46 protein-coding genes and 3 tRNA genes (2 of these 49 running past the window's edge) are annotated in these 57,671 nt (G+C 32.3%); 21 read left to right on the top strand and 28 right to left on the bottom strand.

Going from position 1 to position 57,671, the window contains the following annotated elements:
• A protein-coding gene (locus tag RMO53_RS12760) for a zinc-dependent metalloprotease (RefSeq protein ID WP_310381431.1) crosses the window boundary here: on the bottom strand, window positions 1–1,120 show its beginning. The gene continues 1,454 nt to the left of window position 1, outside the view; only the first 1,120 of its 2,574 coding nucleotides appear in the window; its start codon is at window positions 1,118–1,120; the stop codon falls past the left edge of the window.
• Window positions 1,121–1,460: 340 nt separating this feature from the next.
• Here RMO53_RS12760 and corA point away from each other — a divergent pair, with 340 nt between their 5' ends.
• On the top strand, window positions 1,461–2,531 hold the full coding sequence (gene corA, locus RMO53_RS12755; RefSeq protein ID WP_310381429.1) for a magnesium/cobalt transporter CorA: 1,071 nt from the start codon (window positions 1,461–1,463) through the stop codon (window positions 2,529–2,531).
• Window positions 2,532–2,589: 58 nt separating this feature from the next.
• Here the strand turns inward: corA and fumC are convergent, their stop codons facing one another.
• Window positions 2,590–3,987 (bottom strand): class II fumarate hydratase, encoded by a 1,398-nt coding sequence (fumC, locus tag RMO53_RS12750; protein WP_310381427.1) that lies wholly within the window; start codon window positions 3,985–3,987, stop codon window positions 2,590–2,592.
• Window positions 3,988–4,230: 243 nt separating this feature from the next.
• Here fumC and RMO53_RS12745 point away from each other — a divergent pair, with 243 nt between their 5' ends.
• Complete coding sequence (locus RMO53_RS12745) at window positions 4,231–4,401, top strand: hypothetical protein (RefSeq protein WP_310381426.1); 171 nt, start codon at window positions 4,231–4,233, stop codon at window positions 4,399–4,401.
• 49 nt (window positions 4,402–4,450) lie between these two features.
• Here the strand turns inward: RMO53_RS12745 and RMO53_RS12740 are convergent, their stop codons facing one another.
• Window positions 4,451–6,904, bottom strand: coding sequence for a TonB-dependent receptor domain-containing protein (locus RMO53_RS12740; protein WP_310381424.1), 2,454 nt, complete (start codon window positions 6,902–6,904; stop codon window positions 4,451–4,453).
• Between the two features lie 95 nt (window positions 6,905–6,999).
• Complete coding sequence (arsC, locus tag RMO53_RS12735; protein WP_310381421.1) at window positions 7,000–7,341, bottom strand: arsenate reductase (glutaredoxin); 342 nt, start codon at window positions 7,339–7,341, stop codon at window positions 7,000–7,002.
• 104 nt (window positions 7,342–7,445) lie between these two features.
• On the opposite strand from arsC, the gene RMO53_RS12730 reads away from it, so the two are divergent.
• Both RMO53_RS12730 and RMO53_RS12725 read left to right on the top strand, forming a co-directional pair.
• The gene (locus tag RMO53_RS12730; protein ID WP_310381420.1) at window positions 7,446–8,357 is read left to right on the top strand and encodes a CPBP family intramembrane glutamic endopeptidase; all 912 of its coding nucleotides are present in this window, start codon (window positions 7,446–7,448) and stop codon (window positions 8,355–8,357) included.
• Window positions 8,358–8,380: 23 nt separating this feature from the next.
• Window positions 8,381–9,421 carry an AMP-binding protein gene (locus tag RMO53_RS12725; protein ID WP_310381418.1) on the top strand — a complete coding sequence of 347 codons (1,041 nt, stop codon included), beginning with the start codon at window positions 8,381–8,383 and terminating at the stop codon, window positions 9,419–9,421.
• A 43-nt stretch (window positions 9,422–9,464) separates the two neighbouring features.
• Here RMO53_RS12725 and RMO53_RS12720 read toward each other — a convergent pair whose 3' ends face one another.
• The 4 genes from RMO53_RS12720 to prfB form a co-directional block, all read right to left on the bottom strand.
• Window positions 9,465–9,887, bottom strand: a complete 423-nt coding sequence (locus RMO53_RS12720; protein ID WP_310381417.1) for a DoxX family protein — start codon at window positions 9,885–9,887, stop codon at window positions 9,465–9,467.
• A gap of 87 nt (window positions 9,888–9,974) precedes the next feature.
• Entirely contained in the window at window positions 9,975–11,603 is a 1,629-nt protein-coding gene (locus RMO53_RS12715; RefSeq protein WP_310381415.1) for a carboxyl transferase domain-containing protein, read from the bottom strand.
• A gap of 345 nt (window positions 11,604–11,948) precedes the next feature.
• Entirely contained in the window at window positions 11,949–12,947 is a 999-nt protein-coding gene (gene lpxD, locus RMO53_RS12710) for a UDP-3-O-(3-hydroxymyristoyl)glucosamine N-acyltransferase (protein WP_310381413.1), read from the bottom strand.
• 339 nt (window positions 12,948–13,286) lie between these two features.
• Window positions 13,287–14,382, bottom strand: a protein-coding gene (gene prfB / locus RMO53_RS12705; protein ID WP_310381411.1) for a peptide chain release factor 2 whose coding sequence is annotated in 2 segments (ribosomal slippage) — window positions 13,287–14,318 and window positions 14,320–14,382 — 1,095 coding nt in all. Because the reading frame shifts where the segments join, the coding sequence is not laid out codon by codon here.
• Between the two features lie 152 nt (window positions 14,383–14,534).
• Between prfB and RMO53_RS12700 the strand changes: the two genes are divergently transcribed.
• Entirely contained in the window at window positions 14,535–15,560 is a 1,026-nt protein-coding gene (locus tag RMO53_RS12700) for a GntG family PLP-dependent aldolase (protein ID WP_310381409.1), read from the top strand.
• Window positions 15,561–15,565: 5 nt separating this feature from the next.
• Here RMO53_RS12700 and RMO53_RS12695 read toward each other — a convergent pair whose 3' ends face one another.
• Window positions 15,566–16,198, bottom strand: a complete 633-nt coding sequence (locus tag RMO53_RS12695; protein WP_310381407.1) for a response regulator transcription factor — start codon at window positions 16,196–16,198, stop codon at window positions 15,566–15,568.
• Window positions 16,191–18,008, bottom strand: coding sequence for a sensor histidine kinase (locus RMO53_RS12690; RefSeq protein ID WP_310381405.1), 1,818 nt, complete (start codon window positions 18,006–18,008; stop codon window positions 16,191–16,193). Before RMO53_RS12690 ends, RMO53_RS12695 begins: the two co-directional genes overlap by 8 nt.
• 149 nt (window positions 18,009–18,157) lie before the next feature.
• On the opposite strand from RMO53_RS12690, the gene RMO53_RS12685 reads away from it, so the two are divergent.
• Window positions 18,158–18,364 (top strand): hypothetical protein, encoded by a 207-nt coding sequence (locus tag RMO53_RS12685; protein ID WP_310381403.1) that lies wholly within the window; start codon window positions 18,158–18,160, stop codon window positions 18,362–18,364.
• A gap of 182 nt (window positions 18,365–18,546) precedes the next feature.
• On the opposite strand, the gene RMO53_RS12680 is transcribed toward RMO53_RS12685, so the two are convergent.
• Entirely contained in the window at window positions 18,547–18,957 is a 411-nt protein-coding gene (locus RMO53_RS12680; RefSeq protein ID WP_310381402.1) for a DUF1003 domain-containing protein, read from the bottom strand.
• A 28-nt stretch (window positions 18,958–18,985) separates the two neighbouring features.
• Complete coding sequence (locus RMO53_RS12675; protein ID WP_310381400.1) at window positions 18,986–19,306, bottom strand: YbaB/EbfC family nucleoid-associated protein; 321 nt, start codon at window positions 19,304–19,306, stop codon at window positions 18,986–18,988.
• Window positions 19,307–19,450: 144 nt separating this feature from the next.
• On the opposite strand from RMO53_RS12675, the gene RMO53_RS12670 reads away from it, so the two are divergent.
• Window positions 19,451–21,511, top strand: a complete 2,061-nt coding sequence (locus RMO53_RS12670) for a S9 family peptidase (protein ID WP_310381399.1) — start codon at window positions 19,451–19,453, stop codon at window positions 21,509–21,511.
• Between the two features lie 72 nt (window positions 21,512–21,583).
• On the top strand, window positions 21,584–22,624 hold the full coding sequence (locus RMO53_RS12665; RefSeq protein ID WP_310381397.1) for a cysteine synthase family protein: 1,041 nt from the start codon (window positions 21,584–21,586) through the stop codon (window positions 22,622–22,624).
• Between the two features lie 98 nt (window positions 22,625–22,722).
• On the opposite strand, the gene rimK is transcribed toward RMO53_RS12665, so the two are convergent.
• Both rimK and RMO53_RS12655 read right to left on the bottom strand, forming a co-directional pair.
• Window positions 22,723–24,093: a 30S ribosomal protein S6--L-glutamate ligase gene (rimK, locus tag RMO53_RS12660; protein ID WP_310381395.1), complete on the bottom strand. Its 1,371-nt coding sequence runs from the start codon at window positions 24,091–24,093 to the stop codon at window positions 22,723–22,725.
• Window positions 24,094–24,201: 108 nt separating this feature from the next.
• The gene (locus tag RMO53_RS12655; protein ID WP_310381393.1) at window positions 24,202–26,745 is read right to left on the bottom strand and encodes an ATP-dependent Clp protease ATP-binding subunit; all 2,544 of its coding nucleotides are present in this window, start codon (window positions 26,743–26,745) and stop codon (window positions 24,202–24,204) included.
• A 260-nt stretch (window positions 26,746–27,005) separates the two neighbouring features.
• Between RMO53_RS12655 and gyrA the strand changes: the two genes are divergently transcribed.
• Entirely contained in the window at window positions 27,006–29,624 is a 2,619-nt protein-coding gene (gyrA, locus tag RMO53_RS12650; RefSeq protein WP_310381390.1) for a DNA gyrase subunit A, read from the top strand.
• Between the two features lie 40 nt (window positions 29,625–29,664).
• A complete protein-coding gene (locus RMO53_RS12645; protein WP_310381385.1) occupies window positions 29,665–30,945 on the top strand; it encodes a tetratricopeptide repeat protein in 1,281 nt (426 codons plus the stop codon).
• A 53-nt stretch (window positions 30,946–30,998) separates the two neighbouring features.
• Here the strand turns inward: RMO53_RS12645 and RMO53_RS12640 are convergent, their stop codons facing one another.
• Together RMO53_RS12640 and RMO53_RS12635 are read right to left on the bottom strand one after the other, a co-directional pair.
• On the bottom strand, window positions 30,999–31,760 hold the full coding sequence (locus RMO53_RS12640) for a C40 family peptidase (protein ID WP_310381382.1): 762 nt from the start codon (window positions 31,758–31,760) through the stop codon (window positions 30,999–31,001).
• 104 nt (window positions 31,761–31,864) lie between these two features.
• Window positions 31,865–33,043 (bottom strand): acetyl-CoA C-acyltransferase, encoded by a 1,179-nt coding sequence (locus tag RMO53_RS12635; protein WP_310381380.1) that lies wholly within the window; start codon window positions 33,041–33,043, stop codon window positions 31,865–31,867.
• 308 nt (window positions 33,044–33,351) lie between these two features.
• On the opposite strand from RMO53_RS12635, the gene RMO53_RS12630 reads away from it, so the two are divergent.
• The 3 genes from RMO53_RS12630 (at window position 33,352) to RMO53_RS12620 (ending at window position 33,615) form a co-directional block, all read left to right on the top strand.
• Window positions 33,352–33,438, top strand: a tRNA-Ser gene (locus RMO53_RS12630).
• A 15-nt stretch (window positions 33,439–33,453) separates the two neighbouring features.
• Window positions 33,454–33,528, top strand: a tRNA-Pro gene (locus RMO53_RS12625).
• Between the two features lie 13 nt (window positions 33,529–33,541).
• Window positions 33,542–33,615: transfer RNA gene (locus RMO53_RS12620), tRNA-Arg, on the top strand.
• 80 nt (window positions 33,616–33,695) lie between these two features.
• Here RMO53_RS12620 and RMO53_RS12615 read toward each other — a convergent pair.
• Complete coding sequence (locus tag RMO53_RS12615; protein WP_310381377.1) at window positions 33,696–34,610, bottom strand: pseudouridine-5'-phosphate glycosidase; 915 nt, start codon at window positions 34,608–34,610, stop codon at window positions 33,696–33,698.
• Complete coding sequence (locus tag RMO53_RS12610; RefSeq protein ID WP_310381374.1) at window positions 34,603–35,529, bottom strand: PfkB family carbohydrate kinase; 927 nt, start codon at window positions 35,527–35,529, stop codon at window positions 34,603–34,605. Before RMO53_RS12610 ends, RMO53_RS12615 begins: the two co-directional genes overlap by 8 nt.
• Window positions 35,530–35,647: 118 nt before the next feature.
• On the opposite strand from RMO53_RS12610, the gene RMO53_RS12605 reads away from it, so the two are divergent.
• Window positions 35,648–36,307 carry a M15 family metallopeptidase gene (locus tag RMO53_RS12605; protein WP_310381371.1) on the top strand — a complete coding sequence of 220 codons (660 nt, stop codon included), beginning with the start codon at window positions 35,648–35,650 and terminating at the stop codon, window positions 36,305–36,307.
• On the opposite strand, the gene RMO53_RS12600 is transcribed toward RMO53_RS12605, so the two are convergent.
• The 7 genes from RMO53_RS12600 to tsaD all read right to left on the bottom strand — a co-directional run bounded on the left by RMO53_RS12600 (window position 36,304) and on the right by tsaD (window position 42,733).
• The gene (locus tag RMO53_RS12600; protein ID WP_310381369.1) at window positions 36,304–36,873 is read right to left on the bottom strand and encodes a hypothetical protein; all 570 of its coding nucleotides are present in this window, start codon (window positions 36,871–36,873) and stop codon (window positions 36,304–36,306) included. The genes RMO53_RS12605 and RMO53_RS12600 overlap by 4 nt on opposite strands.
• 2 nt (window positions 36,874–36,875) lie before the next feature.
• On the bottom strand, window positions 36,876–38,063 hold the full coding sequence (locus tag RMO53_RS12595) for a THUMP-like domain-containing protein (protein ID WP_310381367.1): 1,188 nt from the start codon (window positions 38,061–38,063) through the stop codon (window positions 36,876–36,878).
• A complete protein-coding gene (locus RMO53_RS12590; protein WP_310381364.1) occupies window positions 38,060–39,139 on the bottom strand; it encodes an AI-2E family transporter in 1,080 nt (359 codons plus the stop codon). The genes RMO53_RS12595 and RMO53_RS12590 overlap by 4 nt, the downstream gene beginning before the upstream one ends.
• A 79-nt stretch (window positions 39,140–39,218) precedes the next feature.
• Window positions 39,219–40,184 (bottom strand): zinc metalloprotease, encoded by a 966-nt coding sequence (locus RMO53_RS12585; protein WP_310381362.1) that lies wholly within the window; start codon window positions 40,182–40,184, stop codon window positions 39,219–39,221.
• Window positions 40,185–40,347: 163 nt separating this feature from the next.
• Window positions 40,348–40,989, bottom strand: a complete 642-nt coding sequence (locus RMO53_RS12580; protein WP_310381359.1) for a DUF4159 domain-containing protein — start codon at window positions 40,987–40,989, stop codon at window positions 40,348–40,350.
• Between the two features lie 13 nt (window positions 40,990–41,002).
• Window positions 41,003–41,707, bottom strand: a complete 705-nt coding sequence (locus RMO53_RS12575) for a 16S rRNA (uracil(1498)-N(3))-methyltransferase (RefSeq protein ID WP_310381356.1) — start codon at window positions 41,705–41,707, stop codon at window positions 41,003–41,005.
• Window positions 41,708–41,710: 3 nt separating this feature from the next.
• Window positions 41,711–42,733, bottom strand: coding sequence for a tRNA (adenosine(37)-N6)-threonylcarbamoyltransferase complex transferase subunit TsaD (tsaD, locus tag RMO53_RS12570; RefSeq protein ID WP_310381353.1), 1,023 nt, complete (start codon window positions 42,731–42,733; stop codon window positions 41,711–41,713).
• A 193-nt stretch (window positions 42,734–42,926) separates the two neighbouring features.
• Between tsaD and RMO53_RS12565 the strand changes: the two genes are divergently transcribed.
• The 4 genes from RMO53_RS12565 (at window position 42,927) to RMO53_RS12550 (ending at window position 50,598) form a co-directional block, all read left to right on the top strand.
• Entirely contained in the window at window positions 42,927–47,366 is a 4,440-nt protein-coding gene (locus RMO53_RS12565) for a translocation/assembly module TamB domain-containing protein (protein ID WP_310381350.1), read from the top strand.
• A 229-nt stretch (window positions 47,367–47,595) separates the two neighbouring features.
• The gene (pfkA, locus tag RMO53_RS12560; RefSeq protein WP_310381347.1) at window positions 47,596–48,582 is read left to right on the top strand and encodes a 6-phosphofructokinase; all 987 of its coding nucleotides are present in this window, start codon (window positions 47,596–47,598) and stop codon (window positions 48,580–48,582) included.
• A gap of 44 nt (window positions 48,583–48,626) precedes the next feature.
• Entirely contained in the window at window positions 48,627–49,631 is a 1,005-nt protein-coding gene (gap, locus tag RMO53_RS12555) for a type I glyceraldehyde-3-phosphate dehydrogenase (RefSeq protein WP_310381345.1), read from the top strand.
• 115 nt (window positions 49,632–49,746) lie between these two features.
• Entirely contained in the window at window positions 49,747–50,598 is an 852-nt protein-coding gene (locus tag RMO53_RS12550) for an N-acetylglucosamine kinase (protein ID WP_310381342.1), read from the top strand.
• A gap of 97 nt (window positions 50,599–50,695) precedes the next feature.
• Here the strand turns inward: RMO53_RS12550 and RMO53_RS12545 are convergent, their stop codons facing one another.
• The 3 genes from RMO53_RS12545 to RMO53_RS12535 form a co-directional block, all read right to left on the bottom strand.
• On the bottom strand, window positions 50,696–51,076 hold the full coding sequence (locus RMO53_RS12545) for a RidA family protein (protein ID WP_310381340.1): 381 nt from the start codon (window positions 51,074–51,076) through the stop codon (window positions 50,696–50,698).
• Between the two features lie 12 nt (window positions 51,077–51,088).
• On the bottom strand, window positions 51,089–52,534 hold the full coding sequence (locus RMO53_RS12540) for an amidohydrolase (protein ID WP_310381337.1): 1,446 nt from the start codon (window positions 52,532–52,534) through the stop codon (window positions 51,089–51,091).
• A 64-nt stretch (window positions 52,535–52,598) separates the two neighbouring features.
• Window positions 52,599–55,346 carry a putative LPS assembly protein LptD gene (locus RMO53_RS12535; protein WP_310381334.1) on the bottom strand — a complete coding sequence of 916 codons (2,748 nt, stop codon included), beginning with the start codon at window positions 55,344–55,346 and terminating at the stop codon, window positions 52,599–52,601.
• A gap of 83 nt (window positions 55,347–55,429) precedes the next feature.
• On the opposite strand from RMO53_RS12535, the gene RMO53_RS12530 reads away from it, so the two are divergent.
• The 3 genes in view from RMO53_RS12530 to RMO53_RS12520 are tightly spaced (at most 52 nt apart) and all read left to right on the top strand, a layout consistent with a single transcriptional unit that may run on beyond the window.
• Window positions 55,430–56,593 (top strand): N-acetylmuramoyl-L-alanine amidase, encoded by a 1,164-nt coding sequence (locus RMO53_RS12530; protein ID WP_310381332.1) that lies wholly within the window; start codon window positions 55,430–55,432, stop codon window positions 56,591–56,593.
• 52 nt (window positions 56,594–56,645) lie between these two features.
• Window positions 56,646–57,611: an MlaD family protein gene (locus tag RMO53_RS12525; protein ID WP_310381329.1), complete on the top strand. Its 966-nt coding sequence runs from the start codon at window positions 56,646–56,648 to the stop codon at window positions 57,609–57,611.
• A gap of 6 nt (window positions 57,612–57,617) precedes the next feature.
• Window positions 57,618–57,671: the 5' portion of a (Fe-S)-binding protein gene (locus tag RMO53_RS12520; protein WP_310381327.1), read on the top strand. 1,272 nt of this gene lie beyond the right edge of the window; only the first 54 of its 1,326 coding nucleotides appear in the window; it begins with the start codon at window positions 57,618–57,620; its stop codon lies beyond the right edge, outside the window.

Raw genomic sequence — 57,671 nt, 5'->3', positions numbered from 1 at the left:
CATTTTTCCATCCCGCACTTTCAAAGGCAACTTGCCAGTCGTCAATACCTTGTTTGATGTATTTTTTCCATTTTTCTGGAGTTGCAGGATCGATGTAATATACAATTGGTTTTTTAGGTTCAATTAATTCCCCTCTTTTTTGTTTTTGAGCATCTTCGTCAGATTTTGGTTCTAAACGCCATCTTACTGCAAATACTTTTGTGTCAGATTTATGCGATTCTTCTTCAAAAACGCCATATTGATTCGCAAAATAACCTACTCGCGCATCAAATTCTCTTTTGCGCATGGGTGTTTTTGGCAATAAAATCATAGAAGTATTCATCTCTACGGTGATAACGCCAGCATCTAAAGCGGATGGTAAATTAACCCCAATTTGTGGTGTTGGAGTAGTTGAAATACGAGGCGGTGTAGTTGTAAATGTTTTTACACTTCTAATTTCAGTGTTTATTGGATAACTACTGATTTTAGAAATGAATGATTTATCCTTTTGAAACGTTACGATGTTTAATAATTGTTTTTTTATTGGATCTAATGAAAAAGTTTGAATGTCTCCGTCAAAAGTACTTGTTAAGTCGATTACATAACCGGTATTATTTTTTCCGGTGGAATCTTTTTTGAATGCCAATACATCATAGTTTCCAATAATTGGGTCTGAAGTTGAATTTTTTACAGCTTGTGCCAATGGTTTGTCTTCGTCTGGAGACATAATAACATAAGTTATTGATCGCAACAATATATTGTTGTTCAGTCCTTTTTCCCAACGAACAACTTGTCTGTTGATTTCTTCTCCTCCAAAAATTCCGCCTCCAGCAGGAGTTTTAGAATATCTGGTTATAGTCATTATTTCACTACCTAAAAGAGAGTCCGGAATTTCAAAAAGATATTTGTCATTAATTTTATGGATATCAATTAATCCTTTTTGTGTAACTGCGGTTGAGTCAATAACTTTTTTGTACGGTTTTGGTTCTTTTTTGCCGTCTTTGGATTCAGGTGCTTTGGCTTCAACTTTAGCCGGAGCATTTTTGTTTGCTTTTTCCTTTTTTTTATTTTGTGCAAATGTCCCTTGTGCAAAACAAAATAAGAAACAGGTAATAATTAGAGTTAATTTTTTTTTAGCCATTTAGTTAATGTATTAAATACTATTTATAATTAGATGTAGTTAACAATACACATTTTATTGCGTTTGTTACGATTTAAGTTCAAATCTATTGATATATTTTTAAAAAAAAATCATTTTGAAGTTCAATTTTAAATAATTAACAATATTTAACACTTGTTGATTAATGACTTTTACTCTGTTATTTTATAATTTTATGTAAGAAAGGAATAATTATTACGAGTAATCTTTACTTTTTGAATTCTAAATTGCTCTTATTTTTTTATTTTAGAAATGTCAAAAGAGACTAAAAACTTTATTTTTATTAAAGATTTTCGTAATATTACTACATAAAATAATTTAGATGAGAAAGATTAAATATAAGAAAGGAAGAAAAGTTTTACCCTATAATTTAGAATACACAGGAATTCATAAAAAAAACGAATCTGAAATGCAATTGTTTGTATATGATGATTTTGATATGACAGAATATCAAGATTCTAGTATATCAGATTTAGAAAAAAGTATTGATTTTCAAAAAACAAACTGGCTCAACATTCATGGCTTGAACAATATAGACTTGATTAAAGCAATTGGTTCCTATTTTAGAATTGATAATTTCATGCTCGCCGATATTTTGAATACTACAAAAAGAACCAAACTTGAAGAACTCCAAGACACTCTTTTTTTTAATATAAAATCACTCTTACCAGCTGAAAATTCAGATAATATTAGCGTTGAACAAATTAGTTTTTTGATAAAAAACGGCGTTTTGATTTCTTTTCAAGAAAAGCGATCTGATTTTTTTGTTCATATTAGAGAACGCATTCGAACCCATTCTGGGATTGTTAGAACTAAAAAATCCGATTATTTGCTCTACTTACTTCTTGATGCCGTTATGGAAAATTTCTATATTACCATTGAGAACGAAGAAGACAAAATAGAAGAATTGATTAATCTCACCAAAGAAAATACTAATCCAATTATATTAGAAAAAATTGAAAAGCATCGCGATAATTTTAATTTTTTGAAACGTTCGATAATTCCACTTCGTGATTCTTTGTTTGATATAAAAAGTATCAAAGATGACAATGTGTTTAATGAAATTGAACCAGAAAATTTTAGTTTTTTTGCTCGATTGCATCAAAAAAGCCTTGAACTTCTGGAACAAATTGAATCGGATATGGGTTCGTTAGAAAGTGCTTCTAATTTTTACTTCTCGGCTCAAAGTCATAAGATGAATGAAGTTATGAAAACATTGACTATTGTTTCGGCCATATTTATTCCGCTAACATTTATTGTAGGTGTTTACGGAATGAATTTTGAGAATATGCCAGAGTTAGGCTATCAATATGGATATCATACTGTTATCGTAATGATGTTTTTGATAGTTTTAGGGATGATTTATTATTTTAAAAGACGCCGTTGGTTTTGATTCATAAAAAAAAACCAGCAACACAGTTGCAGGTTAATTATCAATTGTAAATTATCAATTATTTCAAACTTCCAACCATTTCTTCGGGTTTTACCCAAGCATCAAAATCTTCGGGAGTTACATAGCCTAATCGAACCGCTTCTTCTTTGAGCGTTGTTCCGTTTTTGTGTGCAGTTTGTGCAATTTCGGCCGATTTGTAATAGCCTATTTTGGTATTCAATGCCGTAACCAACATTAAGGAATTGTCGACTAATTCTTGAATTCGTTTGTAATTTGGTTCAATTCCGCTTGCGCAATGTTCATCAAACGATAAGCAAGCATCTCCAATTAATTGTGCTGATTGCAAGAAATTTGCCGCCATAACGGGTTTAAAAACATTCAATTCATAATGACCTTGCATTCCTCCAACGGTAATGGCGACATCATTTCCTATAACTTGAGCGCAAACCATAGTCAATGCTTCGCATTGTGTTGGGTTTACTTTTCCGGGCATGATTGATGAACCCGGTTCGTTTTCTGGAATAATGATTTCGCCAATTCCAGACCGTGGTCCAGAAGCTAGCATTCGAACATCATTGGCGATTTTATTTAAAGAAACCGCTAGTTGCTTCAAAGCGCCATGACTTTCTACAATAGCATCGTGCGAAGCCAAAGCTTCGAATTTATTAGGTGCAGTTACAAAGGGATGACCTGTGAATTGCGCAATATATTGGGCTACTTTTATATCGTAACCTGCTGGAGTATTTAATCCTGTTCCAACTGCTGTTCCGCCCAATGCCACTTCGGATAAATGCGACAAGGTGTTTTTAACAGCTTTCAATCCATAATTCAGTTGGGCTACATAGCCTGAAATTTCTTGTCCTAGAGTTAGTGGTGTTGCATCCATTAAATGGGTACGACCTATTTTTACTACGGTGTTAAATTCAACTGCTTTTGCTTGAAGTGTATCTCTTAGTTTTTCGACTCCTGGAATGGTAATTTCAACAACCGCTTTGTAGGCTGCAATATGCATTCCTGTTGGGAAAGTATCGTTTGATGATTGTGATTTATTCACATCGTCATTGGCTTTGATGAATTGTTCTCCTTCGCCAATAGCGAATCCTTTTATAACTTGGGCGCGATTTGCAATTACTTCATTAACATTCATATTGCTTTGTGTTCCTGAGCCTGTTTGCCAGATCACTAATGGAAACTCATCTTCTAGTTTTCCTGCTAGAATTTCGTCACAAACTGTGGCGATTGCATCTCTTTTTTCTAAAGGCAAAGCACCTAAATCGCAATTTGCATAAGCGGCAGCTTTTTTTAAATAAGCAAATCCTTCAATAATTTCTTTTGGCATTGAAGCTGATGGACCAATTTTAAAATTGTTGCGAGAACGCTCTGTTTGTGCACCCCAATATTTATCCGCTGGAACTTGCACTTCACCCATGGTGTCTTTTTCGATTCTGAATTTCATTTTGTTTGTTTAAGAGTTGTAGTTGTAGCGATAGTTTAGCCCTGATAGTAGTGAAAATCCTTGTGAACCGGTGTTCGGTTTACAAGATTGTAACGAATAGCAGGAAATAGCTCCTGAAAAAAGCTAAATATTGAGTTCAAAAATACGGATAATTCTCTTTTTATGAAAATTGATTTGGTTTTTTATTGGTAAGAAAAAATATTAAACTTACATTTGTACCTACATTCAAAAATCTCTGTAACCATGTTTGAATTTTCACAGTATTTAGGTTTTTTACTTTTTTTAACCATCCTTACAATGGGGTTTTGGTTGATGTTTTTTCTAGTTAGTTTCGTATCGTATTGGGTAGGAGGTTATACTTGGGAAGCTTTTAAAGAGAAAAGAGCAAAAAAGAAACTAGAGCAATCAGTGTAATCTAATTGTTTGATAAAAAAAAGGAACTCCAATTGAGTTCCTTTTTTTTTTATCCTTGAAAATCGTCGCCACCATCGGAATCTCTTCTTGGTTGTCTTTCTCTTTCTCCTTTTTTCTTATTGAATCTATAAGTAAAGGATAGATTAATTTGTCTTAGTTGTCTTTGCATTTCGCTGTATGACATCACTACACCGGGAATATTACTATCCCAGATTCTTTTTCTAGAGTTAAAAACGTCGCTGATGTTAAAATTAATAGTTCCTTTATCCTTTAAAATGTCTTTACTAAAAGCTAAATTGGCACTAAATACACCATAACTTTTACCTTGAGCATTGTTCTGCGGTCCATTATAAGTTGCATTAGTTTGCCAATCGATTTTATAGGGCAAAGTGATTTTTGATGTAATTCTAGTAAACCATGATGTGGCAATGTTATCAAAATTTTGAGTAATCACTACATTATTAAAATTGGTGTAGACATAATCTCCTTGAGTTTCGTTTCTAAAAAAGTTAAAATTACCATTTAATTTCCACCATTTGTAGGGAGAATAGTTTAATGTAAATTCAAATCCTGCTCTATATTCTGTGGCTATATTTGCAAATGAGGTTAATATGACAGGAACACTGTTTATAAAATCACCGGATTCTCGTCGCACAAATTGTATAACATCAGTAGTTTTATTTAGATAGAGTGAGGTGTTAAGTGTTAATTTGTCCCAACGTTTTAAATATCCAAAATCTACTGCATCTGTAAAAGCTGGATTTAAATCTGGATTACCTACAAAAATATTGATATTGCTTGATAAGTTATTAAATGGATTTAATTGTCTGCCTCTAGGTCTTTGAATTCTGCGACTGTAGCTCAATGAGGCGCTGCTTTTTTCTGAAAATTCATAAGTAAAGAAAGCACTTGGAAAGAAGTTATTGTACTTTTTAGCGTTAAAATCATTCGTTGCTAATTGATTAATTTCAATATTCGAATCTTCAAAACGTGCCCCAAAAAGGAAAGAGTATTTCTTTAATTTAAAGCCATAGCTGGTGTAAAGCGCGTTTACTTTTTCTATATATTCTAAAGTGTTTGTAAAATTATTATTAATTACTCCATCATTTTCTACTTGATAGTCTGTGGTTAATTTTAGAAAATCTCCTTTGTAACCTGCTTCAAATTGACTTCCTTTTCCTATTGGCAATACATAATCAGTTTGAAAAAGATTTCTTTTTTGATCTTGTTTGCTTATTGTTTTATCGATTACAACAATGTTTGTGTTTGTTGCTGAGTCAGTAATTAATGCATTGTTTATTTCATCGCTTGTAGAGAATGAACCATCTACAGTTAATTTATGCCCTTCTTTTTTGAAATTCTTAATTAAATTTGTGGCATATTCTATGTTTTCGCTGAAGCTGTTTTCGTTATTTATTCTGTTTCTGGTGTAGTCATAAATAAAACTAGAATTGTAATTATTTTGAAAAATATTATCGGTATTGTTTCCGTTACTTTTTCTATAATTAAAGCTATTTGTCCATGTTGTAGTTTTATCTAAAAACCATTCTGCGCCAAAATTTCCATTGTAAGCATCACCTAATCTCTCGTTTTTTCTCTGTTCATAAACGTAGTTTCTAATAGAATTGTTTGGGTTTAAGTATTTAGAGTCTGTTTTCGCTTTTCCAGGATTGCTACGATCATTAATCCCTTGGGTTGTGAAGAGGTTGAAATTTTCGGATTTATAATTTAAATTCCCGCTTAAACCATAACTTTCAGGATATGCTGTAGAGGCAATAAAAGTACCATTTAGACCTTGATTTTTACCTTTTTTTAGAATTATATTAAGTAATCCACCGCCACCTTCTGCATCATACCTTGCTGATGGATTTGTAATTACCTCAACTTTATCAATGGCATCCGAAGGAATTAATCGTAATGCTTCGGAAATATTAATTGCGTTTGAAGGTCTACCATCAATTAAAATTCTAACATTTTCATTTCCTCTCAGACTTATGTTTCCTTCTACATCTACTGAAACCGAGGGAATATTATCAAGCACATCGCTAACAGTTCCTCCTTTGACCATTAAGTCATTGCCTACATTATAAACTTTTTTATCTAATTTTATTTCAACAGTAGTTTTTTCGGAACGAACCACAACTTCATTTAGCTGCGTTTGATCTTCCTCTAAAGCAATTTGCCCTAGGCTACTATTTTCTTGAATGTTTTTTTGCTTAATCTCCACAGGTTTAAATGAGATGAATTCTATTGTAATATCATAGATTCCCTGATTTATTTCTACATCAAATTCGCCTTTTGCATTGGTAATTCCGCCAGCAATTGCTTTTGGGTTGGTTGGATTTTTGAAAGTAATTGTAGCGTATTCGAGGGGTTGTTTACTCGTTTTTTCGATTACTGTTCCTGTTATTTTTATTTTTTTAATCTCGGGTCTTTGTTGTGAATAAATAAATGATGACGACAATAAAAGGCTAAGAATTAAGAGAATATTAAATTTTTTCATTGAAAGTTATTTTTTTTATCTATTTTAGATTGCAAAAATAACACAAGGTTTAAACAACAAATCACAAAGGTTTGTTAAAGTAATGAGGCCTTTTTTTAAACAAAACCATTAATTTTTTCTATAGGTCTTGCAATAATTGCTTTTTCGCCATTAATAACAATAGGTCTTTCTATAAGAATGGGATAAAGAATCATAGCATTTATAATTTCGTTATCCGACATTTTTTTTGCTTTGAAATTTTCTAACCAAATTTTCTCTTTTTGGCGAACTACTGCAATGGGTTTTATACCTAGTTTTGCTATAATATTTTTAAGTTCGTTAAAAGTAGGAATTGTTTCGAGATATTTAATAATTTCAAATTCCTGTCCTGTTTTTTCTAAAAAGGCTAAACATTGTCTGGATTTTCCGCAACGGGGATTGTGATAAATTCGTATCATTGTAAAGGATTTAATTTTTATAAAAACTATTCGAAAAAGACAGAAAATTAAGTTAATTTCGGCACTACAAATGTAAATATAAATTGCTCATAACACTATTAAGTATGTATATATCACAAGCTTTTAAAGGAAATAATCAATGGTGGCGTGTAGCAATTACAACATTAATGACTGCTGGAGTGTTTATTGGAAATTTCATAATGTTCTTACTAATGACTGATGAGCAAAAAGAAATTTTATATAAATCAATGCGAGATATACCTAATAATATATCATTGTTAATCAATTTGTTACCTTTTATTTTTTTGTTAGGATTGCTGTTTGGTTTGGTCTATTTTTTGCACAATCGAAGCTTACTTTCCCTTACTACATCAAGGAATAAAATAGATTGTAAAAGGATTTTTTTCTCTTTTGGACTAGTTGTTTTACTTTCGATACTAACTTTTATTGTTTCCTATTCATTCGATAGTTCAAATATTGTATGGAATTTTCATCCATTAAATTTTATGATTTTACTAATCATTTCTTTACTATTATTTCCTTTTCAAATAGGTCTTGAAGAATATTTATTTCGAGGTTATTTAATGCAACAAATAGGAATAATTGTCAGAAACAGATGGTTGCCATTACTGATCACTTCTATCTTATTTGGATTATTTCATAGTGCAAATCCCGAAGTTGCCGAAATGGGTTATGGCGTTATGATTTTCTACATTGGAACTGGGTTTTTACTCGGAATTATGACCTTAATGGACGAAAGTATTGAGCTAGCTTTAGGTTTTCATTTAGGTAATAATATGATGGCAGCGTTATTAATTACATCTGATTTTGCAGCATTACAAACGGATGCTATTTTTAAATATTCAGGTGTTGAAAATCCTAATGATATGCTAAATGAAATGATAATTACAATGGCATTAGTCTATCCAATTATTTTATTTATCTTCGCTAAACGATATAAATGGACGAATTGGAACGAAAAGCTTTCTGGTAAAATTAGTCGTATTAATGACTAGCACAATAAAATAAAAATACAATCATGCAAACAATTACATACAAAAACGTACACAATCATTTTAAACTGAACGGCTTTCATCTTGACCGAGAAGATTTATGTCGAGTTGCCTATAGTTTTATAAAAGAAGGGCAAGAATACGAGCAATCTGTAGGTGATTTTTTACTCGATTGGTTTGATAACAAGTCGTATATGGACATGAACTCCTCAGGAACTACAGGTGTTCCAAAACTTATTCGAGTGGAGAAACAAGCCATGCTAAATTCTGCAATTGCTACAGGCGATTTCTTTGGTCTTGAACCAGGAGACAAAGTATTGAATTGTCTGCCAACCGCATACATATCAGGAAAAATGATGTTTATCAGGGCTTTTATTCTAGGTTTAGATATGAAATTCGTAGCTCCAAGTTCTCATCCTTTAGAATATATTGATGAAGAATTTGATTTTTGTGCCATGGTTCCGTTGCAAGCAAAAAATTCTTTAAAAAAATTAAAAAAGATAAAAACTCTAATTGTTGGTGGTGCAAAAGTACACAAGGCCTTGGAACAAGAATTACTAAAATTGCGTATAAAAGTATACGAAACCTTTAGTATGACCGAGACTATTACTCACATAGCCGCCAAAAGAATAGGGGAGAACGCTTTTACAGTTTTGCCAAATGTTACTGTTGCTGTCGATGAAAGACAATGTTTAGTTATTGACGCAAAAAATATAAGTGAACACCCAATAAACACTAATGATATTGTAAATTTAATTTCAGACACCCAATTTGTATGGATTGGTAGAATTGACAATATTATTAACAGTGGCGGAATTAAATTAAGCCCAGAAAAAATTGAAGAAAAATTATCAACTTTAATTCCTAGACGTTATTTTGTTCATGGAGTTCCTGATTTAGTTCTTGGGGAAAAGTTAGTACTTTATATTGAAGGGGAAACTATGGCAATTGAAGATGCTGTTTTTGGCGTATTAGATAAATATGAAAAACCAAAAGAGATAGTGTTTATTCCAATTTTCAAACAAACAGCAACTGGTAAAATAAAAAGAAAAGAAAGTTTAGCCTAATTACAACAAAAAAGAGATGTCGCGACATCTCTTTTTTATAATCTTATTTCTCCATTTTAAAATAATAATCAGCAGAATTTTTACCGCTTCCATAAAACACAAAAAATAAGCAAATTGCAAGTGTAAATAATGCTAGTAATAAATTTTGAATGTTCATTTGACCCATAAAATTTATAATAACTGCACCTATTAATATAGGTAGTTGTGCGATTATTGCCCATCGAGTAAGCAGTCCAAAAACTATCATTATTCCACCAATCATGTGCGCTGGAACGATATAATGAATGAGAAACATTCCTCCACCAATTTTGTCTATAGAAGAAAGTAAATTTTCTAAATATTCTGTATCTGAAATAAAAGAAACACCTTTTGCAAATAGAAACACGCCAAGTGCTATTCGTACCAAATCTAATGATAAATAAGTGTGCGCATTGGCCCATTTATTCAAACTTTTTATATTGCTCATAATACTATAGTTTAAAAATGTTTAGACTAAAGGTACTAATTTTTAGAAAGATAACTTTAATTAAAGTGTTTTTTTTATTTAATGCAATTAAACCTGAATCACACCTAAATTAAATTTCTTTTCAATAGGCGAGTGGTTTGCAGCTTCGATTCCCATAGAAATCCAAGTTCTAGTATCTAAAGGATCAATTATAGCATCTGTCCACAATCGAGAAGCTGCATAATATGGCGAAACTTGCTCGTCATATCGTGCTTTTATTTTGTCAAACAACGCTGCCTCTTTAGCTTCATCTACGAGTTCTCCCTTAGCTTTTAGCGAAGAAGCTTCTATTTGTGCCAATACTTTTGCGGCTTGTGTTCCTCCCATTACAGCGAGTTCGGCACTTGGCCAAGCGAAAATTAGTCTTGGATCATAGGCTTTTCCACACATAGCATAATTTCCTGCACCATAAGAATTACCAACAATTACTGTGAATTTTGGCACTACTGAATTTGAAACAGCATTCACCATTTTGGCACCATCTTTAATGATTCCGCCATGTTCTGATTTGGAACCCACCATAAAACCGGTAACATCTTGGATAAAAACTAAAGGAATTTTCTTTTGATTGCAATTGGCAATAAACCGAGTGGCTTTGTCCGCAGAATCTGAATAAATGACTCCACCAAATTGCATTTCTCCCGTTTTGGTTTTTACTACTTTTCGTTGGTTAGCAACAATCCCAACTGCCCAACCGTCAATTCGCGCATAACCCGTAATTATTGTTTGACCATAACCGTCTTTATACGTTTCAAATTCGGAGTTATCAACCAATCGATTGATGATTTCCATCATGTCGTATTGCTCGTTTCTTGCTTTTGGCAAAATGCCATACATTTCTTTTTCGTCCAAAGCTGGTTTTTGAGCTTTTTCTCTATTGAAACCTGCCTTATCAAAATCACCTATTTTGCTAATAATATTTTTTATTCTGTCTAATGCGTCTTTGTCGTCTTTGGCTTTATAATCTGTAACTCCCGAAATTTCACAATGGGTTGTAGCTCCGCCAAGAGTTTCGTTGTCTATGCTTTCGCCAATAGCTGCTTTCACTAAATAACTTCCCGCCAGGAAAATACTTCCGGTTTTATCAACAATCATGGCTTCGTCACTCATAATAGGAAGATAAGCGCCACCAGCAACACAACTTCCCATAACAGCTGCGATTTGAGTAATTCCCATGCTGCTCATTTGTGCGTTATTTCTAAATATGCGCCCGAAATGTTCCTTGTCCGGAAAAATTTCATCTTGCAATGGCAAATAAACGCCAGCCGAATCCACTAAATAAATAATTGGCAATCTATTTTCCATCGCAATTTCTTGAGCGCGAAGGTTTTTCTTTGCTGTGATTGGAAACCAAGCTCCGGCTTTTACTGTAGCGTCATTTGCAACAACAATGCATTGTTTTCCTTTGATGTAACCTATTTTCACTACAACGCCACCAGATGGACAACCGCCGTGTTCAGCATACATTCCTTCACCAACAAAAGCGCCAATTTCTATACATTTCCCTTTGGCGTCAAGCAAATAATCAATGCGCTCGCGCGCTGTCATTTTGCCTTCGGAGTGTAATTTTTGTATGCGTTTTTCACCGCCACCAAGTTTGACTTTGGTGAATTTTTGTCGCAGTTGGGATAGTAGAAGTTTATTGTGGTCTTCGTTTTTATTGAAGTTCAAGTCCATAGTGAAATATGTTTTTTGGCTAAAATTGTGTTGGCTAAATTACGAAATCTATTAAAATATATTTTAGAATAATCGATAGAAATATTGAATACAAAATTGTTAAAATCACAGCAGATTAATAGATTTTAAATATTTAAGGGTGCAATTTATTTTACCATATAAGGCATTTAAGTTCATTTAAGTTGGGCTTCAATTGTTTGTCTTATATGTTCTTATTTGCCTTATGTGGTTTAAATTGAATACTATTTTTATTGAGTGTTAAATTTATTTCAATGTTTATAATCTGTGACTCGAGCGATAGCGAATAGGCGAAGCAATCGGTGGTTAAATTTTAAACTATTTAATTTATTTTTTTGAATCATTAACCAGCCTTTTCAAGATAGCCCATTGTTTCAATGCATCACGAGCTTCAACTGCAGGATATCCTAGCATAACTTTTCCAGCCGGAATATCGCCAGTTACACCTGAACCAGCACCAACAATTGCTCCGTCACCTATTGTTGTATGGTCTTTTATCGATGCGCTTCCGCCAATGATAACACCATTTCCTAGAGTTACTGAACCAGCCAGTCCAGAATTTCCAGCCATGATACAGAATTTTCCCAGTTTAGAGTTATGACCTATCTGTACTAAATTATCAATTTTGCAACCATCACCAAGAACAGTCGAACTAAATTTGCCTCTATCGACACAAGAGTTTGCTCCAATTTCGACACCATTTCCGATAATGACGTTGCCTATTTGTGGAATTTTTACCAAACCTCTTTCGGGACAAGGTCGAAATCCAAAACCATCTGCACCAATAGTACAATTAGGATGCAAAATACAATCATTACCAATATGACAACGTTCCCGAACTACTGTTCCTGACCAGATTATAGAGTTTTTACCAATGGTACATTCGTCAAGAATCGTAACATTTGGATAAATAATAGTATTGTCACCGATCACTACATTTGGACCAATATAACATCCAGCGCCAATTTTCGCACCATTACATATAGTTGCGGTTAGATCAATTATTGCCGTTGGATGAATCTCAGAACTAAAAAGTGGTGTTGGTGGTGCAAAAAGCTCCAAAACCTGAGACATCGCTAAATCAGCATTTTTTACTTTTATAAAAGCCCTGTTTTCACCAGGTTCAATCGAAATATCTTCGTTTACAACAGCAACACAGGCTTTGGAAGTTTCCCAAAATTTTTCGTATTTTCTGTTTCCAATAAATGAAATCTCGGTATCAGTTGCAGCTTCTAATTGCTCTGGAGCAGTAATAGATTGAGAAGTTTCACCAATAATAATGCCTTTTAGAACTTCATTTATTTCGAGGGTTGAGTATGATTTCATTGATTTGGAGAATTCGGTTTGATTTATAAATCAAATTAAGTGAATTTGCTTTGAATTTCCTAATGGGTTGTTTTTTCGAATTAAAACTGTATATAAAACCATTTCAGCTTTTTGTAAAATGAAAGTTGAAGGGAGTTTTTAACGAAATTAAAAATGATCCAAAGTTTAGAGACTGTAATCTGCAATTTATACCATCTTAATTTTGAATTTACCGACAAAAACGAGTCGGTGCTTTGTCATTCTGACGCAGGAAGAATCTCATCTTTATGCTCAAGTTTGTTGAGATTCTTCCTGCGTCAGAATGACATAGTTATTCAAGTTAAATCTAAAATCTGTCAATTATTCCTCTTTTTGTCCCATCATCATTAAATAGGCTTTCAAAAATTCGTCGATTTCGCCATTCATCACACCATCAACATCACTAGATTCATAGCCTGTGCGCACATCTTTGACTAATTTATAAGGTTGCATTACATAATTCCTGATTTGCGAACCCCATTCTATTTTCATTTTTCCAGCTTCAATATTAGCACGTTCAGCTTGTTGTTTTTTTAATTCAATTTCGTACAACTGTGAGCGCAACATTTGCATTGCACGCTGTCTGTTATCTTGTTGCGAACGGGTTTCAGAACATTGAATTTGGATTCCTGTAGGTTTATGAACTAATTGTACTTTGGTTTCCACCTTATTCACATTTTGTCCTCCAGCACCACTAGAACGTGAAGTTGTAATTTCGATATCAGCAGGATTAATATCTATTTCGATACTGTCATCAACAAGTGGATACACATAAACCGAAACAAACGAAGTGTGCCTTTTGGCATTGCTATCAAAAGGAGAAATTCGAACCAAACGGTGTACGCCATTTTCACCTTTTAGATAACCAAAAGAATAATCGCCTTCTATTTCGAGCGTTACCGTTTTTATTCCAGCCGCATCACCTTTCTGATAATTGAGTTCTTTGATTTTGTAGCCTTGCTTTTCTGCCCACATCATATACATTCGCATGAGCATTTCGGCCCAATCGCAACTTTCAGTTCCGCCAGCACCAGCCGTAATTTGCAAAACAGCACTCAAAGTATCGCCTTCTTCCGAAAGCATATTTTTGAATTCTATGGCTTCGATATGATTTTCGGTGGCTTTGAATTGCTCGTCTAATTCCTCGACAGTGTATTCGCCTTCTTTGTAGAATTCGAAGGCAAGTTGCAACTCATCAGCCATTTCGACCGCCTTATTGTAATCGTCAATCCATTTTTTCTTGGAACGCAGGATTTTTACATAGCTTTCGGCTTCTTTGGGATTGTTCCAAAAATCAGGCGCTAACGTTTTTTCTTCCTCGTTGGTGATTTCAATTAGTTTGGCATCAACGTCAAAGATACCTCCTCAACGCACCAAGACGCTCTACAATACCTTTTATTTGTTCGGTAGTTGTCATAAATTATAGTAATTTTGTACTGATTTTTTGGAGCTATTTCCTGCTTTTCGCTACAATCCACGCAAAAAAGCGTGGGATTTTCACTGCAATCAGGGCTAGGCTATCCTTAAAACAAGAAATTAAAGTGCGAAAATAAACTATCTAAAGTATATATGGAAATAAATTTAATTAGTGATACCGTTACCAAACCTTCGCCAGAAATGCTTCAAGCGATGTTTAAAGCAGAAGTAGGCGATGATGTTTTTAAGCAAGATCCAACAGTCAATGAGTTTGAAGCTCAAGTTGCAGATTTATTTGGTATGGAAGCGGCGTTATTTTTTCCGTCTGGAACTATGGCAAACCAAACCGCGATCAAGTTACACACCAATCCTGGTGACCAAATCATAGCCGATAAATGGTCTCACATTCACTTATATGAATCTGGTGGAGCATCATCAAATAGCGGTGTAAATTTTAACTTATTGGACGGAAATCGAGGATTAATAACTGCGGAACAAGTAAAAGCAGGTATTAATGATCCCGAATTTTATCATACTCCATTATCAAAAATGGTGGGGATTGAAAACACAACAAATAAAGGTGGCGGCGCTTGTTATGAGATGGAAGAGTTAATAAAAATCAAACAAGTTTGTGTCGAGAATAATTTGAAATACCATCTTGATGGTGCACGATTATGGAATGCTTTGGTTGCCAAAAAGCAACATCCAAAACAATTTGGAGCACTATTCGATACGATTTCGGTTTGTTTTTCTAAAGGATTGGGTGCGCCAATTGGTTCGGTTTTAGTTTCGGATGCGGCTACAATAAAAAGAGCCATTCGCATCCGAAAAATTTTTGGTGGCAACATGCGACAGTCAGGCTATTTGGCGGCAGCCGGAATTTATGCTTTACAAAATAATATTAACAGGCTAGAAGAAGATCATCGTAGGGCAAAGGAATTAGGGAAACAATTAGCACAATGTAAGTGGGTTTTAAATGTCGCTCCAGTTGAAACCAATATCATTGTGTTTTCAGTTCAACCTCATATTCATGACCAAGAAATCATTGATAAACTCAAACAAAAAGGCATTGCAATTAGTTTATTGGCAAAAGGTACTTTGCGAATGGTTACGCATCTAGATTATAAAGAAGTCATGCATACGTATGTGTTGGAAACGTTAGCGAAAATGGAGTTTTAAAGCGGTTATAATAAATTATTTTCTGTCGCAAATTTTATTAACATTGCCGTGTTTTTAACCTCTAATTTGGTATGCAAATTTTTTCGATGGCTGTCAACAGTGTCAATACTTATAAATAGTTTTTCAGAAATTTGTGCATTAGTTAATCCTTCGACAATTAGAATTAGTACTTCTTTTTCACGTTTGGTGAGTTTTGGTAACTTATTTTGTAGTTCATTTTCGTATCGTAGAGCTCGATCTGCTTCATAAGTCAGGTAATTTGTTCCATTATAAACGGTTTGAATTGCTTTTATAATTTCATGTTTATCGGCATTTTTTAGCAAATAACCAGTAGCGCCACTTTCTAACATTTTACGTACATAAGTTCCTTGATTATGAGTACTTAGCGCAATGACTTTTATACTTGGATATTTTGATGTGATGATTTTGCACAATTCAATCCCACTACTATCTGGAAGATTTATATCCATTAAAATCACATCACTTGTTTGCATTTTGAAAAATTGCAAGCACATCTCGGCATTATTTGCAGCACCTACAAGTTGAATACAGTTTTCCCCAAGTAGCAATGTTTTTATGCCTTCAATCACCATCTGGTGGTCATCAACAAGGAATACTTTTATGGGATTATCACGCATTGAGTTCTATGTTTACTGCGGTTCCGTTATTTGGGGATGATATGGTGTCAATGGTTCCGTTAAGATATTGAACCCGATATTCTATATTATTTAAACCGTCTCCTTTTTTATTTTTGACTCTATTGGCATCATATCCTTTGCCGTTGTCTTCTATAGTAATTATAATTTTTTTATCTGTAAATGCGAGTTGTACCAAAATTTCTTTGGCTTGTGCATGTTTTACAGCATTGTTAATTAGTTCTTGAATGATTCTATAAATGAAAGTTTGGGTAGTTGTGTTAATTTTTCTTTCGACACCTAATTTTTGATAATCTACTTTAATCGTAGTTGCTGCTTGTATGCTGTTACAAAAATCTCTCAAAGCTTCATCAAGCCCAAATTTGACTAATGCTTCGGGCATTAAATTGTGTGCGACTTTGCGTAAGTCGGCAATTGTGGTATCCAGCATATTTAATGATTTTTCGAATTGCAGTGCGTTTTCGGGAGTGAGTATTAAGTTTTCTCTCATGTTTGTAAAGGATAATTTTGTTCCCGATAAAAGTCCGCCAAGCCCATCATGCAAGTCTTTAGCAATGCGACCACGTTCTTCTTCTTGTCCTTTTAGCATTGCATCGATTGCGAGAAGTTGCTTGTCTTTTTCGAGTTCGGTGATTTTTAAGTTTTGGATTTTTCGTTTATTTCTAAAATTTCGATAACCCAGAAAACCAATTAACAAGAGTCCAATTGAGGTTCCGATCAAGATTTTGTTGAGATTTGCTTTTTTTTCGTTTGTGGTTTTGAGTTTGATAATTTCAGTTTCTTTTTTTTGAGTTTCATAAAGATTTTGCATGTCGGAAGCTGCTTTAAAGTTCTCTACATCTGTTAGGGAATCCCGAAGGTCACTATAAAGAATATTAAATTTATTAGCTTGTTTGTAATTGCCTAAATTTTCATAAGTTTCAGCATATCCCATGTAAACATTATATTCCCATCTATGCATTTTATATTTTAATGCTAACGCTAAACTTTTATCATAATTTTGTATCGCCTTTTTAAAATCACCTTTGTCATTATAAATTTTGCCCATTCTCAAATAATGAGTTACAAATAAACTTTCATCATTTGTTGATTTTATTAATGGCTCCGTATCATTTAATATTTTTAATCCTGAATCATAATCTTTTAAATCTGTGTAAGCTTGGCTAATACCATTACTAAATGTTATAATTGATGCCGTATCTTTCAATTTTTTCATTAAAGCGATACTTTCATTTATAATTTTTATCGACATTTTAATAGTATCGGTGTTATTATAACCTTTACTTAAATAAGTTCCTGCTAAATTATATTTTGTTATCGCAGAATATCTGTATAAATGATTACTCTCACTGATTGCAATTGATTTTTTAAAAAACTCAATTGATTTATCTAATTGTTTATGATATCTATAAATATTACCAAGTTCATTATAAGATTTTGATAGTATTTCGTAAAAATTATTTTTCTCTGCAATGCGCGTGGCATTTATAACATTTTTAATAGCCAATTCAACATTGTCAGCATCACTATATTTTATTCCTAAATTAAGGTATGCATTAGCCTGATTTTCAAGAAATATAGTAGAGTTAGTATTTTTTATTAACCAACTACCTATTGCTTGTGATGCTTCAATATTATCTGGTTGATAATTTTGAATGACTTTAATATAATTTTCAAAGTTTGTTTTGTTTGGAGTTGTTTTGTCTAAAACATTCTGCAATGAATCGATATTTATTTGTGAATAAATTCCAAAACTTAAAAACAAAACTAAAATAGTTGTTATATTTTTCATATTAATTATTACTAATTGTTATGCTTGTAAAGATTTCACATAATATTTTAATAATCCTACTATTGAATTAAAAATCACTCTTTTAGGGGATAAAAAACACTGGAATAATTTCGAGATTTGTAATGTAAAAACTATAAAACTTTATAATTATGAAATTACATTTAAATTATACTCAAAGTTTTCAACTCGGAAATAATGTTCCTGAAACACCTATTTACTCTAACATAATTCCAGAAATTCAGGATAAAGCAACTGCAAAAAAATCAGTTCATACTAAAGCCAAGCGATTCCTAAATAAGTTATCGCCATTGCACTGGTATGATGGTGTTTGGGATGATTTGAATTTTGATGTGTGAATATAAAAAGTAATTATTAGCTCGTTTAGAATAGCTGTGAATTAAAACGACAACACTTTTGATGTTGCTGGAAATACATATAATCATTAAGAGTTGGTTTGAATTTTGTTGGTCACAATTCAATTGGTTCTCTTTTTGATTTAATTGTGAAAAGGTTTAGCTTATGCTAAACCTTTTTAATTTTATTTTTTCATTTCCTCCAACATTGCTATAATTTTATCCAATTTTTCTACCTCAAGTCGATTTATCATTATAGTTAAAGCTTCAATTTCTTGCTTTGCATCAATATTTGTTTGATAATCCGCTTGAGCTTGCAATCTGTCTCTTTCGTTTTGTCTGTTTTGGGACATCATAATAATTGGCGCAGCATAAGCAGCTTGTGTAGAGAAAAGAAGATTGAGTAAAATAAACGGATACACATCCCAATGATAGAAAAAACCAATAATATTAAATCCCATCCAAAGAATTACTAAAATAGTTTGAAAAATAATAAATTTCCAAGAACCCATTCCTTTGGCCACTGCATCTGATAGGCTATTTCCGAAGCTAGAAGTTTCAATGTGTTTTTCATGCCAGTTTTTATGTTTTATCATTGTATTATTTTTGGGATTAAATTATCTTTTATTTAAACATTTCGTCCATTCCCGGAATCATGGGCATATCGACTTTGGCAACAGCGTCGAGTTCAGCTTGGTTTACTTTTGAGGCTTTTTCGATGGCCTTGTTTAGTGTTACAACTAAATAATCTTCGAGTTGCTCTTTGTCTTCTAATAAGATATCAGCAATAACGATGGATTTTAGTTTTCCGTTTGCAGTAAAAGTTACTTTCAATGAGCCATCAATACTTTGCTCATCGATTAAAACCGAATCTAAACGTAGTTTTGTTTCTTCTATTTTTCGTTGGGTTTCTTTCAATTTACCCATCATTCCCATTAAATCCATTTTTTTAACTTTTTAAAATTACATTGTTACAAAATTACTATATTGTGCGGTCATATTCAATAAAAATTAATGAAAAACGGTCTTACTCTAAGTTGCTTTTGTGTTATTTTTGCAACTTTAATTCCTAAAACAAACGCGCAAACAATGCCAGAAAAAATAATTGCTCCAACAGCAAAAGTAATCCCAAAATTATTAAAAAAACATAAAGACACAAGGACTGATAACTACTATTGGTTGAACGATAGAGAAAATCTTGAAGTCATAGATTATTTGAACCAAGAAAACGCATATTACGATACGATGACTGCACATACAAATGATTTTCAGAAGGAATTATTTGAAGAAATGAAAGGTAGAATCAAGGAAGAAGATGAATCTGTTCCTTACTTATACAGCGGTTATTACTATATAACTCGTTTTGAAACAGGTAAAGATTATCCTATTTATTCCCGAAAAAAGGAAAGCCTTTCAGCCAAAGAAGAAATCATGTTTGATTGTAATGAATTGGCTGAAGGACATTCTTATTTTCAATTAGGTGGTTTGAGTATCAGTCCAGATAATACGTTAGCCGTTTTTAGTTTTGATATCATAGGAAGAAGAATTTATGATATTAAAGTTAAAAATTTAGAAACTGGCGAAATCCTTGCTGATAAAATCGAAAAAGTTTCGGGTACTGCGGTTTGGGCAAACGATAATAAAACCATTTTTTATTCGAGCCAAGATGAACTTACCCTGCGTTCGGATAAGATTTTCAAACACAAATTAGGGGCAAATCAAGCAGATGATGTATTGGTTTATTTTGAAAAAGACGATACTTTTAATGTTGAGATTGCCAAATCTAAATCCAGAAAATACCTAGCCATAGAATCAGGAAGTACACTTACCACAGAATATCAAATACTAGATGCTAACAATCCTGACGGGAAATTCGAAATTTTTCAGAAACGAGTTCGAGGTCTGGAATACAGTATCAATCATTACGGAGATAGTTTTTATATATTAACTAATAAAGACAAAGCTACAAACTTCAAGTTAATGAAGACTTTGGAAACAGCTACTGCAAAAGAAAACTGGACAGAAGTTATTACACATCGTGCCGATGTTTTATTAGAAGATATCGAAATTTTCAAGAATTATTTAGTTTTAGAAGAACGTTCAAACGGTTTGAATCACATTAGGATTATGCCGTGGAGTGGAGCAGGAGAATATTATTTGCCTTTTGAGAGTGAAACCTATAATGCTTATGCAACATCAAATGTAGATTTTGATACTGATATTTTGCGTTATAGCTACCAATCACTAGCAACACCATCATCGGTAATTGATTTTAATATGTTGACAAAGACTAAAGAAATCTTGAAAGAGCAACAAGTACTTGGGGGAAAATTTGATAAAAATAATTATACTGAAGAGCGAGTTTGGGCAACTGCAATTGATGGTGTCAAAGTTCCTATTTCAATGGTTTACAGTAAAAAATTGAAAAAAGACAGCAAAAACCCTTTGTTACTTTATGCCTACGGTTCTTATGGAATTACAATGGACACTTCGTTTTCGTCCACAATACTATCCTTATTAGACAGAGGATTTATTTTTGCGATAGCACACATTCGTGGTGGCGAAGATTTAGGAAGACAATGGTATGATGACGGAAAATTACTTAAAAAGAAAAACACCTTTACTGATTTTATTGATTGCTCTAAATTTTTAATTGATCAAAAATACACTTCACCAGAACATTTGTATGCCGAAGGAGGTTCAGCAGGAGGATTGTTGATGGGAGTTGTTGTAAATTTAGCACCTGAATTGTATAATGGCATCATTGCACAAGTTCCATTTGTTGATGTAATTACTACGATGCTTGACGAAAGTATTCCGCTAACAACTGGAGAATATGATGAATGGGGAAACCCAAATGTTAAAAAATATTATGATTATATGAAGTCTTATTCGCCCTATGACAATGTAAAATCACAAGGCTATCCTAATATGTATGTTTCAACTGGTTTACACGATTCTCAAGTGCAATATTGGGAACCAGCAAAATGGGTAGCAAAATTACGGTCATTAAAAAATAATGATACCGTTTTGTTCCTTCATACAAATATGGATGCTGGACATGGTGGTGCATCGGGAAGGTTCGAAGCCATTAAGGAATTAGCAAAAGAATATAGTTTTTTGCTAGATTTAGAAAAAAATAAAAACTAATTAGATTTTTTTTGTTAAATTTGCAAAGATTTTAGGTTAATTTAAAAAGTATCCTTGATTAACTATTTTTTTATGAAAGAAGAAATAAAAGCTTACAATAATATTTTAGAATTAATAGGTAACACTCCACTTATTAAATTAAATAGAGTTACAGAAGAGTTAGAAGGAAATTTCTATGCTAAGGTAGAGGCTTTTAACCCTGGACATTCCACTAAAGATAGAATAGCTTTATACATAATTGAAGAAGCAGAAAAACAAGGAATTTTGACACCTGGAGATACTATTATTGAAACAACTTCTGGCAATACTGGATTTAGTTTAGCAATGGTAAGTATAATAAAAGGATACGATTGCATATTGGCAGTAAGCTCAAAATCATCACGCGATAAAATAGATATGTTGCGTAGTTTAGGTGCTAAAGTATATGTTTGCCCAGCACATGTATCTGCAGATGATGACCGTTCTTATTATAATGTTGCCAAGCGTTTGCATGAAGAAACCAAAGGCTCTGTATATATCAATCAGTATTTTAATCAACTCAATGTTGATGCACATTATAAATCTACAGGACCTGAGATTTGGGAACAAACAAATGGTAAAATTACACATCTAGTATGTTGTAGCGGAACAGGTGGAACTATTTCGGGAACTGCAAAATATTTGAAAGAGCAAAATCCAAATATTAGAATACTTGGAGTTGATGCTTTTGGTTCGGTATTAAAAAAATACCACGAAACAAAAGAGTTTGATAATGACGAAATTTACCCGTATAGAATTGAAGGTTTGGGTAAAAATCTAATCCCATCAGCTACAGATTTTGATATTATAGATCAATTCATGAAAGTCACTGATGAAGAAAGCGCTCATTCTACAAGAGAATTAGCTAAGAAAGAAGGCTTATTTGTAGGCTATACTTCTGGAGCAGTCTTACAAGCCATTAAACAATATGCTGATGAAGGAGAATTTGATAAGAACAGTAATGTAATTGCTATTTTTCCAGATCACGGCTCACGTTATATGAGTAAAGTATACAGTGACGATTGGATGAATGAACAAGGATTCTTTGATAGTATCAATGAAGAAGAGGTTCAAAAAATTGAATTTATAAAATAAGAATTAAGTATTTAGTATAAAGTATTAAGATTAAAAAACTCCATCCGTTATAATCGAGATGGAGTTTTTTGTTGGTATAAAATGTCTTTAGTCAAAACCTATTTCAGTTTAAAATTCTTTTCAATAGCCAGAATCATTTCTCCAGCAATGTCTTTATTTGTTGCACCTTCAATACCTTCAAGTCCTGGAGATGAATTCACTTCGAGTAATAAAGGACCTTTTGAAGAGCGAATAATATCAACCCCTGCTACTTTTAAATCCATTGCTTTTGCGGCGCGGATGGCGATTTTTTTCTCTTCGGAAGTGGGTTTTATAATCGAAGCAGTTCCTCCAAGATGAATGTTAGCTCTGAACTCTCCTGGCATTGCTTCACGCTGAATTGTGGCCACGACTTTTCCATCAACCACAAACAAACGTAAATCTTTGCCATCAGCTTCCTTAATAAACTCTTGAACTAGTATGTTAGCATTTAAACTTTTAAAAGCATTGATAACACTTTCTGCTGCTTTTTTTGTTTCGGCCAACACCACACCTTTGCCCTGTGTTCCCTCGAGTAATTTTATAATCAATGGAGAACCTCCAACCATTTTTATTAAATCATCAGTGTCCAATGGAGAATTAGCAAAACCTGTTGTCGGGATGTCAATTCCACTTTGTAAAAGTAATTGCAAGGAAAATAATTTATCACGTGATTGTGTGATTGCTGTAGAGGAATTTAGACAAAAAACATTCAAAGCTTCAAATTGACGCGTTAATGCGCAGCCATAAAAAGTAATACTCGGACGAATTCGTGGGATAATTGCATCAAATTTATTCAAAATTATTCCACCACGATAATGAATTTCAGGTGTTTTGGCATCTAATTTCATATAGCACTCTTTGATATTCAAAAAATGCATTTCGTGGCCACGCATTTCGCCAGCTTCCATAATTCGCTTGTTGCTATACAATTCTGGATTACTAGCCAAAAGTCCGATACGTAAACCAGAGCTTGCTTTTTCGAAATTCTTGTATACTTCCTTTAGATTATCGCTTGTAGGTTGCCCCAAAAGATATTCTTGTTCTGGATCAACCAAAACTCTTCCACTCATAGCTTCACGACCTAACAACATTCTAAAACCCATTGAATCTCGGTTAGTCAATGTCATTTCAATTAGCCAACTAGAATTTCCAATTTGTAAAGAAGTATGAATTACATAGCGTTGTTCTCTGAAACCACTGGAGCTTTTTACGATTCTTTTATCTACTAAAGGAGCTTCGCAATGAATGATTGTTTTAACATTATTCTGGATGGGATTGATGTCGAATTTGACCCAATTCTGACCATCCTTTATAAATGGGGCAATATTTAAGGCGTGAAGTGCTGATGTTTTTGCTCCAGAGTCAACCCGAGCTTTGATATTAGGAATTCCTAATTCAGGCAACGAACACCATTCCTCACTGCCGAGTATAATTTTATTTTGTAACATAAATATTTTCTACTTTAAATAATTCTGATGTAAATATATATTGAAAAATAGAATTATAAACATTAAATAAAGGTTAATTAACAAGGGTGTAAAGCAAAAAAAAACCTACTAATTAGTAGGTTTTTCTATTTTGTGAACATTTACATAGAGTTCTTGTGAAGTGTCATTTAAATCCATAAATATTTCATCCCCAATACCAATTTTTGAAGTTATAATTTCTTCAGCCAGAGCATCTTCAACATATTTCTGAATGGCTCTTTTTAATGGTCGTGCTCCAAATTGTCTATCAAACCCTTTGTCTGCAATAAATGCTTTAGCTTGATCGGATAGCTTCAATTGATATCCCAATTCTTTTACACGATCGTATAGTTTTTGTAATTCAATTTCAATAATCAAATCAATATCATGTTTTTCTAATGCATTAAAAACAATTACATCATCGATTCTATTTAAAAACTCTGGTGCAAATGTTTTCTTTAAAGCATTTTCAATAATGCTTTTAGAATTGTCATCAGCTTGTGCTATTTTGGCAGCAGTACCAAAACCAACACCTTGTCCAAAATCCTTCAATTGACGAGCACCAACATTAGATGTCATAATAATAATAGTGTTCTTGAAATCAATTTTTCTTCCGAGACTATCCGTTAAATAGCCGTCGTCAAGAACTTGTAACAACATATTAAAAACATCAGGATGGGCTTTTTCGATTTCGTCTAAAAGCACTACACAATAAGGTTTACGCCGCACTTTCTCGGTTAATTGTCCTCCTTCTTCATAACCAACATATCCCGGAGGTGCACCAACTAGGCGCGATATAGAAAATTTTTCCATGTATTCGCTCATGTCGATTCTAATTAAAGCATCCTCAGAATCAAACAATTCTTTTGCTAGGACTTTTGCTAATTGCGTTTTGCCAACTCCAGTTTGTCCTAAGAATATAAAAGAACCAATTGGTCGGTTTGGATCTTTTAATCCAGCTCGATTTCTTTGGATTGATCTTGCAATTTTTAATACCGCTTCGCTTTGTCCAATCACTTTATTTTCAATAAGTTCAGGTAAATTAGCTAATTTATTACTTTCGGTTTCTGCAATTCGATTTACTGGAATTCCAGTCATCATAGAAACTACATCGGCGACATTATCTTCGGTTACTTCAATGCGATTATTTTTAGAATCTTCATCCCATTGTTCTTGGGCAATAGCTAAATCTTTTTCTAAGCGTTTTTCATCATCCCGAAGCTTTGCTGCTTCTTCATATTTTTGTTTTTTAACAACAGTGTTTTTATTTTCACGAACATCTTCTAATTGTTTTTCTAAATCTAAAATTTGTTGTGGAACATCAATATTAGTGATGTGAACTCTAGAACCGGCTTCGTCTAATGCATCTATAGCTTTATCTGGTAAAAAACGCTCTGACATGTATCTATTTGTCAATTTCACACAAGCTTCAATTGCTTCTGGAGTATAAGTAACATTGTGATGTATTTCGTACTTATCTTTAATATTATTTAAAATCGTAATGGTTTCTTCAACAGAGGTTGGTTCGATAATTACTTTTTGAAAACGTCTTTCGAGCGCACCATCTTTTTCAATATATTGACGGTATTCATCAAGTGTAGTTGCTCCAATGCATTGAATTTCACCTCTAGACAAGGCAGGTTTGAACATGTTTGAAGCATCAAGAGAACCTGTTGCTCCGCCAGCTCCAACAATAGTGTGAATTTCATCTATGAAAAGAATGATGTCGTCATTTTTTTCTAATTCATTCATTACGGCTTTCATGCGCTCTTCAAATTGACCACGGTATTTTGTACCAGCCACAAGACTTGCTAAATCTAGCGTCACTACACGTTTATTAAATAAAATTCGGGATACTTTTTTTTGTACAATTCGCAAGGCTAATCCTTCGGCTATAGCAGATTTACCTACACCTGGTTCTCCAATAAGTAGTGGATTGTTTTTCTTTCTGCGGCTTAAAATTTGTGAAACCCTTTCTATCTCTTTTTCTCTCCCAACGACAGGATCTAATTTTCCTTCCTCTGCCATTTCAGTTAAATCTCTTCCAAAGTTATCTAAAACAGGGGTTTTGGATTTTTTGTTTGATTTATTTGCCGGATTGTTAAAACTTCCTTCTTTTAAGCTGTCATCTTGATTAGAATCTTCATTATAGGATTCATTTCTGGGTAAGTTTTCTATAAAATTTTCTTCGCTTGGTGTCATATTTAAATATTGTTCTTTGGCTACATCATAATCTATATTTAATTTATTCAATAGCTTGGTTGTAGGATCATTTTCGTTTCTTAAAATGCACAATAATAAATGTGCAGTGCTTATTGATGAACTTTGAAAAACTTTTGCTTCCAGAAAAGTTGTTTTTAATGCTTTTTCCGCTTGACGGGTTAAATGCAGGTTTTTCTTTTCGTTATTAATTTCTATACTTGGACTTGCTGGACTAAGTATTTCTACTTTTCTACGTAAGCTTTCTAAATCTATAGATAAATTGTTTAGAATATTTATTGCCTTGCCATTTCCATCTCTTAAAATACCCAACATTAAATGTTCAGTACCAATAAAATCATGCCCTAAACGTAAGGCTTCCTCTTTGCTATAAGTAATAACATCTTTTACTCTTGGCGAAAAATTGTCATCCATAATGTGTGTATTGATACTGTAAATTTAGTGAATTAGTGTGTGTAAAACAAAAATCATATTTGATATGAAGTTATGACAGCTAATAGACAAAAAAAACCTTAAAACATTAGTTAAAATTGACATAATTTATTAACTAAAAAAAGAGTGTAATTTGTTAATAAATCATTGAAATAAGTAGCGTAAAGGTTGTGTAAAAAAATCAAAATGATGTATATTAGCACGTTTTGAAATTAAAATAAATTTATTAAATAGTATAACTTATGTCTGAAGGAGAAAAGTTAATTCCCATTAACATTGAAGATGAAATGAAATCAGCTTACATCGATTATTCGATGTCAGTAATTGTGTCAAGAGCACTTCCTGATGTTAGAGATGGCTTGAAGCCAGTACATCGAAGAGTACTTTATGGAATGTATGATTTAGGAGTTACCTCAAAATCTGCTCATAAAAAATCCGCAAGAATTGTTGGTGAAGTTTTAGGTAAGTATCATCCACATGGAGATACATCGGTTTATGATGCCATGGTACGTATGGCTCAAGAATGGAGTTTACGCTATTTATTAGTCGATGGACAAGGTAACTTTGGATCTGTAGATGGTGATAGTCCAGCAGCAATGCGTTATACCGAAGCCAGAATGCGTAAGATTTCGGAAGAAATTATGGCAGATATCGAAAAAGAAACCGTTGATTTTCAATTAAACTTTGATGATACGCTATACGAACCAAAAGTAATGCCTACGCGTGTTCCTACATTATTGATAAACGGAGCAACAGGTATTGCAGTAGGTATGGCAACAAATATGCCTCCTCATAATCTTACCGAAGTTATAAACGGAACTTTAGCGTACATTGATAATAATGAAATTGAAATAGACGAATTGATGAACCATATAAAGGCTCCAGATTTTCCTACTGGAGGAACAATATATGGTTATGAAGGCGTTCGAGAAGCATTTAAAACTGGTCGTGGACGTATCGTAATGCGTGCAAAAGTTGGCTTTGAAGAAGTTGATGGTCGTGAAAGTATCATTGTTACTGAAATTCCATATCAAGTCAATAAAGCAGACATGATTAAGCGTACAGCCGATTTGGTTAATGACAAAAAAATCGAAGGAATTGCCAATATTCGTGATGAATCCGATAGAAATGGGATGCGTATTGTGTACATTTTAAAACGTGATGCTACGCCAAATGTAGTACTAAACACACTTTATAAGTTTACACAATTGCAATCCTCTTTTAGTGTAAACAATATTGCACTTGTAAAAGGTCGACCGCAAATGTTGAATCTAAAAGATATGATTCATTATTTTGTGGAACACCGTCATGATGTTGTAGTCCGAAGAACACAATTTGATCTGCGTAAAGCAGAAGAAAGAGCTCATATATTAGAAGGATTGATCATTGCTTCGGATAATATTGATGAAGTAATTGCATTAATTAAAGCGTCAAAAAATACCGAAGAAGCTAGAGAAAAATTAATCGAAAGGTTTAAATTATCTGACATTCAGTCAAGAGCAATTGTAGAAATGCGTTTGCGCCAATTGACCGGATTGGAGCAAGACAAGTTAAGAGCAGAATATGAGGAAATCATGAAGTTGATTGCTCATTTGCAAGCTTTATTAGCCGATATTAATTTGAGAATTGCATTAATCAAAGAAGAGCTTGTCGAAATTCGTGATAAATATGGTGATGCGCGTCGTTCATTAATTGAATATTCAGGAGGAGATGTAAGTATCGAAGATTTAATTGCCGATGAAAATGTAGTAATTACTATATCTCATGCAGGATATATAAAACGTACCAACTTATCCGAATACAAAACCCAAAATAGAGGTGGAGTTGGTCAAAAAAGTGCGGGAACTAGAGATCAAGATTTCTTAGAACATATGTATGTTGCAACAAACCACCAATATATGATGTTTTTTACCCAAAAAGGAAAGTGTTTCTGGATGCGTGTATATGAAATTCCAGAAGGAAGTAAAACGGCCAAAGGAAGAGCATTACAAAACTTAATCAACATTGAAAGTGACGATAAAGTGAAAGCCTTTATTTGTACACAAGATTTAAAAGATAAAGAATATACAAATAGTCATAACCTAATTATGGTTACTAAAAAAGGACAGGTTAAGAAAACATCCTTAGAAAAATATTCAAAACCTAGAATAAATGGCGTCGCAGCTATTACCATTAAAGATGGAGATGAATTATTAGCAGCAGAATTAACTAATGGAAACAGTCAAATTATGATTGCGGTGCGTTCCGGTAAAATGGTTCGTTTTGAAGAAAGCAAAACACGACCAATGGGAAGAACAGCTTCTGGAGTTCGTGGTATTACTTTAAAAGATGAGACCGATGAAGTTATTGGTATGGTTTCTGTAAACGATATGGAAAGTGAAATTCTAGTTGTAGCCGAAAACGGTTACGGAAAACGTTCAAGCATTGACGAATATAGAATTACAAATCGTGGTGGAAAAGGAGTGAAAACTTTGAATATCACTGAAAAAACAGGAAAACTTATTTCTATCAATAGCGTAACCGATGCCGATGATTTAATGATTATCAACAAATCGGGATTGACAATTCGAATGGCAGTAGAAGATTTGAGAGTTATGGGTCGTGCCACTCAAGGTGTTAAATTAATTAATATCAAAGGAAACGACTCCATAGCGGCAGTTACTAAAGTAATGAAAGATGATGTTGAAGAAGTGGTTGTTGACGAAGAGGGTAATATTATCGAAACCGAAGCAATCGAAAGAGTAAAGCCAATTCTAGAAGTTCTTGAAGATGAGGAAGTTGAAGAAGATGATGATGATGACCAAGAGGAATCTTTAGAGGAAGATGAAGACGATTCTGATGATGCAGAGGATGAAGTTTAATAATTAGAAATATAATAATATTAATTTAAAACACAATCGCATGAAAAATAAATATGTATTACTAGCCATTGCAGCAGTAATTTCAGTTAGTGCTTTTGCACAAAAAGATCAATTAAAGGCAGCAGAAAAATCATTAAAAAATGGAAATTCGCAAGAAGCACTCACGACTTTACAAGGTGCTGAATCGATATTTACTAATGCTGCAGATACTGAAAAAGCACAATTTTACTTTTTAAAAGGAAATTCATTTTTAGATTTAGCAAATAAAAATATTGAAACTGGAGTAAATCTTTCGTCCGCTGCAAAATCTTATCAAGATTTAATTGCAATCGAAAAAGCCTCTGGAAAAGTAAAGTATTCTGTTCAAGCTGCTGCTTCGATTACTGAAATTAAATATAAATTATTAAACAGTGCAATTGTAGATTCCAAAGCAAACAAGCATAATGAAGGAGCTAAAAAATTGTATGATGCTTATTTGTTAGATACAAAAGATACCATAAATTTATATTATGCAGCATCCACTTATGTGAATGGTAAAGATTTTGTTTCGGCACTTAATTTATACGAGGACTTAAAAAAACTGAATTATTCAGGAAAAGGGGTTAGTTATTTAGCTGTAAGTAAAATAAATAACAACGAAGACTTTTTTAATACTAAAAACGAAAGAGAAATTGCAGTTAAATTAGGAACACACAGCACACCAAGAGACGAAGCGATTCCTTCAAAAAGAGGAGAAATATATAAAAACATTGCTTTAATATTAGTTCAAAACGGCAAAATTGAGGAGGCAAAAAAAGCAGTTGCCGAAGCAAGATTAAAAAATCCAGAGGATAATTCATTAATATTAACCGAAGCTAATTTATACCTCGAGACTAAAGATTTTGAAACGTATAAAAAATTAATTTCCGAAGCAATAGAAAAAAACCCCACTGATGCTGACTTAATTTTTAATTTAGGAGTAATAAGTTCTAATGCAAAAAACTTTGTAGAAGCAGAAAAATACTATAATAAAGTTTTAGAAATTAATCCAAAATACTTGAATGGCTATATCAATATTGCAGCCTTAAAACTCGAAAACGAGAAAGTTATCATTGATGAAATGAATAAATTAGGCACGACATCTGCCAAGGATATAAAGCGTTACGATGAGTTAAAAAACAAAAGAGCCGAGTTGTTTAAGAGCGCAATACCATATCTTGTAAAAGCACATGAAATCGATGCAAAAAATTCAGATGTTTCTAAAACGCTATTAGGTGTTTATAGTGCACTTGAGATGACTGCAGAATATAAGGCTTTAAAAGAAGAAATAAAAAAACAATAGTATTTTTTAGTTTCAAAAAAGCCCGTAATGTTTAAAAAGCAATACGGGCTTTTTTATATAATTTTTTTTATTACCCGAAGTTTATGGGTATGTTTATTAACTTCGGCATTATAAATTCCTAAATGATCTAGCCTGTCGACTCTTACTTTTCCGCTAGAGTGAATGATATAATTGTCTTCCATAATAATTCCTACATGGATTATTTTACCTTCCTCATTATCAAAAAATGCTAAATCGCCGGGTTCGCTTTCCTCTATAAAACTCAATGCTTCGCCTTGTTTTGACTGCTGCGTAGCATCACGCAATAATTTATATCCGTTTAGCTTGTAAACCATTTGAGTAAAACCAGAGCAATCTATTCCAAAAGGAGTTTTTCCACCCCAAAGATAAGGCGCATTTAAATACATAAATGCCGAACTTACAATGCTATTCTTGTTTTTTGTTCCACTTATTTTTGCTCCTTCAAAATTAAAGTTTGAATTGTTAATATCTGAATGATTCAAAAACGACAGTGAGGAACCCAATGGGATTGGCAAAAGTAAATTATTGGGACCAGTAATGTATTCAATCAAATCAGCATTTAAAACAATCACGTCCTGAGATAATTGATTGTATTCGGATTCTAATATTATTTGGTATTGTTTCGAATCAACCCAACCTTCATAATCATCGAATTGCAATTTTATTTTTGACCATTGCTTCAATTGTTCTAAAATTTCAAAATGTTCGCCAAACAAAACTTGAGAAACGATTTCGCTTCTATCGCTGGGTTCAAACCGAAGTGGGATTATCGCTAGATTACAAATTCCGAACATTATATACAATTAAAAATTATGAATTAAAAATCGATGAGGTATTGTTATAAACTTAATTGGTACGAGTTAAATTTTTAATTTTTAGTTCGTAGTTTTAATTGATTTTAAATTCTTTCAATAACAATTGCGGAAGCACCGCCGCCACCATTACAAATTGCAGCAGCACCAATTTTAGCATTATTTTGTTCCAATACATTCAATAAAGTTACAATAATTCGTGCACCAGAACAACCTAATGGATGTCCTAACGAAACCGCTCCACCATTTACATTTACTTTTGAATCGGTTAATCCTAATATTTTTGAATTGGCTAACCCAACCACAGAAAAAGCTTCATTAAATTCAAAAAAATCTACATCAGATAGTGTAATACCAGCTTTTTCTAATGCTTTTGGCAAAGCTTTGGCTGGACTAGTGGTAAACCATTTTGGTTCTTGAGCAGCATCGGCATAACTTTTTATATAAGCTAACGGTTTTATACCTAATGAAAATGCTTTTTCTTCGCTCATTAATATTAAAGCTGCAGCACCATCATTAATTGTTGATGCATTTGCTGCGGTAACAGTTCCGTCTTTTGTAAAGGCTGCATTTAAAGTTGGAATTCTATCTAATTTTACATTCGTAAATTCTTCATCTTTCGAAACTATAATTGGATCACCTTTTCGTTGTGGAACAGCAACCGGTACAATTTCATTATCAAATTTACCATTTTCCCATGCTTTAGTCGAACGTTCATAGGATTGAATAGCAAAATTATCTTGATCCTCACGAGTAAAGTTATATTCAACCGCGCACAAATCAGCACAAACTCCCATAGCATTGTTATCATAAGCATCAGTCAATCCATCTTTCTGCATTCCATCAATCATTGTGGCTGGTCCAAATTTAGTTCCGTTACGCAAATTTATATAATGAGGAATTAAGCTCATGTTTTCCATACCACCAGCAACGACAATTTCGGCATCACCACAAAGAATGGCTTGTGCTCCAAGCATCACTGATTTCATTCCAGAAGCACAAACTTTGTTGACAGTAGTGCAAGCTACAGAATTTGGTATACCTGCATAAATAGCTGCTTGTCTTGCTGGTGCTTGACCTACTCCAGCTTGAACAACATTACCCATAAAAACTTCATCAATTAAATTTGGATCTAATTGAATTTTGTCTAATGCTCCTTTAATTGCAATTGCACCTAATCTTGATGCAGAAACGGTAGATAAACCACCCATAAAGCTTCCTATAGGAGTTCTTGTTGCAGCAACTATGACGACTTTTTTATTCATGACACCTTATTTCTGATTTGAGTTGCGAATTTAAACATTTTAAGTAAATACTAAATTATGATTTTAATAATATTATTATTTAAATAGACTTTATTATTGAAATATAAATCTTAAGAAACTTTTTTTCTATAAATTATTCAATAAAAGAAATATTTTGAAGTTAATATATAATTAGGCTATGCATTTGATTGTTAATGTTTTTGATTTAAGAATAAAAAAACATTTAAAAAAAGGCATTAATTATTTGTGAAATATAGAATAGAAAGTTACATTTGCAACCGCTTAAAAGGAATATAAGTTCTTATATTGGAGAGTTGCCTGAGTGGCCGAAAGGACATGTTTGCTAAACATGCGTATGGGTAACTGTACCAAGGGTTCGAATCCCTTACTCTCCGCTTTTTTTGCATTTTCGGGGTGTAGCGTAGCTCGGTTATCGCGCCTGCTTTGGGAGCAGGAGGCCGCAGGTTCGAATCCTGCCACCCCGACTTTTTTATTACCGGAGGCATAGCTCAGCTGGATAGAGCACCTGCCTTCTAAGCAGGCGGTCGAAGGTTCGAATCCTTCTGCCTTCACAGAAAAACCCACTGGATTCAGTGGGTTTTTTGGTTTTTATTATTTTGCAAATATCAAAAAGTCAATAAAAATTTTTAATTTATAAGTAGTATAAGACTGCGATTTGTGCCGCTAATTTGGCATTGTTTTTTATTAATGCAATATTAGCTTCTAAGCTTTCTCCCATTGTATTTGTTGCTATGTATTTTAATAAAAAAGGGGTAACCTCTTTGCCTTTAATGTTTAATAATCTAGCTTCATTTAATGCATTTATAATATGTTTCTCTATAGTTACTAGCTCCATTTCAAACTCCACAGGAATAGGATTTGCGATCAAAACGGATCCTTTTAATCCTAAATCCCATTTTGCTTTTAATAATAATGCGATTGACTCAGTTGTGTCTAATCTTAAAGGAGAATTATAACCGCTTTTTGAGGAGTAAAAACTTGGAAATTCATCTTGACCAATGGTTACCACAGGCACGCCAAGTGTTTCTAGGTATTCCAATGTTAAACCAATATCCAAAATTGATTTTACTCCAGCACCAATAACCGCAACATTTGTATTTGCCATTTCGGTTAAATCTGCAGAAATATCCATGCTTTTGGTTGCACCTCGATGAACACCTCCAATTCCTCCAGTTGCAAATATTTTAATCCCTACCATCGAAGCGATTCTCATTGTAGCTGCAACAGTAGTTGCTCCGGGTACTTTTTTTGAAATAGCATAAGGCATATCTCGCAAGCTCACTTTCCAAACATCATTAGCTTGACCAAAATAATCAATTGTCTCACTGGATAACCCAACTAAACATTTTCCGTCCTTGATGGCGATAGTTGCAGGAATTGCTCCGTGTTTTCGTACTACATCTTCTACTGATTTAGCAGTAGCAGCATTCTGTGGCCATGGCATTCCGTGAGAAATAATTGTAGATTCTAATGCAACAATTGGTAAATTATTATCTAACGCATGTTTAACTTCTGGATGAATAATTATAAAATCATTTTTACTCATTGTAATAGGTGCTTTTAATTTTGTATAAATTTTCTTTGTTGATTCTATAATCAATTGTTCCCTTAATTTTTAATATTTCTAGAGCTAATGTGTGACCTAATTCAAGCGATGTCGCTTCATTTTCATCATTTATGTAACCAAAAATCCAACCAGACAATGCTGCGTCTCCAGCACCTGTACTGTCAATAATTTGTATTCTTGGAACAGCTAAATTAATTGTCTTTTTTAGTGTATGTACTTCTGACCCATTTTTGCCTTTTCGAACCCAAACTTTTTCAACGCCTCTTTTCAAAAGATTTTCTACAAGTTGTATGAAATTTCCCGAATCACCATTAGCAATCGAAACGAGTTCTTCCTCATTTGGTGTTAGCATAAAAACACCGTCAAGGATTAAATTGGATAATTTCGAAGCTTTGGTTACAGAAACAGGCTCAATTATTAACTTTTTATTATTAATTTTTGAAAAATCAATCAGCCATTGAATTGTATTCGTTTCAAGATTTGTATCAATAACTATTAAATCAAATTTTTTTATATAATCTTCTTTTGTTTTCAAAAACGGAACTGTAATATATTTTGAACTAATGTCATGACATGCTGCAACATATAATTCTCCATTAGTATTAGATATTGAAACGTACTTTCCTGTGGGTTCATCTACACTTATAGATTCATTGAGTTCAATTCCTAGTTTATCTAAGTTTTTTTTAATAAAATCAGCATCATTATCATTTCCTAAAGCTGTAATTAATGATGTTTTAACATCAAGTAAAGCAAGATGTTGAACAATATTGCTAATTACACCTCCAATACTAATTGAACATTGAGCAGGATTTGACGAACTACGTACAATTGCATTTTCGCAAAAGAACAGTTCGTCAATTAATGCTGCACCAATACATAAAACAGATTTAGCCATAAAACAAATATAACCTAATTATGCAAAAATAGAATTCGATGGGTTGGAATTTTTTAAATCAAAATCAGTTAATTATTTATAGAATGTAAATGAATTTTTATAATTTTATAAAAAAAACATGACTTCCCTCTTCAAACTAGTATTCTTCATTTGTGCTTCTTTATTTTTAGTTTCTTGTAAAGCACAAATGGAAGTTAGTAATGGTGCTTTAAATAAACAACCATTTATCAACGACACTACTTTTGTAAATTTAAAAGAGTATAGTAATGACTTTGTTTATGACATGAAATATGCCACAGCTGATAATTTTTTGAAATCAAAAGTATACGATTGTGCTGAATGTTACTTACGCTTAAAAACCGTAAAAGCAGTAATTGAAGCGAATAGTGCTTTTATAAAATTAGGTTATAAAATTAAATTTTTTGATTGTTATAGACCATTGGATGTTCAAAAAAAAATGTGGAAAATTGTTTCTAACCCTTCCTATGTAGCTGACCCGATTAAAGGTTCCATACATAATAGAGGTGGAGCTGTAGATGTTACTCTTGTGGATTTATCGGGCAAAGAACTTGATATGGGAACCACTTTTGATTTTTTTGGCGTTGAAGCGGGTCATAATTATATCAATTTGCCTACTGAAATAATTAAAAATAGAATATTATTAAAAACCATTATGCTAGAAAATGGATTTAATTCTTTCGATTCAGAATGGTGGCATTATAATTTAAAAGCAGCTCTAAATGATAAATTATCAAATACTAAATGGAGTTGTGATTAGTTTTCAATACAATTTATATAATTTATAAAATAGGTTTCTGGTTCGTAAACTTGATTGTTTAGCTCAGATTGAAACTCTTTTCGAATTACATAATCTTCAAGGTCTGTCAAATATTTTATACGCATCATATTCACTGGGGAAGTTTTTAAGTCTTCGAACGAACCTTTTAAGAATACGAAAGTTCCAACAAGTATTCTATTATCAAATCCGTTATCATCACGAACCATTGAGCCACAATTTTCTTGGTCGATATGGAGTAATGTTATAACTTTTCCGTTATTCAATTGTAAAAATAATTTTGAATTTTTATCAAAACAATTTGCTTTTAAAAAATCTTTACTTTTTTGTATAAGTTGTAAATTTAATGTTGGTAAATCATCTGTCAATGATAAGGAATAAAAAATATAGCTCTTGTTTCCAGCAAAATTTTTTTCGTAAATCATGTATTCTTTTGTTGACTTATAACTTCCAATAGAATCAGTGACATTTGTGCTATATTCACAAGGTTTTTGAGCAAATAAAGCATTGCTAATCAAGAATAAAATCAGTAAGACTGCTTGTTTCATTTTTATTGTATTTTTTTGCAAATTAAAACTATTTTTTTGTTATTTTCATTAGTTGTAAAAAAACAATATTGATTCCCACCCTCTTTTATTTTCCATTTTTTTCGAATGTTTTCAACCGTTTCTGGAAAATTGCGTATTGTGATATTGGACCTAGTTCCTTCAAGCGTTTTTTTTATTTCGATCTTTTGATAGGGTATTGAATTCTCAATTTCGAATATTCGACCCGGAAATTCAATAAGGCTTGAATTCGTATATAAATGGGAATGTTTGTGGAGCTTGTTTAAATTAAAAAAATCTCCTACAGCATCGAATCCACCCGATTTCATTATGGCGCTGTTAGGTTCATACAAATATTTTTGGGGTAAACTATACTTTGGAATTTGAGAATAATCGTCCAAAACAAACTCATAAACATCTTTTTTTTCCTTTAAAATATTAATGGTTTTTATATTTATTTTTCCCAAATAATTTTTTTGTAATTCCCATAATAATTCTTTGACTTCGTTTTCAACTGCAACTATATGAATGAATTTGACGTTTTTTAATTCAGACAATCCAGCAGAAATATCAAGTAAAGGGGCTGTTTTTATTAGAATTGATTTAGAATATTCGAAATATAAATTTAAATGTTCGGGTACATTTGGTAAACAATCCTGGAGCATAAAAACTTTTCCTTTTGCATCATTCCTTCTAGATGGATCAATGTAAATCCAATCCCACTGTGCATTGAGGTTTGTTAATATTGATAAACTATCTCCTGAATAGCAATCGATGTTTGTTGCGTTTAGTTGTACGAAATTGTGTTTTACAATCTGGGAGAGTTCTGGATTAATTTCGCAGTGCATTACTGTTTTTAACTTTTTGGAAAAATAGTAATCATCAACCCCAAAACCTCCTGATAAGTCAATTAGACTTTCTCCAGAAATAATATGAGCTTTATAATTAGCTGCGATTTCAGATGAAGTTTGTTCAATTGATATTTTGCTTGGATAAATAATGTTTTTGGTGGCAAACCAATTGGGTAGTTTGATTTTAGCTTTGGTTTTAGCCTCAATTTGATTTAAGATAGAAATCCATTCAACGGCAGGGAAAGGGTTTTTTTGAAGCGCTAATTTTGAATTTTTTTTATCAACATTGGATGAAATGAATTCTTGAATTTCAGGATTTAAAATGGGCAATTTTAAAATCATATATTTTTAGTTAAAAGCTTTATGATTTTGTTTTCGGGGAAAAATTCTTTGCCCAAAACTTTTAAAATAGTGTGTAAAGGAACTGCAATTACCATCCCAATTATTCCAAAAAGGAAGCCTGCAATAAGTATGACTAAAAAAATTTCTAAAGGATGTGAGCTCACACTTTTTGAAAAAATAATGGGTTGTGAAAAATTATTATCAATAACTTGAACGAGCCAAAAACCAATTAAAACAAATAATGTAGTGGGCAAAATTTCTGTTTGAAAATCATTTCCTAAATTACTTAGCATTGTCAAAATTGCTGCTAGTACTGATGCTATAAGTGGTCCAATATAAGGAATGATATTTAAAACGGCACACAAAAAGGCTATGATAAACGCATTTTGAACACCAAAAATGATTAACACAATTAAATACAAAACAAAAACAATAAATAATTGTAAAATCAAACCTATTAAATAGCGAGAAAGTAAGTGGTTAATTTTTTCTAAAGAATTCAAAATTTGAATATTATAAGCATCAGGAATCAGTTTTCTAATAGCTTCGATGAATAATAATCGGTCTTTTAAAAAGAAAAAAGTTATAAAAAGTACAGAACCCAATCCCATTCCAAAACTGCCTACTATTCCAAGAATTGAATTTAAAAAATTTGGAATAAAATCGAAATTAATTTTAAAGTCTTTAAAAATAAGTTTAGAATCAATATTGTGACTTTCAAGAAAAATAGAAATTTGATTGATCAACTGACTGCTGCTCATTTCAATTTCGGCGGTATTTAAAAGTGATAAATTTTGCCCTTGCGACATAATCAATGGAATAAACATCATTATAAATCCAGCAACGATTAAGATATAAATTATTAATGTGGAGATAGTAGCTAATGTATTTTTGAATTTTAATCTTTTTTTTAAAAAATCGGTTATTGGGTTTCCTATTAATGTTAGAATTAATGCCACCAAAAGATAAATAATCACAGACTGAATTTGGAAAATGAAATACAATACTACAGCAGTTAATGCTAATACTCCAATTGCTTTTAAAATTCCAGTAGCTATAATTTTGGATGAAATCATATTAATTATTTTTGAGCATAAAGATAAAAAAAAACTCGTTCGCAAAAACGAACGAGTTCTAAATTCTAAAATTTTAATATTATAATCTAAATCCTGCTCTTACACCACCTGATACAAATAATGCAGACATTCTTGCTTTTTGACCTAGAGTAAACATAAACATTAAATTGTCGTTTGAATAGTCCATGTAGTTCATAGTCATTTCGTTATGAACTGGAAGACAAGTACTTTCAAAAGGATAAGATTCACCATAATTTGGACCTCTGTGAACCGGAGTATCAGAAACTAAATCATTACCGCATGAAGCATCACCCCAAATATGACGTAAGTTCATCCAGTGACCAACTTCATGAGAAGCTGTTCTTCCTAAATTATAGGGTGCGTTTGCATTTCCAGATAATCCAAAATATCTTGGATCCATTACAACACCATCAGTTGAAGCAGAACCACCAGGGAATTGTGCATACCCAAGAATTCCACCACCAATAGTACAAGACCAAAGATTAAGTGTATTTGCAGGACTAGTTGCATCAATACCTCCACGTTTTGCGCTTTTCATTACATCTCTTGTTCCCCAAGATGTTTTTGTTGTAGCTTTTCGTACAATTCCTACTAACTCAAAAGTAATATCAATTCCATTTACTAATGGTCCAGCTGCAACTCCTGAAAATTCAGCAGGAACACTACTGAAATCTGAATTTGTTGCAGTAAAATCTTTATTTAAAACTGTGATTTGTGATGCAATTTGTGCATCAGAAATATTTTCTGCTGCGGTTCTGTACAATACATTTACTATTACTGGAATTACTATTTTGCCACCTACTAATCTAAAATTAGGATTAGCCATTGCATCCGCTGTAAAAGTTTCAATTGTATTCATTTTTAATGCCAAAGTTGGATCAGCTTTTAATTGTTCTGCAAGAACATCTTGTGATGCACACGTTCGACGTGCATTTGTATTCATTGTGTCTTCTGATTGTGTTGCATCATTTTGACAAGAAAACAGCATTAATAGAGCCGTTGCTGATAAAAGAATTTTTTTCATAATTTTTTGTTATAATTATTTGGTTTTGGTTAAATCAAGTGCAATTATATAACAAAATATATTACCATCAAATTTTTAAACTAAAAAATCGATAAACTACAACGTTATAGTTATTAACACTTTGTTAAGAAATATTCAGAAAAAAAGATTAATTCATTTGGGTTTAGTTGTTAAACACACAATGTATAATATTAGCCCCCATTTTTAGTGCCTTTTCTCGAATGGCACTGGGGTCGTTATTTACTTCTTGATCTTCCCATCCATCACCTAAATCACATTCATATGTATACAACAGGACTAATTTATTTTCTACAAAAATCCCTAATGCTTGTGGTCTTTTACCGTCGTGTTCGTGAATTTTGGGCAATCCGTTAGAAAATAGATTGGGTTTTTGAAAAATTACATGTGTTGTTGGAATTTCGATTAAATCAATATTTGGGAAAATTTTTTTTATTTCTTTTCTCAAGTATTGATCCATTCCATAGTTATCATCAATGTGCAAGAATCCGCCAGAAATTAAATATTTTTTTAAATTTATAATATCCTCATCATTAAACACCACGTTACCATGACCAGTCATGTGAACAAAAGGGTAGGAGAGCAAATCCGGACTGCTAGGTTCTACAGTTGCTGGTTTTGATTTAATTTTGGTATCGATATTAGCATTGCAATACTTAATTAAATTAGGCAATGAAGTGGGATTTGCATACCAATCTCCACCGCCACTGTATTTTAATAATGCAATTTCTTGTGCATTAATCGAAAATATAGCTAGAGTAAAACACAACAAAAAATATTTTCTCATGACTTTTGATGAATTATTCATTTATAAAAACAACACTATGACAGGCCAAAATTGCTGCAGTTTCAGTTCGTAATCGAGTGTTTCCTAATGATACGGGAACATATTTATTTTCGACTGCCAAAGTAATTTCTTTATCCGAAAAATCACCTTCTGGACCAATGAGTAATGTAACGTTCGTATTGGGCTTCAAAACTGATTTCAAAGTATTTTTATCCGTTTCCTCACAGTGCGCAATCAGTTGTAAACCTTCATTTTTGAATTTTATAAACTCTTTAAAAGTGGTAGCTTCGTTTAACTTTGGAAGAAATAAAATATTGGATTGCTTCATGGCAGTCAATATTATTTTCTCAAATCGTTCCTTGTTGACTACTTTTCGTTCGGAACGATCACATATAATTGGCGTGATTTCGTGAATGCCAATTTCGGTAGCTTTTTCTAGAAACCATTCGTATCGATCATTCATTTTAGTTGGTGCAACCGCTAAATGCAAGTGAAATTTTGAAGGTTCCGCTTTTTCAAAAGAAAGTATTTTTACGGTGCATTTATTGTCTGAAGCTAGAGTAATTTCAGTTTTATATAATTCGCCTAAACCATTAGTTACAAATAATATATCGGTATCTTTTTTACGTAATACTTTAATTATATGTTTACTTTCTTCTTTATCAAAAGAAAAATTTTCGGTAGTATTGTTTATGTTTGGATTATAAAATAATTGCATAGTTTAAAATTGAATTCGTGCTTTAGAAACCACAGCCGAAGTTTCGAAATTTTGTAATAAAAATTTTTGATACCCTACAATTCCAATCATTGCAGCATTATCTGTGGTGTATTCAAATTTTGGAATAAAAGTGGTCCAACCGTATTTTTGTTCGGCTTGTTTGAGCGTATTGCGGATTCCGGAATTAGCCGAAACTCCTCCGCCAATGGCAACTTGTTTGATGCCGGTTTCTTTGACCGCCAATTTTAATTTGTCCATCAAAATTTCGATAATAGTATACTGAATTGAAGCACAAATATCGTTGAGATTTTCGTCAACGAAATTTGGGTTCTCAAGTTTTTTCTTTTGGATAAAATACAAAATAGCTGTTTTTAATCCTGAAAAACTAAAGTCTAATCCTGGAACTTTTGGTTTTGTAAAAGTATAGGCATTTGGGTTTCCAAGCTGGGCATATTTATCTACCAAAGGTCCACCAGGATAGGGAAGTCCTAGTATTTTAGCACTTTTATCAAAAGCTTCTCCAACAGCATCATCAGTTGTTTGACCAATAATTTCCATATCAAAAAAGTCGTTTACCTTCACTATTTGAGTGTGTCCACCAGAAATTGTCAAAGCAAGAAATGGAAAAGTGGGTTTGTCAAAGCCTTCCTCGTCAATGAAATGGGCCAAAATATGGGCTTGCATGTGGTTTACGGCTATCAAAGGTATTTGTAATGCCAAAGCCAAAGATTTGGCAAACGAACTTCCCACGAGCAACGAACCCATTAAACCTGGACCTTGAGTAAAGGCAATTGCTGAGAGTTGCTCTTTTTTAATATTTGCTTTACGCAAAGCAGCGTCAATTACTGGAACAATATTTTGTTGATGCGCACGTGAGGCAAGTTCGGGAACAACTCCACCATATTGATTGTGAATCAGTTGATTAGCTACAACATTTGACAACACTTTATCGTTATGTAAAACTGCTGCAGCGGTATCATCACAAGAACTTTCGATAGCAAGAATAAAAACCTCAGGATTTTGCATAAAAAGGCACAAATTTTGAATTATATTTGACAAACCGTAGATTAAATTTTCGGCGAAGCCAAAATTAAAGAATTTAATTTAAAGGCGACCTGTTTCTATAAGCAAAATGAAATTTTAGAAAATAAAAAAAAATAGTATCAAAAAATTTAAAAAAATAGTATCTCGTTCGCTTCTTGGACTCATTCTACTATTATTGGTACTTGGGATTACACTTTCCTTACCTTCGGTTCAAACAAAAATTGCACAGTATTTTGTAAAAAGTATTAATAAAGATTTTGGAATTAATATTGCAATTGATGAAGTTTCAGCATCAATTTTTGGCGGTGTCAAACTCAAAAAAGTATTAATATTAGATCATCATAAGGACACTTTAATTTATTCGGATATTATTAAGACTAATATTTTAGAAGGTAAAAAAATATTAGATGGTGATTTGATTTTTAGCGATATACGATTAGATGGTTTGTATTTTAATTTAAAAACTTACAAAAACGAAAAGGAATCGAATATTGATAAATTCATTGAAGCTTTTGAAACGGGAGAAAAACCATCAGGTAAACATTTTTTGTTAACGTCAACAAACGCTAAAATTATAAATGGTCGATTTGTTTTAATAGACGAAAACAGAGTAATTTCAAAAGATGTCGATTTTACGAAACTAAACGCCTCAATTAGTGATTTTAAATTATATGGTCCAGATGTAAATACAACAATTAACAGAATGTCTTTTCAGGATCATCGGGGTATTTTTGTTAAAAAATTAAGTTCAATATTTAGTTATACAAAAAAGCAGATTAAACTTGAAAACCTAGATTTAACAACAAAAGAGTCGCACATAATAGGAGATATAGCTTTGAATTATGATAGAGATAAAAAAGATTTTTCAAATTTTACTGATAAAGTTGTGTTTGATGTTTCGCTTGAACCTTCGAGTATTGCAAGTAATGACATTCGGTTTTTTTACAAAGAAATAGGTCAAAACCAAAAATTCTATGTAAATGCAACTCTAAAAGGAACATTAAATAATTTGAAAATTAATAACTTGAAACTTTTTGATTCTAAAAATTCTCAAATAATTGGAACTCTTAAACTTGAAAATCTTTTTCCAAAAAAAGAACAAAAGTTTTTTATGGATGCCAAGTTTAATAAACTTTCAACTTCATATAATAACTTAATATCATTGTTGCCAAATGTATTGGAAAAAAAACTTCCAATTCATTTAAAAAAGCTGGGTAATTTTAGTTTAAAAGGAACTACTCAAATTTCGCAAGCTACGATTAATGCAAAATTCAAAATGATTTCGGCGTTAGGATACACAGAATCAGATTTGAAAATTATAAACATGGATGTACCCGAAAAGGTAGCTTATAAAGGGAATGTAGTTCTGAATGATTTTGAAATCGGCACTTTGCTCGATGTAAAGGAACTAAAAAAAATAAGCCTAAATCTTGCTGTTGACGGAAAAGGGTTTTCTGAAAAATATTTAAACACAGCAATTAATGGAGTTGTGACCGAAGTTGATTTTAATAATTATACCTATAATAATATCGATATTGACGGTAATTTTAAAAACAAATTATATGGTGGAAAAATAGTAGTTAACGATCCAAATTTAAAAATGAATTTTGATGGGTTTGTTGATTTAAGCAAAAAAGAAGATTTTTATGATTTTCAAATAAAAGTTGAAAATTCAAATTTTTATAATTTAAAATTAACCCAAGATTTAATTTCTAAATTCAAAGGTGACGTTATTGCCCAAGTTTCAGGAAATTCTATAGACAACTTCTCTGGAAATGTATATGTTAAAAAAGCTTCGTATCAAAATGCAAAAGGAGTTTATGATTTTGACGATATGTCAATAAATTCAAGTTTTGATTCTAATAAAATTAGAACAATTACAGTCAATTCACCCGATATAATCGAGGGTGAAATTGTCGGGAAATTTCAGTTCAATCAATTAGAACATTTGATTTCAAATTCGTTGAGCAGTCTATATACAAACTACAAACCTACAAAAGTTAAAAGCGGGCAATTTTTAAAATTTGATTTTGCTGTTTATTCAAAAATTATTGAAGCATTTTACCCTGATATTTCAATAGGTTCCAATACATTTATAAAAGGAAATATAGATTCAGACAACCAAGCTTTTAAGCTCAATTTCAAATCTCCAAAAATTATTGCTTCTGAAACTACTTTTGATAACATTAGAATTAAAATTGACAATAAAAATCCATTGTATAATGCTTATATAGAATTAGATAGTATTAAAACAAAACATTATAAAGTTCGAGATTTTAGTTTAATAAATGTCACAAAAAAGGATACTTTATACTTTAGAACTGAGTTTAAAGGTGGTTCAAAGGGAGAGGATTATTTTAATTTAAACCTTTATCATACTATAAATGTAGCCAATAATAATGTATTAGGAATAAGCAAATCTGAAATTAAACTTAAAGATTATTTGTGGTATTTGAATGATAAAAACACTTCAAATAATCAAATTGTCTTTGACAAATCATTTAAGAATTTCAATTTTGATAATATTATTTTATCTCATGAAGACCAAGAAATATCTCTTGTAGGAAATATAAAAGGGAGTTCATACAAGGATTTAAAATTAGGATTTAAAAATGTCAATTTAAATAAAATCACGCCTTCTAATCCAAAGTTTATATTTAACGGAAATATAAATGGTGAAGTCAACTTTAAGCAAGATATTGCTATTTACCAACCTACAGCTTCGCTCAAAATTGATCACTTAAATGTTAATAACACCGCTTTAGGAAATTTAAATTTAGATATTGAGGGTGACCAAAATTTTGAAAAATTCACTATAAATTCAGTTTTAGAAAATGAAAATTTAGAATCCTTTAGTGCAAATGGTAATTTTAAAGTCTTGAATAAAGAAACCGTTTTAGATTTAAATCTAAAATTCGAAAAATTTAATTTAGCGCTACTAAGTCCCATTGGTGGTGATGTGATTTCAAATATTAGAGGAACAGTTTCCGGGAGTTCAACAATTGAAGGAAATATAACAAAGCCTATAATAAACGGACGATTGTATACCGAAAATGCGGGTTTAACCATACCTTATTTGAATGTAGATTTTCAATTAAGCGATAAATCTATAATTGATTTGGCTGACGAAAAGTTTCTGTTTCGTAATAATACATTGACTGATACTAAATTTGGAACCAAAGGAATTTTAAATGGTAAAATCGAGCATAATAATTTTGGAGATTGGAAATTAGATTTGGATATAAATTCAAAACGATTACTCATGCTGGATACAAAAGACCATGATGATGCCGCTTATTATGGAACAGCGTTTATCAATGGAAATGCCACGATAAAAGGTCCTGTAAATAGATTACTGATTAAAGTTAACGCAAAATCTGAAAAGGGAACTGCTATAAAAATCCCTATAAATGATGCCGAAAGTGTAAGTGAAAATAATTTTATCCATTTTTTGACCGCAAAAGAGAAATACAATTTAAAAAACGGAATCATTGAAAACCCTCGTAAATATAGTGGTCTAGAATTAGAATTTGACTTTGATATTACTCCAGACGCCGAAGTAGAAGTAATTTTAGATCGGAATTCTGGGCATGGAATGAAAGGTAAAGGAAATGGAATATTATTATTTAAAATAAATACACAAGGGAAATTTAATATGTGGGGCGATTTTCAAGCCTACGAAGGAACCTATAATTTTAGATATGGCGGCTTATTGGATAAAAAATTCACACTCAAAAAAGGAGGCTCAATTTCTTGGGAAGGAGATCCTATGAAAGCACAATTAAATTTAGAAGCAGTTTATAAGACCAAAGCCAACCCTGCTGTTTTATTAGAAAATTCCTCTTTCAATCAAAAGGTTGATGTTGATGTAATAATAGGCGTTCGAGGAGATTTGACAAGTCCCGAACCCGACTTTAAAATAGAATTTCCAACGGTTAGTAATGTTCTAAAATCTGAAATTCAATATAAATTAAATGATAAGGATGTAAGACAAACGCAAGCTTTATCGCTATTATCAACAGGAGGTTTTTTAAGTCCAGAGGGTGTGAGTCAGTCTGATCTTTCTAGAAGTTTGTTCGAAACTGCTTCAAATTTACTCGGTGGAATTTTTAAAACTAACAATGATAAATTTGATGTTAATATCAATATTATTTCTGCCGATAATAGACCAGGCAAAGAAGCAGATGGGAGGTTTGAAACTTCCTTTTCATCAAAAGTTAACGAACGAATTACGATTAACGGAAAAGTTGGTGTGCCGTTTGGAGGTGTAAATGAATCAGCAATTGTAGGCGATGTAGAAGTTCAATATAGAGTAAATGAAGACGGAACATTGAACTTACGATTATTTAATAGAGAAAACGAAATAAACTATATTGGAGAAGGAATAGGATATACACAAGGAATTGGAGTATCATACGAAGTCGATTTTGACACTTTCAAAGAATTAGTAAATAAAATATTCAAAAACCATAAATTAGATCGAGAAAAAAGAGCTAGTGAACTTGAGCAGGATTCAATTTTATTACCCGATACAACAAACTTACCTATTCCAAAAAAGAATAACGATAAACAACAAAAATCAATTATTGAAGGAATTATTCCAGAAAACGATTAATGTTTTGTTTTAATACTGTTTTAAAATTAGTATTTATTTTCACCTATTTTCTTTTCATTTTATTTTAAAATAGGATTAATAACTTCATTTTTCATCATTTCGCTACCAACTAATAATTATAAAACTTATTAACTAAAACGTTTGAATTTTAGTTGGTTTATTAAAATATTAAAAACTCCACTACAAAAGTGCATAATGTTTATTAATTTTACAGATTAATACATTAATAATGCCAAATACAATAAAAAAAATTGGCGTTCTAACATCAGGTGGTGATTCACCTGGTATGAATGCTGCAATAAGATCAGTAGTAAGAACATGTGCTTACCACAATATAGAGTGTGTTGGAATTTATAGAGGTTACCAAGGAATGATTGAAGGAGACTTCAAAGAAATGGGACCTCGAAGCGTAAATAATATCGTAAATAAAGGGGGAACTATATTAAAATCAGCTCGTTCTAAAGAATTTATGACTGTCGAAGGTCGTAAAAAAGCCTACGATAACTTAATAAAATCAAAAATTGACGCTTTAGTTTTAATAGGTGGTGATGGAACATTTACTGGGGCTGAGATTTTTAATAGTGAATTCAATTTTCCTGTAATGGGAATTCCCGGTACAATTGATAATGATATCTTTGGAACTAGCCACACTTTAGGATATGATACTGCATTAAATACAGTAATTGAATGTATCGATAAAATTCGTGATACTGCTAGTTCACATAACCGATTGTTTTTTGTAGAAGTTATGGGTCGTGATGCAGGTCATATTGCATTAAACACAGGTATTGGTGCTGGTGCCCAAGAAATACTAATTCCCGAAGAGGATTTAGGATTAGACAGATTGTTAGAATCACTCCGGAAAAGTAAATCAGCCGGAAAGTCTTCAAGTATTGTTGTAATTTCTGAAGGTGATAAAATGGGCAAAAATGTCTTTGAATTAAAAGACTATGTCGAAGAAAACCTTCCTGAATATGAAGTAAGAGTTTCAGTACTGGGTCACATGCAACGAGGTGGCGCACCATCTTGTTTTGATAGAGTTTTGGCTAGTAGATTAGGTGTGAAGGCAGTAGAATCATTATTAGAAGGAAAATCAAATTATATGGCAGGTATTTTTAATGATAAAATCACTCTTACACCATTAGATCAAGCCATAAAAGGAAGTAGCGAAATTGATCGCGAATTACTCAGAGTTTCAGATATAATGTCTACATAAATCAATTAAAAATTGAGAATTAAAAATTAAAAATATTTAAAAAAATGTCAAAAGTAAAATTAGGAATAAACGGTTTTGGAAGAATAGGAAGAATTGTGTTTAGAGAATCTTTTAATAGAGACAATGTAGAAGTCGTTGCGATCAACGATTTACTTGATGTTGATCATTTAGCTTACCTCTTAAAATACGATTCAGTTCATGGTCGTTTTGACGGAATTGTAGAAGTAAAAGAAGGTAAATTGTATGTAAACGGAAGAAATATCCGTATCACTGCAGAAAGAAACCCAGCTGACTTAAAATGGAACGAAGTTGATGTAGATGTAGTGGCCGAGTGTACAGGAATATTCACTACTATCGAAACTGCAAACGAGCATATTAAAGGTGGTGCAAAAAAAGTAATCATTTCTGCTCCTTCGGCGGATGCTCCAATGTTTGTAATGGGAGTAAATCACGAAACTGCAAAAGCCACAGATTTAGTTGTTTCTAACGCTTCTTGTACCACAAACTGTTTAGCTCCAATGGCTAAAGTAATTCACGATAATTTTGGAATTGTAGAAGCTTTGATGACAACTGTTCACGCAACAACTTCAACTCAAATGACCGCTGATGGTCCTTCCAGAAAAGACTGGAGAGGCGGACGTGCGGCAAGTATAAATATAATTCCATCCTCTACTGGTGCTGCAAAAGCGGTTGGAAAAGTTATTCCAGATTTGAATGGGAAATTAACAGGTATGGCTTTTCGTGTACCAACTGCTGACGTTTCTACAGTAGATTTAACTGTAAAAGTAGCTAAAGAAACTTCCTACGAAGAAATTATGGCTGTTTTGAAAAATGCTTCTGAAACAACTATGAAAGGTATTCTAGGATATACAGAAGATGCAGTTGTATCTCAAGATTTTATTTCGGACAAAAGAACATCAATTATTGATGCTACAGCAGGAATTGGGTTGAATTCCACTTTCTTCAAAATTGTATCTTGGTATGATAATGAATATGGATATTCAAGTAAACTAATTGATCTAGCGGTGCATATCGAAGGATTAAAATAATTTTTACAGTAAAGAAAATCCCATTGGTTTATATCAATGGGATTTTTTGACTAAAATAATTAACCTTTTTTAATTTTTAGCGATACTAAAAATTAGAATAAAAAACCAAAAAAAGATGAGATTATTAGTTGATAGTGGTTCTACAAAAGCGGATTGGATCGCAATAGATGAAGATGGAAAAGTATTGTTTACAACACAAACTCTAGGATTAAATCCTGAAATACTTGAGGGAGACGAAATAATCGAACGTTTAAATGATCGTTTTGATATCTCACAAAACAAAGACAAAGCGACACACCTTTACTTTTATGGTGCAGGTTGTGGAACTGATAATATGAAAATTTCTCTTTCAAGAATTTTTCAAGACTATTTTTCTAATGCAATTATTGTAGTTGAAGAGGATACGTATGCTGCGGTTTATGCAACAACCCCAAAAGGGGAGAAAGCAATAGTTGCAATATTAGGTACGGGTTCAAATTGCAGTTATTTTGACGGGAAAATTTTGCACCAAAAAGTGCAATCGCTGGGTTATATTGCCATGGACGATTGTAGTGGTAATGTTTTTGGGAAAGAATTAATCCGAAAATATTACTTCAATAAAATGCCAAAGGAATTAGCAGATGCATTCGAAAAAGAATATGATTTAGAACCGGATGCTATCAAACATCAATTGTACAAAGAAGCCAATCCAAATGCGTATTTAGCTACTTTTGCAAAGTTCTTAATTCAGCACAAAGAAACCGAATTTTGTAAAAAAATCATATTTAAAGGTATGAAATCATTTGTGAAAAATTACATCAAGCAATATGAAAATTGCAAAGAAGTACCAGTGCATTTTGTAGGTTCAATTGCTTTTTATTTAAAAGAAGAATTGCAAGTTACTTTTGATAAATATGGATTACAATTAGGAAATGTTTTAAGAAGACCAATCGACGGATTAATTGCGTATCATATCCTAAATAAATAAATAAATTTTAGTTTATTTTTCAAACATTCTAAATAGTCAAAAACCCTAATTGTTTACTTTTAAAAGCAAACAATTGGGGTTTTTCTTATTTAATAAATTACAGTATAGCAATCATAGAAATTTCGACATTTACATTTTTTGGCAAACATGCTACCTGAACCGTTTCACGTGCTGGAGCGGTTTTTTCGTTGAAATAAGAGCCGTAAATTGTGTTTATTTTTCCAAAATCATTCATGTCCATTATAAATATAGTTGTTTTGACCACATTTTCAAATGTCATTCCAGCAGCTTCGAGTACAGCCTTCATATTCACCATAACTTGTTTTGTTTCTGCTTCAATAGTATCAATTACAAGTTCCATAGTTACAGGATTTAATGCAATTTGACCAGAAGTATATAACGTATTTCCTTTGAGAACTGCTTGATTATAAGGACCAATTGGTGCTGGGGCTTTTTCTGTAAAAATTATTTTTTTCATACAATTGTATATTTAATCTCTATAATTAAGAGCTGGTTTTATAGTGCCAAGTAACGCTTTGTATTGATAATCTCCTTTTGATTTAATAAACTCTTCTTTTGCTTTTTTTATTAAATTTTCATCTCTAAATAAGTCAATTACAGTAAGTGTAATTGTTTTTGCAGCAACGATTAAACCTTTTATTCCAATATCAGTTCCACCAGAGGCAACTGCTTGCCAACTGTGTGCTGATGTTCCTGGAACCCATGTTGCTGTTCCTATTCCAACCGTTGGTACTGCATAACTTACATCGCCAACATCAGTACTTCCACCACCAGAATCAGCAGAATATTTATATGGTTTTATTTGTGAAGCAGTATCAATATTGGGAAATTTATATCCAAAACTACTTTGGATTTTATGCGCAAACTCTATTTCGGAAGCGGTATATTGAACACCACCAACTTTTTGAAGATTAGCATGCATTACTTCGGCAAGAGTAGTATTGATTAACAAATCATGTGTTCCCCCAATAATTTGAAAATCCATTTTTGTCTCTGTACCAAGTGCTGCACCTTGAGCTGCTTTCTCAATTCTATCAAAAATAGAAGTGGCCATTTCCCGTTTAGGATGACGAACATAGTAATACACTTCGGCAAAATCTGGGACAACATTTGGTGCTTTTCCACCATTTGTAATCACATAATGAATCCTAGTTTCTTGTGGCACATGCTCTCGCATCATATTTACCATATTATTCATGCTTTCTACAGCATCTAGTGCTGATCTACCATTTTCTGGTGATGCTGCTGCATGTGAAGCATTACCATAAAAACGAAATTTTGCCGATTTATTAGCTAATGCACTAGTTAAAGTAACGCTATTTTCGTTATCAGGATGCCAATGAATAGCAATGTCAACGCCATTAAATAAACCTTCACGAGTTAAAAAAACTTTGCCACTTCCGCCTTCTTCTGCTGGGCAACCGTAAACTTTTATGGTTCCTTTTAAATTTCCTGACGCTATAAGTTTTTTTATTTCAACCCCAGCAGCTACACTTGCAGTCCCAAATAAATGATGACCGCAACCATGACCGGAACTAATTCCATCAACTGGTTTTTTTTCGGGAACGGCTTGTTGAGATAAACCTGGCAGCGCATCATATTCTGCTAAAATAGCTATCACAGGACTTCCGCTTCCATAAGTTGCAATGAAAGCTGTAGGCATTCCTGCAACTCCGGTCTCTAATGAAAATCCATTATCTTTTAATGTCTTTTGGAGTAAAGCAGTACTTTTTACTTCTTTATAACCCAATTCAGCATTTGCCCATATTTGTAAAGCTATTTTTTTATTTGCTTCATAGTTAGATTCAATATCAGATATTGCCTGCAATTTTAATTGTTCGATAGGTAATAGGTTTTGGGCTTGGCTACTATTTAGCATCGAAATAAAAACCAAAAAGGGGAGAAGTTTGTTCATTTTAGATTAAAATTAAATTAATACTATTGTTTACCCGTTGGGTGTAATTAGTTTTTATATGGACTTATCGTGCTATAAAGCTACGTTTTTCCCATTTAATATCACTTAATACGCCAGATTTTATACCAATAAAAAAGCTCCAATTTGCTTGTTGACCAAACGGAGACCAATTAAAATCCATTCTCCAACTCAACAAATCTCTTTCAAACCGAAGCTGCGTAAAAGTAACTCCTTTTTGAACAAAATCATATCCTGTAGATACACCAGCTTTCCATTTTGGTGTTAGATCTGCATTTGCTGATACCATTAACGAATTTCCTATGATTTGTTTCTCTCTATTATTATTTCCATAAGTTAAAGAATAAGCAAAGGTCATGTCCCAAGGCAATTTTGAATTAAAAAATTCTGAAATCACATCTTTCTCTTCTTCATCATTTTCATCAAATTGACTTTTTCTTCGATCACTTAAATCCGTATTTGTACCAAATAAATCATCGTCACGTCCACCATTTCTTTGACCTTGATCGTCTTTGTCTTTATTTTTCTTTTCCGCTTTTTGACTTGAAATGGAATAATTCAAAGTCATATTTGCACTGGTCATTCTAAATAAACTCCCACCATTATCAATATTAAAAACATTAATTTGAGCACCACTATTATCAATTGCATACGGATTTAAAGTAGCTCCAAAATTAACATTCATTTTATTATCAAACAATTGTGTTCCACCACTCAATCTAACAGGTGACCATGCAAATGTAGTTTTTCCATCGGCATTGATATCGTAGCTTGTGGAGAGATTTAAATTATTAAGCAGCATTATTTTTTTTGGGTCAACCTTTGTGCTATCCTTATCGACAACTTTTGCTTCAAAAGTATTGCTCAAATCAAATCCAAGTATATTTGAATTACTATTTCCGGGCGCACCAAAAATTCCTCCCTCAAAACGAGAATATTCTTTTATCATTGTACCACTGGCATCAGCAGCATAAGTATCATAATATTTCTCAAAACTTGGCGTGTATCCATACGAAACCGATGGTCGCATGACATGACGTATCGATTGTATTTTTTTATCCTTTCCAAAATTGAATGTCCCGTAAATTGTTGTTCCTATACTCGAAGAAAACGAGTACGTTCTATAAGCATCAAATCCATTTATGGTTTTATCAATAACTTTGCTTTGGTCATTATCATAACTTCGATTGATTGTTTTAGTTTGCCAAACTTCCTTATAATTTGCGGATGCCGAAGCACTAAAATATTTAAAAACCTTGAAATTTGTACTCAAAGGAATGGTGTGTTCAATACCTAGTTTTGCATCTTTAAACATTTGTGGTTTAAAAAACAAAGAGTCGGTTGTAACAATATCGTTTCGACCGTTTAAGTTATATTGAAAATTTATATTCTTAAAAAAACCTTTTTTTAAACCGTCTTTCCCTACAAAAGGGTAAATCCTGTCGACACTTGCTTGAAGTGTGGGCAAAGTCATATTGATTTGTTCGGTTTGAGTATTTTGAGAATGGGTTGCTGTTAACGACATTCTGACTTGCGGTATAGTATTAAATGATTTAGAATACGAAATAGAGGAACTTAAAGTATTATTAAGATTTGAGCCCACATTTGCTTGATTGATGGATTGTCTAAAATATTTACTACTTCCAAGATTTACCGATGCAGAAAAACTAGAATTAGGGTTTGATTTGGAGTCTTTAGAGTGCGACCATTGAATATTATAGATGTTTTGCTTGGAATAATCAGGAAAACCTCTTTCGCTATTAATTAAATTTTCAAATCGTACATTTAAATTTCCTCTAAAACGGTACCTTTTGGCGTAAGCTGTTTCAAAACGCATGGCATAACTACCATTAGTGTAATAATCGCCTAAAACCGTTAAATCATAATGTTCGTTAAGTGCGAAATAATAACCTCCATTTTGTAACGAAAACCCTCGATTGTTTGAGTCATTATAACTTGGTAAAATTAATCCAGATATACTAGTTTCCTTACTCATTGGAAAAAAAGCAAAGGGCAAAGCAATAGGAGTTGGAACATTTGCTATTACCATATTTGTCAATCCGGTAACTACTTTTTTACCTGGAATAAACTTGACTTTGTTTGTTTGGAAATAATATTCAGGATTATCAACATCTTTAGAAGTGGTAAAACGTGCGCCTTTTAAGAAATAAACCGAATCATTTTCTTTTTTTGTCAGAGCTGCTTTTACTTTAAATTCGCCTTGGTCGGATCTTGAGTTCCAAATCAATGCTTTTTTTGTCTTGAAATTAAACCGAATCGAATCGGGTTCAACTACATTTTCACCTTGTTTAAAATTTGGATATTGGGTGTAAACTCCTGCAGAATCTTTAATTCTTCCAGCATACACTTCATTTTTATTATAATCTAAAACAATAATTCCGGACTTTAATTCTATATCTTGGTAGTATAATTCCGCTTTATTGTATAAGGTTGTCAGTCTTTTTTTCTGGTCTATTTTAGTATAATCCTCTGCTTTATATTTTACTTTTCCTTCCAGAAATTCTTTTTTAGGAATAATACTGTCTATTTTTAAAGTATCGGTTTCTTTTTTTTCGATAACAATTGGATTTGCTCTATTTCCAGTTGTTTTATTAGTGCTAACTTCTTGTTTATTAATAGGTATAGCTGTGGTTTTTTTAGGAATATCTTGAGAGTATAAATTACCAGTTCCTATTGTTAGGAAAATTGATAATAAAACGATATTAAATAAGTTTGTATACAAAGGTTTTAATGCTATTTTTGTAAAAATGTGGTTTGTTTTTTGCTGTGCCAAACTTACATATAATTTTTTGTCAAAAATAATCAATTAATAGATTTATAAGCGCAGTGTTTTAATTAAAATTAACTTTTATATTTATGTATTCAATAAATAAAATCAAACCAATATTCGCAACATTACTACTGATTTTTTCATTGTCCACTTTTGCACAAACTAATTATTTTGTTGTAACATTAGATGCTGGACATGGAGGTCATGATTTTGGAGCAGTTTATAGCGGACGAATTGAAAAAAATGTCGCTTTAGCTGTTGCCCTAAAAGTGGGTAAGCTTCTGGAAGAAAACCCTAAAATTGAAGTAATATTTACTCGTAAAACTGATGTTTTTATTGACTTAATCGAAAGAGCTAATATTGCAAACCGAGCTGATGCTAATATTTTTGTATCCATACATTGCAATGCAAATAAAAACACAGCAGCTGATGGAACCGAAACTTATGTTATGGGAATAAGTAAAAATGCTTCAAATCTTGAAACTGCAAAAAAGGAAAACTCGGTTATTACTCTCGAAAAAGATTATAAACAAAAATACGAAGGTTTTGATCCTAATAATCCCGAATCGATGATTGGGATGACTTTGATGCAAGAGGAATATCTGGATAATAGCATTTCATTAGCTGGCAAAATAGAAGAAGAATTCGCAGCTATTGGTAAAAAATTAAGACAAGGAGGTGTAAAACAAGAGCGGTTTATGGTACTTCACAAAGCTTATATGCCTAGAGTTTTAGTAGAAATGGGATTTATTTCTAATTCAACCGAAGGAGCACTTCTGGCATCAGAAGAAGGTCAAGATGAAATTGCAAGAGCAATATCAAATGCTATAATAAGTTACAAAAGAGAGTTTTTTGACGGAGGAACTTTCGATACTAATAAACCATCTCAACGAATTATTGAAAAACCTATAAAAGACACGTCAACTCCAGCAAAGCCAAAAATAATTATTGCAACTCCAGAAATAAAAAATACTGAAGACAGCTTGAATTCGAAAGGAATACTGTATAAAGTTCAACTTTCAGCAAGCACCAAAAAATTAGAATTGTCACCAAAAAATTTTAAAGGATTAGACGCTATAACCATCGCTAATAGCGGGAATCTTTATAAATATATGTACGGACAAACCTCAAATTATGAAGAAGCAAAAAAATTATTGCAAGAAGCCAAAAGCAAAGGATATTCATCAGCCTACTTAATTGCATTTAAACAAGGCAAAAGTATTTCTATTCAAGAAGCACTCAAAAATTAATAATACCAAGTATAAAAAGAATTTATAGTAAATTTGTCAAAACATTTATATTTTGAAAATAACTCGAGAAATTAAAACCGCTATTCTAGTAGTCTCCGCTATCTTACTGTTCATTTGGGGATACAGTTTTCTGAAAGGAAGAGATCTTTTTGTAGACTACAAAACTTTTTATGTAACCTATGATAATGTCGAAGGTTTAGCAACTTCAGCTTCGGTTACACTTAATGGTCTAGTAGTAGGTAAAGTTAATAGTATTACAATTGATCCAAATACGGGAAAATTATTAGTTGAAATGCAATTAAAAACTGATTTTCCAATTTCTAAAACTAGCATTGCATCAATATACGAACCTGGTTTTATTGGTGGGAAACAAATTGCCATTTATCCTAATTATGAGGACAAAACGCTCGCACTAGATGGAGATACATTACAAGGAACTGTCAAGTTAGGTCTGACTTCTTCCATAAGTGAGAAATTAGTTCCAATACAGGTTAAACTAGAGAAACTAATGACCAATGCTGATGTTTTAATATCTGGAATAAACAATGTTTTGGATAAAAAAACGCAAGAAGATTTAAAAATTAGCCTATCTGAATTAAGCAAAACGATGGCAGAATTTCACAAAGCTTCGGCAAGTGTCAATTCACTTTTAGAGGATAATAAAGTTCAAATAAATGGAGTTGTTTCTAATTTTAATAAGATATCAAGTGATTTTTCTAAAATATCCGACTCACTCAACAAAGCTAATCTAGCAAAAACGGCCAAAAATCTCGAAAAAACCCTCGCAACTGTTGATAAATTAATGACTGGAATTGAGTCAGGAAAAGGAACTATGGGCAAAATGATGAACGACGAAGCCTTGTATAATAATCTGTCAAAAACATCCAAAGAATTAGAATTGTTATTGCAAGACGTACGACTGTATCCAACTCGTTATGTAAATGTTTCCCTATTTGGAAAGAAAAACAAACCGTATGTTGCACCAGTAAAGGACACCATTTCAAAAAATAAAAACTAGCATTTTATGAGCTATTTAGATAATATATTATTTGGCATACTCTTGATTATAGGTTTTGGT

The organism is Flavobacterium sp., assembly GCF_031409475.1.
Lineage (GTDB): Bacteria > Bacteroidota > Bacteroidia > Flavobacteriales > Flavobacteriaceae > Flavobacterium.
Note: the sequence above shows the minus strand (reverse complement) of the source record. Positions and strands in the feature narration are given on the sequence as shown.

Bases quoted from the DNA above. Each gene is read 5' to 3' on its own strand.
- rimK (WP_310381395.1), bottom strand. From the start codon at position 24,093: ATGTTACAAAATAAAATTATACTCGGCAGTGAGGAATGGTGTTCGTTG.
- RMO53_RS12740 (WP_310381424.1), bottom strand. From the start codon at position 6,904: ATGAAAAAATTTAATATTCTCTTAATTCTTAGCCTTTTATTGTCGTCA.
- RMO53_RS12730 (WP_310381420.1), top strand. From the start codon at position 7,446: ATGTATATATCACAAGCTTTTAAAGGAAATAATCAATGGTGGCGTGTA.
- RMO53_RS12715 (WP_310381415.1), bottom strand. From the start codon at position 11,603: ATGGACTTGAACTTCAATAAAAACGAAGACCACAATAAACTTCTACTA.
- RMO53_RS12700 (WP_310381409.1), top strand. From the start codon at position 14,535: ATGGAAATAAATTTAATTAGTGATACCGTTACCAAACCTTCGCCAGAA.
- gap (WP_310381345.1), top strand. From the start codon at position 48,627: ATGTCAAAAGTAAAATTAGGAATAAACGGTTTTGGAAGAATAGGAAGA.
- RMO53_RS12590 (WP_310381364.1), bottom strand. From the start codon at position 39,139: ATGATTTCATCCAAAATTATAGCTACTGGAATTTTAAAAGCAATTGGA.
- corA (WP_310381429.1), top strand. From the start codon at position 1,461: ATGAGAAAGATTAAATATAAGAAAGGAAGAAAAGTTTTACCCTATAAT.
- pfkA (WP_310381347.1), top strand. From the start codon at position 47,596: ATGCCAAATACAATAAAAAAAATTGGCGTTCTAACATCAGGTGGTGAT.
- RMO53_RS12575 (WP_310381356.1), bottom strand. From the start codon at position 41,707: ATGCAATTATTTTATAATCCAAACATAAACAATACTACCGAAAATTTT.
- RMO53_RS12635 (WP_310381380.1), bottom strand. From the start codon at position 33,043: ATGAATAAAAAAGTCGTCATAGTTGCTGCAACAAGAACTCCTATAGGA.
- RMO53_RS12550 (WP_310381342.1), top strand. From the start codon at position 49,747: ATGAGATTATTAGTTGATAGTGGTTCTACAAAAGCGGATTGGATCGCA.
- tsaD (WP_310381353.1), bottom strand. From the start codon at position 42,733: ATGCAAAATCCTGAGGTTTTTATTCTTGCTATCGAAAGTTCTTGTGAT.
- RMO53_RS12610 (WP_310381374.1), bottom strand. From the start codon at position 35,529: ATGGCTAAATCTGTTTTATGTATTGGTGCAGCATTAATTGACGAACTG.
- RMO53_RS12725 (WP_310381418.1), top strand. From the start codon at position 8,381: ATGCAAACAATTACATACAAAAACGTACACAATCATTTTAAACTGAAC.
- RMO53_RS12605 (WP_310381371.1), top strand. From the start codon at position 35,648: ATGACTTCCCTCTTCAAACTAGTATTCTTCATTTGTGCTTCTTTATTT.
- RMO53_RS12540 (WP_310381337.1), bottom strand. From the start codon at position 52,534: ATGAACAAACTTCTCCCCTTTTTGGTTTTTATTTCGATGCTAAATAGT.
- RMO53_RS12655 (WP_310381393.1), bottom strand. From the start codon at position 26,745: ATGGATGACAATTTTTCGCCAAGAGTAAAAGATGTTATTACTTATAGC.
- RMO53_RS12665 (WP_310381397.1), top strand. From the start codon at position 21,584: ATGAAAGAAGAAATAAAAGCTTACAATAATATTTTAGAATTAATAGGT.
- RMO53_RS12695 (WP_310381407.1), bottom strand. From the start codon at position 16,198: ATGCGTGATAATCCCATAAAAGTATTCCTTGTTGATGACCACCAGATG.
- RMO53_RS12640 (WP_310381382.1), bottom strand. From the start codon at position 31,760: ATGTTCGGAATTTGTAATCTAGCGATAATCCCACTTCGGTTTGAACCC.
- RMO53_RS12745 (WP_310381426.1), top strand. From the start codon at position 4,231: ATGTTTGAATTTTCACAGTATTTAGGTTTTTTACTTTTTTTAACCATC.
- RMO53_RS12690 (WP_310381405.1), bottom strand. From the start codon at position 18,008: ATGAAAAATATAACAACTATTTTAGTTTTGTTTTTAAGTTTTGGAATT.
- arsC (WP_310381421.1), bottom strand. From the start codon at position 7,341: ATGATACGAATTTATCACAATCCCCGTTGCGGAAAATCCAGACAATGT.
- RMO53_RS12580 (WP_310381359.1), bottom strand. From the start codon at position 40,989: ATGAGAAAATATTTTTTGTTGTGTTTTACTCTAGCTATATTTTCGATT.
- RMO53_RS12545 (WP_310381340.1), bottom strand. From the start codon at position 51,076: ATGAAAAAAATAATTTTTACAGAAAAAGCCCCAGCACCAATTGGTCCT.
- RMO53_RS12615 (WP_310381377.1), bottom strand. From the start codon at position 34,610: ATGAGTAAAAATGATTTTATAATTATTCATCCAGAAGTTAAACATGCG.
- lpxD (WP_310381413.1), bottom strand. From the start codon at position 12,947: ATGAAATCATACTCAACCCTCGAAATAAATGAAGTTCTAAAAGGCATT.
- RMO53_RS12595 (WP_310381367.1), bottom strand. From the start codon at position 38,063: ATGATTTTAAAATTGCCCATTTTAAATCCTGAAATTCAAGAATTCATT.
- RMO53_RS12720 (WP_310381417.1), bottom strand. From the start codon at position 9,887: ATGAGCAATATAAAAAGTTTGAATAAATGGGCCAATGCGCACACTTAT.
- RMO53_RS12585 (WP_310381362.1), bottom strand. From the start codon at position 40,184: ATGAAAAAAATTCTTTTATCAGCAACGGCTCTATTAATGCTGTTTTCT.
- RMO53_RS12670 (WP_310381399.1), top strand. From the start codon at position 19,451: ATGCCAGAAAAAATAATTGCTCCAACAGCAAAAGTAATCCCAAAATTA.
- RMO53_RS12680 (WP_310381402.1), bottom strand. From the start codon at position 18,957: ATGATAAAACATAAAAACTGGCATGAAAAACACATTGAAACTTCTAGC.
- RMO53_RS12600 (WP_310381369.1), bottom strand. From the start codon at position 36,873: ATGAAACAAGCAGTCTTACTGATTTTATTCTTGATTAGCAATGCTTTA.
- RMO53_RS12530 (WP_310381332.1), top strand. From the start codon at position 55,430: ATGTATTCAATAAATAAAATCAAACCAATATTCGCAACATTACTACTG.
- RMO53_RS12645 (WP_310381385.1), top strand. From the start codon at position 29,665: ATGAAAAATAAATATGTATTACTAGCCATTGCAGCAGTAATTTCAGTT.
- gyrA (WP_310381390.1), top strand. From the start codon at position 27,006: ATGTCTGAAGGAGAAAAGTTAATTCCCATTAACATTGAAGATGAAATG.
- RMO53_RS12685 (WP_310381403.1), top strand. From the start codon at position 18,158: ATGAAATTACATTTAAATTATACTCAAAGTTTTCAACTCGGAAATAAT.
- RMO53_RS12675 (WP_310381400.1), bottom strand. From the start codon at position 19,306: ATGGATTTAATGGGAATGATGGGTAAATTGAAAGAAACCCAACGAAAA.
- fumC (WP_310381427.1), bottom strand. From the start codon at position 3,987: ATGAAATTCAGAATCGAAAAAGACACCATGGGTGAAGTGCAAGTTCCA.